The organism is Devosia sp. J20-27, assembly GCF_055808595.1.
The window spans coordinates 3,443,372-3,497,896 of the sequence record NZ_CM147875.1; the positions used below are offsets into that span (position 1 = coordinate 3,443,372).

58 protein-coding genes (2 of these 58 only partly in view) are annotated in these 54,525 nt (G+C 64.4%); 23 read left to right on the forward strand and 35 right to left on the reverse strand.

Annotated elements, in window-relative coordinates; translation table 11 throughout:
• Positions 1–974, reverse strand: the 5' portion of a protein-coding gene (gene guaA, locus AC0L4C_RS17075; protein ID WP_473400911.1) for a glutamine-hydrolyzing GMP synthase. The gene continues 598 nt to the left of window position 1, outside the view; 974 of the gene's 1,572 nt are visible here — the first part of the coding sequence; it begins with the start codon at positions 972–974; its stop codon lies off the left edge, out of view.
• Positions 975–1,120: 146 nt separating this feature from the next.
• Here guaA and AC0L4C_RS17080 point away from each other — a divergent pair, with 146 nt between their 5' ends.
• Both AC0L4C_RS17080 and AC0L4C_RS17085 read left to right on the forward strand, forming a co-directional pair.
• Positions 1,121–2,353, forward strand: a complete 1,233-nt coding sequence (locus AC0L4C_RS17080; protein ID WP_473400912.1) for an acyltransferase family protein — start codon at positions 1,121–1,123, stop codon at positions 2,351–2,353.
• Between the two features lie 9 nt (positions 2,354–2,362).
• Complete coding sequence (locus AC0L4C_RS17085; RefSeq protein ID WP_473400913.1) at positions 2,363–2,941, forward strand: DUF1349 domain-containing protein; 579 nt, start codon at positions 2,363–2,365, stop codon at positions 2,939–2,941.
• Here AC0L4C_RS17085 and AC0L4C_RS17090 read toward each other — a convergent pair.
• Genes AC0L4C_RS17090 through AC0L4C_RS17100 form a run of 3 tightly spaced genes read right to left on the reverse strand, consistent with a single transcriptional unit; the run spans position 2,938 to position 5,168 of the window.
• Positions 2,938–3,423 carry a TspO/MBR family protein gene (locus AC0L4C_RS17090; protein WP_473400914.1) on the reverse strand — a complete coding sequence of 162 codons (486 nt, stop codon included), beginning with the start codon at positions 3,421–3,423 and terminating at the stop codon, positions 2,938–2,940. The two genes, AC0L4C_RS17085 and AC0L4C_RS17090, sit on opposite strands and share 4 nt — an antisense overlap.
• Before the next feature lie 33 nt (positions 3,424–3,456).
• On the reverse strand, positions 3,457–3,867 hold the full coding sequence (locus AC0L4C_RS17095; protein WP_473400915.1) for a hypothetical protein: 411 nt from the start codon (positions 3,865–3,867) through the stop codon (positions 3,457–3,459).
• Entirely contained in the window at positions 3,867–5,168 is a 1,302-nt protein-coding gene (locus tag AC0L4C_RS17100) for an RsmB/NOP family class I SAM-dependent RNA methyltransferase (RefSeq protein ID WP_473400916.1), read from the reverse strand. Before AC0L4C_RS17100 ends, AC0L4C_RS17095 begins: the two co-directional genes overlap by 1 nt.
• Positions 5,169–5,287: 119 nt before the next feature.
• Between AC0L4C_RS17100 and AC0L4C_RS17105 the strand changes: the two genes are divergently transcribed.
• Both AC0L4C_RS17105 and AC0L4C_RS17110 read left to right on the forward strand, forming a co-directional pair.
• Entirely contained in the window at positions 5,288–6,787 is a 1,500-nt protein-coding gene (locus tag AC0L4C_RS17105) for a helicase HerA domain-containing protein (protein ID WP_473400917.1), read from the forward strand.
• A gap of 91 nt (positions 6,788–6,878) precedes the next feature.
• Entirely contained in the window at positions 6,879–7,433 is a 555-nt protein-coding gene (locus AC0L4C_RS17110) for a dihydrofolate reductase family protein (RefSeq protein ID WP_473400918.1), read from the forward strand.
• 53 nt (positions 7,434–7,486) lie between these two features.
• Here AC0L4C_RS17110 and AC0L4C_RS17115 read toward each other — a convergent pair whose 3' ends face one another.
• Positions 7,487–9,109, reverse strand: a complete 1,623-nt coding sequence (locus AC0L4C_RS17115) for an ABC-F family ATP-binding cassette domain-containing protein (RefSeq protein WP_473400919.1) — start codon at positions 9,107–9,109, stop codon at positions 7,487–7,489.
• Positions 9,110–9,259: 150 nt separating this feature from the next.
• Positions 9,260–11,320, reverse strand: coding sequence for a M3 family metallopeptidase (locus AC0L4C_RS17120; RefSeq protein WP_473400920.1), 2,061 nt, complete (start codon positions 11,318–11,320; stop codon positions 9,260–9,262).
• 161 nt (positions 11,321–11,481) lie between these two features.
• Between AC0L4C_RS17120 and AC0L4C_RS17125 the strand changes: the two genes are divergently transcribed.
• Entirely contained in the window at positions 11,482–12,693 is a 1,212-nt protein-coding gene (locus AC0L4C_RS17125) for a hypothetical protein (RefSeq protein ID WP_473400921.1), read from the forward strand.
• Here AC0L4C_RS17125 and AC0L4C_RS17130 read toward each other — a convergent pair.
• The 3 genes from AC0L4C_RS17130 to guaB are packed head-to-tail and all read right to left on the reverse strand — an operon-like array spanning position 12,690 to position 15,606.
• Positions 12,690–13,619, reverse strand: a complete 930-nt coding sequence (locus tag AC0L4C_RS17130; RefSeq protein WP_473400922.1) for an aldo/keto reductase — start codon at positions 13,617–13,619, stop codon at positions 12,690–12,692. The genes AC0L4C_RS17125 and AC0L4C_RS17130 overlap by 4 nt on opposite strands.
• A gap of 43 nt (positions 13,620–13,662) precedes the next feature.
• The gene (locus AC0L4C_RS17135) at positions 13,663–14,100 is read right to left on the reverse strand and encodes an MAPEG family protein (RefSeq protein ID WP_473400923.1); all 438 of its coding nucleotides are present in this window, start codon (positions 14,098–14,100) and stop codon (positions 13,663–13,665) included.
• Positions 14,101–14,103: 3 nt separating this feature from the next.
• On the reverse strand, positions 14,104–15,606 hold the full coding sequence (gene guaB, locus AC0L4C_RS17140) for an IMP dehydrogenase (RefSeq protein WP_473400924.1): 1,503 nt from the start codon (positions 15,604–15,606) through the stop codon (positions 14,104–14,106).
• 241 nt (positions 15,607–15,847) lie between these two features.
• Between guaB and AC0L4C_RS17145 the strand changes: the two genes are divergently transcribed.
• Together AC0L4C_RS17145 and AC0L4C_RS17150 are read left to right on the forward strand one after the other, a co-directional pair.
• Positions 15,848–17,260 carry an MFS transporter gene (locus AC0L4C_RS17145; RefSeq protein WP_473400925.1) on the forward strand — a complete coding sequence of 471 codons (1,413 nt, stop codon included), beginning with the start codon at positions 15,848–15,850 and terminating at the stop codon, positions 17,258–17,260.
• On the forward strand, positions 17,257–18,663 hold the full coding sequence (locus AC0L4C_RS17150; protein ID WP_473400927.1) for an MFS transporter: 1,407 nt from the start codon (positions 17,257–17,259) through the stop codon (positions 18,661–18,663). Before AC0L4C_RS17145 ends, AC0L4C_RS17150 begins: the two co-directional genes overlap by 4 nt.
• Here the strand turns inward: AC0L4C_RS17150 and AC0L4C_RS17155 are convergent.
• The 6 genes from AC0L4C_RS17155 to AC0L4C_RS17180 all read right to left on the reverse strand — a co-directional run bounded on the left by AC0L4C_RS17155 (position 18,660) and on the right by AC0L4C_RS17180 (position 24,197).
• Entirely contained in the window at positions 18,660–19,385 is a 726-nt protein-coding gene (locus AC0L4C_RS17155) for an RlmE family RNA methyltransferase (RefSeq protein ID WP_473400929.1), read from the reverse strand. The genes AC0L4C_RS17150 and AC0L4C_RS17155 overlap by 4 nt on opposite strands.
• Positions 19,385–20,572: a Ppx/GppA phosphatase family protein gene (locus tag AC0L4C_RS17160; protein WP_473400930.1), complete on the reverse strand. Its 1,188-nt coding sequence runs from the start codon at positions 20,570–20,572 to the stop codon at positions 19,385–19,387. The genes AC0L4C_RS17155 and AC0L4C_RS17160 overlap by 1 nt, the downstream gene beginning before the upstream one ends.
• A gap of 155 nt (positions 20,573–20,727) precedes the next feature.
• Complete coding sequence (locus AC0L4C_RS17165; RefSeq protein ID WP_473400931.1) at positions 20,728–21,117, reverse strand: DUF2147 domain-containing protein; 390 nt, start codon at positions 21,115–21,117, stop codon at positions 20,728–20,730.
• A gap of 100 nt (positions 21,118–21,217) precedes the next feature.
• Complete coding sequence (gene arsK, locus AC0L4C_RS17170) at positions 21,218–22,420, reverse strand: arsenite efflux MFS transporter ArsK (protein ID WP_473400932.1); 1,203 nt, start codon at positions 22,418–22,420, stop codon at positions 21,218–21,220.
• A gap of 28 nt (positions 22,421–22,448) precedes the next feature.
• The gene (locus AC0L4C_RS17175) at positions 22,449–23,849 is read right to left on the reverse strand and encodes an FAD-dependent oxidoreductase (RefSeq protein WP_473400933.1); all 1,401 of its coding nucleotides are present in this window, start codon (positions 23,847–23,849) and stop codon (positions 22,449–22,451) included.
• 33 nt (positions 23,850–23,882) lie between these two features.
• A complete protein-coding gene (locus AC0L4C_RS17180; RefSeq protein WP_473400934.1) occupies positions 23,883–24,197 on the reverse strand; it encodes an ArsR/SmtB family transcription factor in 315 nt (104 codons plus the stop codon).
• A gap of 115 nt (positions 24,198–24,312) precedes the next feature.
• On the opposite strand from AC0L4C_RS17180, the gene AC0L4C_RS17185 reads away from it, so the two are divergent.
• From AC0L4C_RS17185 to arsC, 5 genes are read left to right on the forward strand one after another with little or no spacing between them, the layout of a single operon-like run.
• A complete protein-coding gene (locus AC0L4C_RS17185) occupies positions 24,313–24,669 on the forward strand; it encodes an ArsR/SmtB family transcription factor (RefSeq protein ID WP_473400935.1) in 357 nt (118 codons plus the stop codon).
• Positions 24,662–25,189 carry an arsenate reductase ArsC gene (locus AC0L4C_RS17190; RefSeq protein ID WP_473400936.1) on the forward strand — a complete coding sequence of 176 codons (528 nt, stop codon included), beginning with the start codon at positions 24,662–24,664 and terminating at the stop codon, positions 25,187–25,189. The genes AC0L4C_RS17185 and AC0L4C_RS17190 overlap by 8 nt, the downstream gene beginning before the upstream one ends.
• Positions 25,189–25,593 (forward strand): OsmC family protein, encoded by a 405-nt coding sequence (locus tag AC0L4C_RS17195; RefSeq protein ID WP_473403547.1) that lies wholly within the window; start codon positions 25,189–25,191, stop codon positions 25,591–25,593. The genes AC0L4C_RS17190 and AC0L4C_RS17195 overlap by 1 nt, the downstream gene beginning before the upstream one ends.
• A gap of 5 nt (positions 25,594–25,598) precedes the next feature.
• Positions 25,599–26,651, forward strand: coding sequence for an ACR3 family arsenite efflux transporter (arsB, locus tag AC0L4C_RS17200; protein ID WP_473400937.1), 1,053 nt, complete (start codon positions 25,599–25,601; stop codon positions 26,649–26,651).
• Positions 26,648–27,070, forward strand: coding sequence for an arsenate reductase (glutaredoxin) (gene arsC / locus AC0L4C_RS17205; protein ID WP_473400938.1), 423 nt, complete (start codon positions 26,648–26,650; stop codon positions 27,068–27,070). Before arsB ends, arsC begins: the two co-directional genes overlap by 4 nt.
• Before the next feature lie 94 nt (positions 27,071–27,164).
• On the opposite strand, the gene AC0L4C_RS17210 is transcribed toward arsC, so the two are convergent.
• The 7 genes from AC0L4C_RS17210 to AC0L4C_RS17240 all read right to left on the reverse strand — a co-directional run bounded on the left by AC0L4C_RS17210 (position 27,165) and on the right by AC0L4C_RS17240 (position 32,310).
• On the reverse strand, positions 27,165–27,695 hold the full coding sequence (locus AC0L4C_RS17210; RefSeq protein ID WP_473400939.1) for a YidB family protein: 531 nt from the start codon (positions 27,693–27,695) through the stop codon (positions 27,165–27,167).
• An 86-nt stretch (positions 27,696–27,781) separates the two neighbouring features.
• Positions 27,782–27,985, reverse strand: a complete 204-nt coding sequence (locus AC0L4C_RS17215; RefSeq protein WP_473400941.1) for a hypothetical protein — start codon at positions 27,983–27,985, stop codon at positions 27,782–27,784.
• Positions 27,986–28,077: 92 nt separating this feature from the next.
• Positions 28,078–29,403 (reverse strand): mandelate racemase/muconate lactonizing enzyme family protein, encoded by a 1,326-nt coding sequence (locus tag AC0L4C_RS17220; protein ID WP_473400942.1) that lies wholly within the window; start codon positions 29,401–29,403, stop codon positions 28,078–28,080.
• A gap of 53 nt (positions 29,404–29,456) precedes the next feature.
• Positions 29,457–30,380, reverse strand: coding sequence for a dihydrodipicolinate synthase family protein (locus tag AC0L4C_RS17225; protein ID WP_473400943.1), 924 nt, complete (start codon positions 30,378–30,380; stop codon positions 29,457–29,459).
• Positions 30,381–30,416: 36 nt separating this feature from the next.
• Positions 30,417–31,265 carry a carbohydrate ABC transporter permease gene (locus AC0L4C_RS17230; protein WP_473400944.1) on the reverse strand — a complete coding sequence of 283 codons (849 nt, stop codon included), beginning with the start codon at positions 31,263–31,265 and terminating at the stop codon, positions 30,417–30,419.
• A 1-nt stretch (position 31,266) separates the two neighbouring features.
• A complete protein-coding gene (locus tag AC0L4C_RS17235; RefSeq protein WP_473400945.1) occupies positions 31,267–31,872 on the reverse strand; it encodes a carbohydrate ABC transporter permease in 606 nt (201 codons plus the stop codon).
• Between the two features lie 183 nt (positions 31,873–32,055).
• A complete protein-coding gene (locus AC0L4C_RS17240) occupies positions 32,056–32,310 on the reverse strand; it encodes a DUF2188 domain-containing protein (RefSeq protein WP_473400946.1) in 255 nt (84 codons plus the stop codon).
• A 493-nt stretch (positions 32,311–32,803) separates the two neighbouring features.
• Here AC0L4C_RS17240 and gntA point away from each other — a divergent pair, with 493 nt between their 5' ends.
• Together gntA and AC0L4C_RS17250 are read left to right on the forward strand one after the other, a co-directional pair.
• A complete protein-coding gene (gene gntA / locus AC0L4C_RS17245) occupies positions 32,804–33,517 on the forward strand; it encodes a guanitoxin biosynthesis heme-dependent pre-guanitoxin N-hydroxylase GntA (protein ID WP_473403548.1) in 714 nt (237 codons plus the stop codon).
• Positions 33,514–34,104 (forward strand): DUF1989 domain-containing protein, encoded by a 591-nt coding sequence (locus AC0L4C_RS17250; protein WP_473400947.1) that lies wholly within the window; start codon positions 33,514–33,516, stop codon positions 34,102–34,104. Before gntA ends, AC0L4C_RS17250 begins: the two co-directional genes overlap by 4 nt.
• Positions 34,105–34,158: 54 nt before the next feature.
• Here the strand turns inward: AC0L4C_RS17250 and AC0L4C_RS17255 are convergent, their stop codons facing one another.
• The 12 genes from AC0L4C_RS17255 to dctP all read right to left on the reverse strand — a co-directional run bounded on the left by AC0L4C_RS17255 (position 34,159) and on the right by dctP (position 43,590).
• Entirely contained in the window at positions 34,159–35,190 is a 1,032-nt protein-coding gene (locus tag AC0L4C_RS17255) for a 3-carboxy-cis,cis-muconate cycloisomerase (protein WP_473400948.1), read from the reverse strand.
• Positions 35,190–36,395: a 3-oxoadipyl-CoA thiolase gene (pcaF, locus tag AC0L4C_RS17260; protein ID WP_473400949.1), complete on the reverse strand. Its 1,206-nt coding sequence runs from the start codon at positions 36,393–36,395 to the stop codon at positions 35,190–35,192. The genes AC0L4C_RS17255 and pcaF overlap by 1 nt, the downstream gene beginning before the upstream one ends.
• Complete coding sequence (locus tag AC0L4C_RS17265; RefSeq protein ID WP_473400950.1) at positions 36,396–37,067, reverse strand: 3-oxoacid CoA-transferase subunit B; 672 nt, start codon at positions 37,065–37,067, stop codon at positions 36,396–36,398.
• Entirely contained in the window at positions 37,064–37,786 is a 723-nt protein-coding gene (locus AC0L4C_RS17270) for a 3-oxoacid CoA-transferase subunit A (protein ID WP_473400951.1), read from the reverse strand. Before AC0L4C_RS17270 ends, AC0L4C_RS17265 begins: the two co-directional genes overlap by 4 nt.
• Positions 37,787–37,794: 8 nt before the next feature.
• Entirely contained in the window at positions 37,795–38,376 is a 582-nt protein-coding gene (pcaG, locus tag AC0L4C_RS17275; protein ID WP_473400953.1) for a protocatechuate 3,4-dioxygenase subunit alpha, read from the reverse strand.
• The gene (gene pcaH / locus AC0L4C_RS17280; RefSeq protein WP_473400954.1) at positions 38,376–39,122 is read right to left on the reverse strand and encodes a protocatechuate 3,4-dioxygenase subunit beta; all 747 of its coding nucleotides are present in this window, start codon (positions 39,120–39,122) and stop codon (positions 38,376–38,378) included. The genes pcaG and pcaH overlap by 1 nt, the downstream gene beginning before the upstream one ends.
• Entirely contained in the window at positions 39,119–39,490 is a 372-nt protein-coding gene (gene pcaC, locus AC0L4C_RS17285) for a 4-carboxymuconolactone decarboxylase (RefSeq protein ID WP_473400957.1), read from the reverse strand. The genes pcaH and pcaC overlap by 4 nt, the downstream gene beginning before the upstream one ends.
• Complete coding sequence (gene pcaD / locus AC0L4C_RS17290) at positions 39,483–40,277, reverse strand: 3-oxoadipate enol-lactonase (protein ID WP_473400958.1); 795 nt, start codon at positions 40,275–40,277, stop codon at positions 39,483–39,485. Before pcaD ends, pcaC begins: the two co-directional genes overlap by 8 nt.
• A 1-nt stretch (position 40,278) precedes the next feature.
• Positions 40,279–40,710, reverse strand: coding sequence for a type II 3-dehydroquinate dehydratase (locus tag AC0L4C_RS17295; protein ID WP_473400959.1), 432 nt, complete (start codon positions 40,708–40,710; stop codon positions 40,279–40,281).
• Positions 40,707–42,017, reverse strand: a complete 1,311-nt coding sequence (locus AC0L4C_RS17300; RefSeq protein ID WP_473400960.1) for a TRAP transporter large permease — start codon at positions 42,015–42,017, stop codon at positions 40,707–40,709. Before AC0L4C_RS17300 ends, AC0L4C_RS17295 begins: the two co-directional genes overlap by 4 nt.
• A gap of 4 nt (positions 42,018–42,021) precedes the next feature.
• Positions 42,022–42,537, reverse strand: coding sequence for a TRAP transporter small permease (locus tag AC0L4C_RS17305; RefSeq protein WP_473400961.1), 516 nt, complete (start codon positions 42,535–42,537; stop codon positions 42,022–42,024).
• A 66-nt stretch (positions 42,538–42,603) separates the two neighbouring features.
• Positions 42,604–43,590, reverse strand: coding sequence for a TRAP transporter substrate-binding protein DctP (gene dctP, locus AC0L4C_RS17310; RefSeq protein WP_473400962.1), 987 nt, complete (start codon positions 43,588–43,590; stop codon positions 42,604–42,606).
• A 225-nt stretch (positions 43,591–43,815) separates the two neighbouring features.
• Between dctP and AC0L4C_RS17315 the strand changes: the two genes are divergently transcribed.
• Complete coding sequence (locus tag AC0L4C_RS17315) at positions 43,816–44,484, forward strand: GntR family transcriptional regulator (RefSeq protein WP_473400963.1); 669 nt, start codon at positions 43,816–43,818, stop codon at positions 44,482–44,484.
• A gap of 3 nt (positions 44,485–44,487) precedes the next feature.
• On the opposite strand, the gene AC0L4C_RS17320 is transcribed toward AC0L4C_RS17315, so the two are convergent.
• Entirely contained in the window at positions 44,488–45,351 is an 864-nt protein-coding gene (locus AC0L4C_RS17320) for a shikimate dehydrogenase (RefSeq protein WP_473403549.1), read from the reverse strand.
• Positions 45,352–45,561: 210 nt separating this feature from the next.
• Between AC0L4C_RS17320 and AC0L4C_RS17325 the strand changes: the two genes are divergently transcribed.
• The 8 genes from AC0L4C_RS17325 to AC0L4C_RS17360 all read left to right on the forward strand — a co-directional run.
• A complete protein-coding gene (locus tag AC0L4C_RS17325; protein ID WP_473400964.1) occupies positions 45,562–46,248 on the forward strand; it encodes a TetR/AcrR family transcriptional regulator in 687 nt (228 codons plus the stop codon).
• 109 nt (positions 46,249–46,357) lie between these two features.
• Positions 46,358–48,232 (forward strand): bifunctional sugar phosphate isomerase/epimerase/4-hydroxyphenylpyruvate dioxygenase family protein, encoded by a 1,875-nt coding sequence (locus tag AC0L4C_RS17330; RefSeq protein ID WP_473400966.1) that lies wholly within the window; start codon positions 46,358–46,360, stop codon positions 48,230–48,232.
• 343 nt (positions 48,233–48,575) lie between these two features.
• Complete coding sequence (locus AC0L4C_RS17335) at positions 48,576–49,379, forward strand: ATP-binding cassette domain-containing protein (RefSeq protein ID WP_473400967.1); 804 nt, start codon at positions 48,576–48,578, stop codon at positions 49,377–49,379.
• A 51-nt stretch (positions 49,380–49,430) separates the two neighbouring features.
• The gene (locus AC0L4C_RS17340; protein ID WP_473400968.1) at positions 49,431–50,480 is read left to right on the forward strand and encodes a sugar ABC transporter substrate-binding protein; all 1,050 of its coding nucleotides are present in this window, start codon (positions 49,431–49,433) and stop codon (positions 50,478–50,480) included.
• Between the two features lie 157 nt (positions 50,481–50,637).
• Complete coding sequence (locus AC0L4C_RS17345; protein WP_473400969.1) at positions 50,638–51,627, forward strand: ABC transporter permease; 990 nt, start codon at positions 50,638–50,640, stop codon at positions 51,625–51,627.
• Positions 51,624–52,622 carry an ABC transporter permease gene (locus AC0L4C_RS17350; protein ID WP_473400970.1) on the forward strand — a complete coding sequence of 333 codons (999 nt, stop codon included), beginning with the start codon at positions 51,624–51,626 and terminating at the stop codon, positions 52,620–52,622. The genes AC0L4C_RS17345 and AC0L4C_RS17350 overlap by 4 nt, the downstream gene beginning before the upstream one ends.
• 18 nt (positions 52,623–52,640) lie before the next feature.
• A complete protein-coding gene (locus AC0L4C_RS17355; RefSeq protein WP_473400971.1) occupies positions 52,641–53,831 on the forward strand; it encodes an enolase C-terminal domain-like protein in 1,191 nt (396 codons plus the stop codon).
• Positions 53,832–53,851: 20 nt separating this feature from the next.
• Positions 53,852–54,525, forward strand: partial view of an IclR family transcriptional regulator gene (locus AC0L4C_RS17360; RefSeq protein WP_473400972.1) — the 5' portion only. It continues 109 nt past the right edge of the window; the window shows 674 of its 783 coding nt (coding positions 1–674); the start codon lies at positions 53,852–53,854; its stop codon lies beyond the right edge, outside the window.

The window sequence follows — 54,525 nt, forward strand, 5'->3', positions numbered from 1 at the left end:
CCGATCTTTTTTGCTTCCTCTTCAAAGACTTCGATGAAAAGGCGGCCAATCGTCTTGCGCTTGGTTTCCGGGTCAGACTCGCCCTCGAGGGCGCCGATGAACATGTCGGCGGCGTCCACGTGGACGAGCGGAATGTTGTAGTGATCGCGGAACATGGTCACCACCTCGGTGGCCTCGTTCTGACGCATCAGGCCGTGATCGACGAAGATGCAGGTCAGCTGGTCGCCGATCGCCTCATGGATCAGTACCGCCGCGACCGAGGAATCGACGCCGCCCGAGAGGCCGCAGATCACCCTGCCCGAGCCGACCTGCGCGCGGATGTTCTCGACGGCGCGCTGGCGGTAGGCGTGCATGGTCCAGTCGGAGGTCAGGCCGACGACCTTGTGGACGAAATTTGCCAGCAACTTGCCGCCATCGGGGGTATGGACCACTTCGGGGTGGAACATGGTGGTGTAGTAGCGCTTGTCTTCATTGACGGCGATGGCGAACGGCGCGTTCTCGGAGGTGCCGACGACCTTGAAGCCTTCCGGCAGTTGCGTGACGCGGTCGCCGTGGCTCATCCACACGGGATAGCGGCCACCGACCTCCCAGAGGCCGTCGAACAACGGGCTCGCCTCGAGGATTTCGACATCGGCGCGACCGAACTCGCGGCCATGACCGCCTTCGACCTTGCCGCCCTGCTGCAGGGCCAGGGTTTGCTGGCCGTAGCAAATGGCGAGAATGGGAACACCGGAGTCGAAGACGACCTGCGGCGCCCGCGGGCTGTTCTCGTCGGTGACCGAGGCCGGGCCGCCCGAAAAGATCACGCCCTTTGGCTGCATCCGCTCAAATGCCTCATCCGCCTTGAGGAACGGGTGGATTTCGCAATAGACGCCAGTCTCGCGCAAACGGCGCGCGATCAACTGGGTCACCTGCGACCCAAAGTCGATGATGAGAACGGATTCGGCGGGGATGGACGCGGCTGGCTCTGTCATGGGCGGGAGATAAAGCCAAGCCCGAGATTCCGCAAGTGAGCGCGAAGGGCTCGGCTTGCGGTTTTCCGCCGGGAATGCAGGATGCAATCGTTTTCAGGGCGCAGCCAGCCGACAAAGAGCGGCGCGCCAGATGTGGAGGGTGACCGATGGCCGAGAACCGACTGCTGGGGGCGGACTTCGTCCGCGCGGTGGCCTGCTTTACCGTGCTGTTTCACCATCTGGCGCAGCGGATGAAGTGGGATGCCAACCTGGGCCCCGGCATCGAGTGGTTCCGCGGCTTTGCGCAGATGGGCACGTTCGGCGTGGCGATGTTCTTCGTCCTCTCCGGCTTCCTACTGGCGCGGCCGTTCTGGAAAGCGCTGGATGCCGGTGACCCGATGCCCTCGCTCGGCACCTATGCCTTGCGGCGGGGCGCACGCATCCTGCCCGGTTTCTGGTTGGCGCTGACCGTGACGCTGGTGCTGTCGGTGACGATCTTCGGGGCGCGGCTCGATGCAGAGCTGCTGCTGCGCTACCTGAGCGGCTTTCTGCTGGTTGCCGACTGGCACTGGGTGACGTTCTTTCCGGTCGAGGTAAACGGGCCGCTGTGGTCGATCAGCTTCGAGGCAACGTCCTATCTCCTGCTGCCGCTCGGACTGGCAGCATTGTTTGCGCTGCGCGGCCTGACCGGCAGGGGCTGGCAGTCGCGCGGGCTCTGGCTGGCCGTCATCGGCGTGGTGCTGGTGGCGCACGTGCTGTTGATGCAGGTCTACCCGATCGACAACAGCCGCAGAGGCTGGGATTACGGGCTGATCGGCGGCGCCAAGTGGTGGATGCCGAAATACAATCCGCTCGCCTTCTTTGCGATGTTTGCCATCGGGGCACTCGCGGCAGGGATGCAGGTGCGGTGGGGTCGGATCCGGCACTGGGCGTTCGATGTCGCATCGCTGACCGCCATCGCCGCCACGCTCTGGGTAATCTACCTGCAGCTGACGTCGCGCGCCGATGCCAGCGGCTTTGGCTGGCTGGACATCCCCTATGCCTTTCCGTGGTTTCAGCTGACGATTGCAGCATTTCTGGCGACATCGCCGTCCAGCCTTCTGGTCGGCAAGGTGCTCGACAACCCGGTGACGCGCTACCTGGCGACCGTGTCGTTCGGCATCTATGTCTGGCACTATGTGGTGCTCGAACTGGTGCGCAAGTTCTGGGCGCCGGACATTGACCACGGCAGCATGGCCGATCCGGTCAAGTTCGTTGTGGTATCGGGCGTGATCACCGCCCTGAGCATTGCGGTAGCGCACATGTCGTTCCACCTGCTGGAAAATCCGGTGATGCAATGGGCGCGCCGGCGGGAAAAGGGCGGCAACGCCAGTGCAACACTGTCGCCGGCCGCGGGCTGAGGAGAGACCATGCCGAAAACTGGAGCAACTGCCTGGCGCAATGCCCCGCCGATGCACGAGGAGCGCGGTGGCACGCTGGTGGTGCGGACGGGCAAGGACACGGATTTCTGGAACAATACCTTCTACCGGTTCAGGCACGACAATGGCCATTTCCGCGCGACACCGGTGACAGGCGATTTCAGCCTGGAGGCGACGTTCTCAGCGGACTGCCAGCGCCTCTATGACCAGGCGGGTGCGATGCTGCGTGTCGACGACGAGAACTGGCTGAAGTGCGGGGTCGAGTTCACCGACGGCGCCATGCATTTTTCGGTGGTGGTGACGCGGGACGACCAATCCGACTGGAGCGTGATGCCCCTCGAGATAGCCACGACTGAGCCGGTGACGCTCCGACTGACCCGGCACGAGGAGGCTTTGCGCGTGCAATTGCGAGACCCCGAGGGGAACTGGCGCCTGGCACGGCTCTGCTATCTGCGCATGCCCGAGACCGTCGAGGTCGGACCGATGGCCTGTTCGCCGAAGGGCGAAGGACTGGAGGTTGAGTTCAGAAACATCGAATTCGGCGAGCCGATATCGCGCGACCTGCACTAGTTCAGCATGGCGATCGACAGGTTGAGCAGGCTGGCGAAGCCGACCCACAGTGCATAGGGCACGAATAGCCAGGCCGAGATACGGTCGCGGGTCCAGCGGCTGGCGATGAAGGCGACAATCAGCGCCAGGATCGCGGCAATGACGATGAATGCCGGCCACAGCAGGTGCAGCGTGAACCAGGTTGGCGACCACAGCCAGTTGAGCAGCATCTGGCCGTACCAGATCTTCATGCCCCGACCGCCAGGCTGCTGCAGGAAGGTGCGCCAGCCGGCAACGGCAATCATCACATAGAGCGCGAACCAGACCGGCCCAAACAGCCAGTTGGGCGGGTTGAAGGGCGGCTTTTCGAGGGTTGCGTACCACTCTCCCGGTGCAGTCGACACGCCAATGACGGCACCAACGCCGATCACGGCGGCGAGGAAGACGCCCAGCAACAGCAGGGAGCGCGGGGACTTGAGGTCAGACAGGGTGGGTGTGCTCATGCCTGCATGAACGAGCGAACGGGCCGTCAAGTTTCACTCGGTGAGCGTACAATCGGTGGCGAAATCCAGAGTGAACCGACCACCCTGCCCGTCCGCCCCGGCATAGACGATATCGACAAAGGTTTCATCGGCAGACCAGAGTGGATGGGCGTTGAGCAGGACGGGCCATTGCTCGGCGAGTTCGAAACTGCAGCCGTGCCGCAGCCGGGTGCCGTCGGGCTGGGTTTCGTCGAGAATGGCGACGCGACGGCACGCCGCTTCACCGCACGCCTCACCCAGTTCGATGGCAACTTCGCCGGAGGGCGCGATGAAGCGGTGCTTGGCGTCGGGCCCGGGAATGCCGAACCAGATGATCGAGCCGATGACACCAAAGAGCGCCAGGACACCTGCGATGAACAAGGCGGGGGCGACACCGAAGCGATCCAGAAACGACATGCCCGACATCAGGCCTCCGCGCTGCGCTGGGCCGTGAAGAAATAGAAGCCGTCGGTACCGGTGCTGAGCGGCGTGAGCAGAATGCCGCCTTCAGGGGTGAAGTGGGCCCGCGCCGTGCCGCCGGCAAAGAGCTTCATCCACAAGGTGTTTCCGGGGACTGCCTGAAAGTCTGGATGACGTTCGAGGAAGGCCTTGACCTGGTTGCCGTTCTCGTCCGGAAGGACCGAGCAGGTGATGTAGACCAGCACGCCGCCGGGCTTCACGAAGGCAGTACCCTGATCGAGGATGGCGCGTTGCTCATCGACGCGAGCCGCGAGTTGGTCGGGCGTCAGCTTCCACTTGGCGGTGGGCTGGCGGCGCCAGGTGCCCGAGCCGGTGCACGGGGCGTCGATAACGACGCGATCGATCTTGCCGACGAGGTCATCAAGGGCGCCATCGACGGGCGCGCGAACCTGCACGTTGCGGACGCCGCTGCGTTTCAACCGATCATAGATCGGCGCCAAGCGGTTGCGATCGCTGTCGAAGGCAAAGATCTGTCCCTTGTTTCCCATCGCCGCCGCCATGGCGAGGGTCTTGCCGCCAGCGCCGGCGCAGAGGTCGAGCACCTGTTCGCCCGGACGGGCACCAGCGAGGGTGCTGACGGCCTGGCTGCCCTGATCCTGGATTTCGAACCAGCCCTTGAGATAGCCCTCGTCGGTCTGGACGTTCGGTGTGCGGCTGTCGCGGGTACCGGCGGTGAGGCGAACGCCTTCGGGGGTGACCGGGCCCTCCTCAGGCGAGAAACGAGCCAGTGACTTCAAGACCTTGTCGCGACTGGATTTCAGCGTGTTGACGCGCAGGTCGAGAGGCGGCCGGTCGGCCATGGCCTGCGCTTCGGCGACCCAGGCGTCGCCGAGCGTTTCGGCCAAGGGCGCCGCGGTCCATTCGGGGACGTCGGCACGGACATGGTCTGGCGCCGCGTCGAGGGTGCTGTCGGCGAGCAGAGCCTCAACCTCCGGCACCGAGAGCGGCGCCGGCGCGTGGGTATCGGCGGCAAAGAGGTCGTTGAGTTCCTCAGGTGTCATTTCCCATTCGCGGACCACGACACTGAGGACCAGAGCGCGCGGGTCATCCGAGCCCATGGCATGGGCATGCGAACTCCTGCGGCGCAGCACATCGTAGACGAGGTTGCCGATGGCGGCGCGGTCGCCGGCGCCGGCAAAGCGGTTGGCCAGCCCCCAGGCCTTGAGGGCTTCGGACACCGGACGCTTGCGGGCGTCGATGTCGACGAGAATCTCGATGGCGGCGGATATCCGGCCGGGGAGGCGCATGTCGTTTCCTTGAGGTTTGCGCTTCCCTACCCCGTCGCCGCTCGAGTTGGTAGCCCCCAAGCTGTGGGCAGATGCAGAAGGCATCCGCCGGGGCCAGCGAATCGGCTAGGGGATGAGGCATGAAGGTGGCTATCGACATGGGCGCGTCGGCGGGCGGAAGCGCGACGCTCGATCTGGAAGAGTTGCTCGCCACACGCCTGCTGGTGCAGGGCAATTCAGGCTCCGGCAAATCGCACCTGCTGCGGCGCCTGCTGGAGCAGAGCGCCAGCTGGGTGCAGCAATGCATCATCGATCCGGAAGGCGATTTCGTCACTCTGGCCGACAAGTTCGGGCATGTGGTGGTGGATGCCGAGCGCAGCGAGACCGAGCTGACGCGGATAGCCGGCCGGATCCGGCAGCACCGGGTGTCGGTGGTGCTCAATCTCGAAGGCCTCGACGTCGAACAGCAGATGCGCTGCGCTGCGGCCTTCCTCGGCGGGCTGTTCGATGCCGATCGCGACCACTGGTACCCGATGCTGGTGGTGGTCGACGAAGCGCAGCTGTTTGCCCCGGCTGTCGCCGGCGAGGTCTCGGACGAGGCGCGCAAGCTGTCGCTGGGCGCGATGACCAACCTGATGTGCCGCGGCCGCAAGCGCGGGCTGGCCGGGGTGATCGCCACGCAGCGGTTGGCCAAGCTGGCCAAGAACGTCGCGGCGGAAGCCAGCAACTTCCTGATGGGACGGACATTCCTCGATATCGACATGGCGCGTGCCGCCGACCTGCTCGGCATGGATCGCCGGCAGGCCGAACAGTTCCGCGATCTGGGGCGCGGCAAGTTCGTGGCGCTGGGGCCGGCGATCTCCAAGCGTCCGCTGCCGGTGACCATTGGCGACGTGGAAACGCAGGCGCGCTCGTCCAGTCCCAAGCTGATGCCGCTGCCCGAGGCGCGGCCCGAAGAGGCACGGGACCTGATCTTTACTGCCGGGCCCGACGAGCCGAAGCTGCCGTTGCGACGTCCGCCGCCGCCAGCGCCGCGGCCGACCGCCGATATCCTGTCGCAACTGGCGCAGCCCAGGCCGGTGCCGCAGCCAGCGCCGGAGGCTGACCAACCGCAGGTCGATCCGGCCGAGCGGGATGCGCTGATCGACCGGGTTCTCAAGGAAATTCTCGAAGACCCTGACGCGTCGTTTCGCACGGTCGCGGTGCTCTATCAGGATTTTCTGGTGCGTTGCCGGATCCGGCGCGTGCCGGGGGAACCGATCAACCTGTCGAGCTTCCGGCAGAAATTTGCCGTGGCGCGGGCCGGGGTGGATGCGGCGACGGCGGAGAGCGGACAATGGCAGCAGGCACTCGATCTGGCGGGATCGCTGGCCGATGACATTCAGGGCGTGTTCCTGATCATGGCGCAGGCGGCGCTTGGCAAGGCGCCCTGCCCGTCCGACGTCACGCTGGCCCGGGCCTATGGCACGCATTCGCTGAGCCGCGCCCGGCGATTGCTCGGTTATTTCGAGGAACGTGGGCTGATTGTGGTGCGCACCGACTTCAAGGGGCTGCGGATCGTGGCTTTCCCTGAACTTGATGCCGAAACGGCCCCGGGTGATCCAAACCGCGCCGAGGACGCGCCAGTGGCGGCCGAGTAGCAGTTTTCTTGCTGCGGCGTGTCGATCCTGGGGATGGATAATCGTCGTGTCGATGAGGGCCGCCACCGAGCCCGGACATGAGGATCACAGCATGCGCAAGGTTTCCGCCGGTTTCTTCCACTCCGTCGATGGTGTCATCGAGGCACCCAATCTCTGGCAATTCGACGCGTTCGACGCCGAACTCGGGGCAGAACTGGGCAAAGTCATGGGCGCCGTCGATACGGTGCTGATGGGCCGGGTCGGCTACGAGCAATGGGCGGGCTACTGGCCGACGGCGACAGCGGACGGAGATTTCGCAGGCTTCATCAATGACGTGCCCAAGCATGTGGCATCCAGAACCCTGAAGCCGGACGATGTCACCTGGCAGAATGCCGGCCTGATCGAAGGGGATGTCGAGGCATTCGTGCGTGAGCTCAAGGCCAAAGATGGTGGCGAGATTGCCGTGATGGCTGGCGTCTCGCTGGCGCGGCAGCTGCTGTTCGCCGGGTTGCTGGACAGCCTGACGCTCATCACCCATCCGGTGATCGCCGGCAGCGGAAAGCGCATGTTCGAGGCCGGTGATCCGCAGACGCGGCTTGAGCTGCAGTTCACCTCGAGGACCAGCAAGGGCAATGTGCTCTCGACCTACGGGCTTCGCGCCGGGTGAGTCTCTGAGGGGGCCTCACGAGGGCATGAGAGGCTGCTGGACAGGAGGCGCTGTCAGCTACGCAGACCGGGGGCTTCCTGGCCGGTACTCTGGACATATTCGGTGTAGCCGCCGCCGAAGGTATGGATGCCCTCCGGGGTCAGTTCGAGGACGCGGTTGGAGAGCGCGGCCAGGAAATGCCGGTCATGCGAGACGAAGAGCATGGTGCCCTCGTACTGGGCAAGCGCCGCGATCAGCATTTCCTTGGTGGCAATGTCGAGGTGGTTGGTCGGCTCGTCGAGGACGAGGAAGTTGGGCGCATCGAAAAGCAGCTTGGCCATGACAAGGCGGGCCTTCTCGCCGCCGGAGAGGATCCGGCACTTCTTTTCGATCTCGTCGCCGGAAAAGCCGAAGCAACCGGCCAGCGTGCGGAGGGTCGACTGCCCGGCCTGTGGGAAGCTGTCTTCCAGTGATTGATAGACCGTCCGGTCGCCTTCGAGCAGGTCCATGGCATGCTGGGCGAAATAGCCCAGCTTGACGCTGGGACCGCGCGAGATGGTGCCCTGATCGGGCTCGACGCTGTCGGCCACGAGCTTGAGCAAGGTGGATTTACCAGCGCCGTTGACGCCCATGATGCACCAGCGTTCGTTGCGGCGGACGTGAAAGTCGAGACCCTCGTAGATGGTCTTGCTGCCATAGCGCTTGTGGACGTTCCGGAGCAGAACGACATCCTCGCCCGAGCGCGCCGGCGGGCGGAACTCGAAGGTGATGCTCTGGCGGCGCTTGGGAGGCTCGACCTTGTCGATCTTGTCGAGCTTCTTGACCCGGCTCTGCACCTGGGCGGCGTGGCTGGCCCGGACCTTGAAGCGCTCGATGAAGGCGATTTCCTTGGCCAGCATGGCCTGCTGGCGATCGAACTGGGCCTGCATCTGCTTTTCGGACAGGGCCCGCTGCTGCTGGTAGAACTCGTAATTGCCGGAGTAGCTGATGAGCGACCCGCCATCGATCTCGACGATCTTGTTGACGATGCGGTTCATGAACTCGCGGTCATGCGAGGTCATGAAGACGGCGCCCTCATAGCGCTTGAGGAAATCCTCGAGCCAGATCAGGCTTTCGATGTCGAGGTGGTTGCTCGGTTCGTCGAGCAGCAGGGCATCGGGGCGCATCAAGAGGATGCGGGCGAGCGCCACGCGCATCTTCCAGCCACCGGAGAGAGCGCCGACATCGCCGTCCATCATCTCGTCGGAAAAGCCGAGGCCAGACAGGACTTCGCGCGCCCGTGCCTCGAGGCTGTAGCCATCGAGCTCCTGAAACTGTCCCTGCACTTCGCCGTAGCGGGTGATGATCTCGTTCATCTCGTCGGCACGATCTGGATCGGCCATCGCAGCCTCGAGTTCGGCCATCTCGCCGATCAGGGCGCCAGCGGGGCCTGCACCCTCCATGACTTCAGAGACGGCACTGCGGCCAGACATGTCGCCGACATCCTGGCTGAAATAACCAATCGAGGTGCCACGGTCGACCGAGACCTGTCCCTCGTCGGGCTGTTCCTCGCCGGTGATCATGCGGAAGAGCGTGGTCTTGCCGGCACCATTGGGACCGACGAGGCCGATCTTTTCGCCCTTCTGCAGCGCCGCGGACGCCTCGATGAAAACGATCTGCTTGCCGTTCTGCTTGCCGATGGATTCGAGGCGGATCATGAAACGCGGACCTTGAGCAAAGTTGCGGCCCGCGCAGGGCGGGCCGGGGAGAGGCGCCGGTAAATCATTGCCGGGCTGGATGCGCAAGCCTTCGCGGTAAACGGCACTGGTATGACCGGTTCAGCATGCAGCCCGGCCGGACCGACGCAGCTACCGGGCGACGTCGCCTTCCAGACCAACCATGGGCGACAGGCCCCTGCCCTCGAGTAAGCCGGCAATGTCCGGATCGCGGCCGCGGAACAGACGGTAGGCCTCGGCGAAGTCGCGCGAGCCGCCGCCGGAATAGATATAGGTATAGAGGCGCTCAGCGGTGGCCGGATCAAACGGGTCGCCGGCCTCCTCAAAGGCACCAAATCCGTCGGCATCAAGCACTTCGGACCAGAGGTAACTGTAGTAGCCGGCGGCGTAGCCATCGCCGGTGAAGAGGTGGAGGAAATGTGTGCTGGCATGGCGCAGGGCGATTTCGGGCGGCATGCCGATCTGCTCGAGCGTGCCGGCCTCGAGGCTGTCGACCTCGATGTCGCGGTCAGCACTGCCGGAGTGGTAGTCCATATCGAGCATGGCCGACGAGACGAACTCGACGGTTTCAAAGCCGGTATTGGCCTTGCGGGCGGCCTTGAGCTTGTCGAGCAACGCCTGCGGGACAGGCTCACCAGTCTTGTAGTGCACGAGGCGGGCGAGGACCGGGGCGGTCTCGAGCCAATGCTCGTAGATCTGCGAGGGCAGTTCGACGAAATCGCGCACGACACTGGTCCCTGAAATGCGCGGATAGGTGACGTTCGAGAGCAGGCCGTGCAGGCCGTGTCCGAACTCGTGGAACAGGGTGCGGGCCTCGTCGAGCGAGAGCAGCGCCGGCTGGCCCTCGGACGGCTTGATGAAGTTGCAGGTGTTGACGACAAGCGGTAGCACCTCGCCATCGAGCTTCTGCTGGTCGCGGAACGAGGTCATCCAGGCGCCGCTGCGCTTGGACGGGCGGGCGAAATAGTCGCCGTAGAAGATGCCGATGGACTTGCCGGCGCGCTGGACTTCCCAGACGCGGACATCGGGATGGTAGCCGGGGATATCGTCGCGAGGAATGGCGCTGATGCCAAAGAGCCGGCAGGCGGTGTAAAAGGCCGCCTCGATGACCCGATCGAGCTCGAGATAGGGCTTGATCTCGTTCTCGTCGAAATCATAGCGGGCGAGACGCAATTGTTCCGCGTAGTAGCGCCAATCCCATGCCGCGAGGGCAAACTTGCCGCCCTCCTCCTTCACAAGAGCCTGCAGGGCGTCGCGATCGGCCATGGCGCGATCGCGGGCGGGCGACCAGACCTGTTCGAGCAGTCCTCTCGCGGCCTTTGGCGTGCCGGCCATGCTGTCAGCGAGCTTGTAGTGCGCGTAGCTGTCGTAGCCGAGGAGTGCGGCGAGTTCGGCACGCAGCCGGACGATCTCGGTGACAACCTTGCGGTTGTCGTTGGCGTTGCCGTTGTGACCGCGGCTGACGAAGGCGCGCCAGACCTTTTCGCGCACGTCGCGGTTGCGGGCGAAGTGGAGGATGGGCTCGACGCTGGAGCGCGACGTGGTGGCGGCGAAGGGGGCGTTGAGACTGCGGTCGCGGGCGGTCTGGGCGGCGGCGCTGCGGGCCGAGTCCGGCAGCCCCTCGACCTCGGCCTCGGTCAACGCGAAGACGGTCGACTTTTCGTCGGCGAGGACATTCTGGCCGAAGGTGGTGCCCAGAACGGCAAGCCGCTCGGTGATGGCGCCGAAGCGCTGGCGGTCTTCGACCGAGAGATTGGCGCCGGAGCGGATGAAATCGAGGCGATAGCGCTCGAGGACACGCAGGGCCTCGGGGTCGAGGCCAAGAGAGGAGCGCTGCTGGTAGAGGGTGTCGACGCGGGCGAAGAGACCGGCGTCCAAATAGACCTCGTTCCAGTGCCGGGCGAGGACGGGCGACATGTCACGCTCGACAGCCTGCAGGGCATCGCTGGTATCGGCGGAGGCGAGCTGGGAGAAGACCATATCGACCCGCTTGAGCAGTGCACCACTGCGCTCCATGGCGGCAATGGTGTTGTCGAAGGTCGGTGCGGCGGGGTCGGCGACGATTGCGGCAATTTCCTTCCGGTGGGCCTCAAGCGCCGCGGTGTAGGCCGGCTGAAAGTGCTCGGTGAAAATGGCCTGGAAGGGCGGCGTGCCGAATGGGGTGGTCCAGGTTTCGAAGAACGGGTTGGTCATGAGGCACTCCTAGCTGGCGGCGGACAGTATGCGATTGGGCAAGTGGGGCAAGGCCATGATGCAATGAATGGAAATGAATTGTAGTACGGGGATAGCGCCTGGCACGCGGCCCCGCCGTTGCCAGTGTTAGCCGAAATCTGGACTGGGAAGACGAAATCGAGATGAGTGCAACGAGTTGGGTCCTGGTACTCGTCGCCGGGCTCCTTGCGGCGGTGCTGCTGCGCCCCGGATTTGCCAATGCGCCCACCTGGCGTGCAGTGGTCACACCGCTGGCGTCGATCATCGGTTCCGGTTTTCTGGTGGCCGGACCGATCCTGTCGGAGGCGGCAGGACGACTGGCGCCACTGGCGATGCTGGGACTGTGCGTGCTTGGCTACATGTTCGGGTCAGCTGTGCGGTTCAATATCGCCAATATCGAGCCGCTGATGCGGGGCGGCAAGCCGCCGGCGCGGGTTTATCTGCTCGAACGGGCGTCGAGCGTGGTCCTGGCCTTCGCCTATTTCATTTCCGTTGCCTACTATTTGAACCTGTTTTCGGCCTTTGGACTGCGGGCTGCCGGCATCATCGATCCGCTTGCGACCCGTGTGATGACGAGCGTTGTACTGCTGGCTCTGGCCGGAGTCGGGGCGAGCGGCGGCCTCAAGGCGTTCGAGGGCATCGAGAGCTGGGCAGTGGGGCTCAAACTTGCGGTCATCGGCGGGCTGCTGGCGGCATTGACGCTGGCCGGGATTGTTGCAGCATCGAACGGGAGCCTGACATGGCCGGAGGTGCCGCACGAACGCGGACTGACGGAGCTGCAGGTTGTGCTGGGTCTGGTGGTGCTGGTGCAGGGTTTCGAGACCTCGCGCTACCTCGGCGGCGAGCACAGCGCCGAGACCCGCATCCGGACGATGCGCTGGGCGCAGTGGATATCGACAGCGATCTACGTCGTGTTCCTGCTGCTTGCGGCGCCCTACTTCGGCTTCTCGCTGCCCGCCGAAGGCGGCGAGACAGCGATCATCGACATGCTTTTGCCGCTGGGTGTGGCCCTGGCGCCGGCCATCACACTGGCCGCGCTGGCCTCGCAGATGTCGGCGGCGGTGGCCGACCTGAACGGCGCGGGCGGGCTGCTGAGCGAATGGCCGGCACGATGGCTGACCGAAAAGACAGGCTATCTGCTGACCGCCGCGGCGGCACTGCTGCTGACCTGGACGTCCAATCTCTACGAGATCATCGTCTACGCCTCGAAGGCGTTCGTGCTCTATTACGGCCTGCAGGCGTTGCAGGCATTGCTGCAGGCGCAGCATGCGGGATGGCCCCGCAGGCTGCTGTTTGGCGGAAGCTGCGCGCTGGCAGTCCTGATCGTGCTGTTCGCCGTACCGGCGTCTGCCTAGGGCAGCTTGTGGCCGGCGGCGGTGAACAGGCGATACCATTCCGGACGGGTGAGCGTGACGCCGGCGCCGGCCGCACATTCCTTGACGCGGCCCGGATTGGTGGTGCCCAGGACGACCTGCATATCGGCTGGGTGACGGGTGATCCAGGCGACGGCAATACCGGTGGGCGTGACGCCGTGGGCGGCCGCGATCTCGTCGAGGGCGACGTTGAGTTCGGGATAGTTCTCGCGGTCGCCGACAAAGACCCCGTCGAACCAGCCCTTCTGGAAGGGTGACCAGGCCTGCAGGGTCATCTTGTTGATGCGCGAGTAGTTGAGCACGTCATTGTCACGCGACACCGACTGCTCGAGATGACCCATATTGGCGGCGACGCCCTGCGCCACGAGGTTGGCATGGGTGATCGAGAGTTGCATCTGATTGGCCACCAGCGGCTGCTTGACGGCGGTCTTGAGCAGGTCGATCTGTCCGGGCGTCTGGTTGGAGACACCGAAGTGACGCACCTTGCCCGAGGCATGGAGCTGCTCGAAAGCGGCGGCGACTTCCTCGGGTTCGACGAGAGCATCGGGGCGGTGCAGCAGCAGGACGTCGATATAGTCGGTCTTGAGCGCCTTCAGCGAGCCTTCGGCCCCTTCGATGATGTTCTCTTTCGAGAAGTCGAAATAGCCCTTGCGAATGCCGACCTTGGTCTGGATGAGCAGTTTGTCACGCTCGGCAGCCGATAGTGGCACAGCTTCGCCGAAGCGGCTTTCGCACAGGTGACGCTCGCCACCATAGACGTCGGCATGGTCGATCATGTTGATACCGGCGTCACGTGCGGTGTCGAACAGCGTGCGGATCTCCGCATCGGTCATGGTCTTGATGCGCATCAGTCCAAGGATAACGCTGGAAACGGTGACGCCAGTGCTGGCGAGCTCGTAAGTCTTCATCAGATCAAACTTTCAAATGGAGCGGGATGCGACCGGAAAGCGGTCAGCGCAGGCCCAGTGCGAGAGCTACGACCTGCACGATCAGTGCAAGCCAGTAGAATGTCAGTATGCCAAGCCCAACGGTATAGGTCCAGAAGCGGCGGATGACATTGTTGTCCGTTATATGGATCGCCGCGTGGACATAGCGACTGACGACGAAGGCCCAGGCCAGCAGCAGGCTGAGCCAGGATGCGCCGAGCAGCAGCGACAGGCCGGCCGCTGCAAAGAAGAGGACGGGCAGCTGGAACTGGTTGTCGAAGGCGTTGGAGACCTTCTTTTCCCGTTCCGGCCAGCCCTCACGGGCCAGCGCTATGTCGCGGATCCGGACTTCGCCTCGCATGATCATGGGAATGCGGACGAACCCGAGAAACCAGATCAGCCCTAGCGCCAGCGCCCCCTGGGCGAGAACGGCGGCGATCAGACCGACCGCAACGGCATTCATCGATCAGATGCCGCCGCGATAGTTCGGCGCCTCGCGGGTGATCGAGACGTCGTGCACGTGGCTTTCGGACAGCGCGGCGCCGGAAATCCTGACGAAGACCGAGTTGTCGCGGAAGTCCTGCAGATTGTGCGCACCGGTATAGCCCATGGCGGCACGGAGACCGCCGGCCAGCTGGTGGAGCACGGCGCCGGCCGATCCCTTGTAGGGCACCTGTCCCTCGATGCCCTCGGGGACGAGCTTCATCTGATCGCGGACGTCCTGCTGGAAGTAGCGGTCTGCCGAGCCGGAGCCCATGGCGCCAACCGAGCCCATGCCGCGGTAGGACTTATAGGAGCGTCCCTGGTACAGATAGACCTCGCCGGGGCTCTCGTCCGTGCCGGCCAGGAGCGAGCCGACCATCACGCAAGATGCGCCGCCGGCCAATGCCTTAGCCATATCGCCTGAGAATTTGATTCCGCCATCGGCGATGACCGGGACGCCCTGCTTGTCGGCCTCCTGAGCGCAAGCCATGACGGCGGCAAGCTGCGGCACGCCGACGCCGGCGACGATGCGCGTGGTGCAGATCGAACCCGGACCGATGCCGACCTTTACGGCGTCGGCGCCGGCGTCGATCAGCGCCCTGGTGGCCTCTGCCGTAGCGACGTTGCCGGCGACGATGCGGGTGGAATTGCTCTCGCGTTTGACCCGCTCGACTGCCTCGGCGACGCGCACGGAGTGCCCGTGCGCAGTGTCTATGACGAGCAGGTCGACGCCCGCCTCGATCAGGGCCAGCGAGCGCTCGAAGCCGGCATCGCCAACCGTCGACGCGGCGGCAACGCGTAGGCGGCCTTCGGCGTCCTTGACGGCGTTGGGGTTGAGCTGGGCCTTTTCGATGTCCTTGACGGTAATCAGGCCGACGCAACGATAGTCGTCGTCGACAACCAGCAGCTTTTCGATGCGGTGGCTGTGCAGGAGCCGCTTGGCTTCGTCCTTGGAAACACCGTCACGCACGGTGACGAGGTTCTCGTGCGTCATCAATTCGGCAATGCGCTGCGACGGGCTGGAGGCGAAGCGGACGTCGCGGTTGGTCAGGATGCCGACCAGCTTGCCAATCGCACGACCACCGATGCCACCGTTCTCCACCACGGGGATGCCGGAAATGCGGTTGAGCTGCATCAATGCGAGGGCATCGGCCAGAGTGGCGTCGGGGCCGATGGTGATCGGGTTGACCACCATGCCGCTTTCGAAGCTCTTGACCTGACGAACCTGCTCGGCCTGTTCGGCGGCGGTGAGGTTCTTGTGGATCACACCCATGCCGCCGGCCTGTGCCATGGCGATGGCCATAGCGCTCTCGGTCACCGTGTCCATGGCCGAGGAGAGGATCGGCAGGTTGAGCTCGATGTCCTTGGTGACGCGGCTGCGGATGTCGGTTTCGGTCGGCAGAATGTCGGACCGAGCGGGCTGCAGCAGCACGTCGTCGAAGGTGAGCGCGCTCTCGCCGGTGACAGTGGTAATGATCTTGGCCAAGGGGGATGCCCTTCCTTATGTCTTGCTCAGAAAACACGAAGCCCGCCGGGTAGTCAACTCGTCGCCCTCGGCGGGTTGGCGAGGGTGATTACCACCGGGCCGGGGGTTTGGAAAGCCGCCTGATGGGGATTTCTCTTTCTGCTGCGGGCCCGGCAATAAGACCTTTGGACCGACACCGAGGGGTGACGGCTTGCGCGGAGCGTGCGAAGATGAGGTCCATTTCCGCCTGCCCCCATTTCCAGTGAACCGTATTATTCCCCTCATCCTTGCGGTCGCCCTGTTCATGGAGAACATGGACTCGACCGTAATCGCGACGTCGCTGCCGGCGATCGCGAGCGACATCGGCGCGGAACCGATTTCGCTCAAGCTGGCGCTGACCTCCTATTTCGTGGCGCTCGCGATCTTCATTCCCCTGTCCGGGTGGATGGCGGACCGCTATGGGGCCAAGACGGTGTTTCGCCTGGCGATCCTGGTCTTCATGGCCGGTTCGATTTCCTGCGCCTTTGCCTTCTCGCTCGAGAGCTTCGTCGGCGCCCGCTTCCTGCAGGGCATGGGCGCCTCGATGATGACGCCGCTGGCCCGGCTGGTGCTGGTCCGCACGACGCCGCGTACCGAACTGGTGTCGGCGATGGCGTGGTTGACGGTGCCGGCGCTGATCGGGCCGCTGACCGGACCGCCGATCGGTGGCCTGCTGACGACGTATCTGAGCTGGCACTGGATCTTCTGGATCAACATTCCGATCGGGGTGGCCGGCATCATTCTCACCTCGATCTACCTGCCCGAGATCGAGGCGCGGACGCCGCGGCCCATCGATTTTCCGGGCTTCCTGATGGCCGGCATCGCCTTCGCAGGGATCATCTTCGGGCTTTCGGTCATCAGCCTGCCGGCCATTCCGCTGGTTGCCGGCTATGCCGCCGTGGGGATCGGCGTGGTCTCGGCCCTGCTCTACTGGCGACATACAAAGCGAACCGCCTTTCCGCTGCTCGACCCGCAATTGCTGATCAAGCACAGGATGTTCCGCGCCGCGATCCTGGGCGGCTCGGTGTTCCGCATCGGGGTGGGGGCGACGCCGTTCCTGTTGCCGCTGATGCTGCAGATTGCCTTCGGGTTGACGCCATTTGAAAGCGGCATGATCACCTTCATCGGCGCATTCGGGGCGATCATCAGCAAGTTCGGGGCGGAACGCATGTTCGCCCGTTTCGGCTTCCCGCGCGTGCTGGTGATCGCCAGCGTCGGTGCGTGCCTCGCTACCGGCAGCATAGGTCTCTTCGGCACGGAAACGCCCACGGTGGTTCTCTATGGCGTGCTGCTGACCATGGGTCTCATGCGCTCCATGTTTTTTACCGGCACCAATGCCCTGGGCTTTGCCGATGTCGACGAGCATGAGGCGAGCCAGGCGGCCGCGATCTCGGCGGTGAGCCAGCAACTGAGCGTCGCCATCGGGGTTGCGGTGGCGGGCGCGGCACTCGAGGTCAGCGCGCATTTCACCGGGGGCGAACTGACGCTGGGCGCCTTCCATTTCGCCTGGTTCGTCGTGGCCGGCGTATCGCTGCTCAGTGCGCTGTGGTTCTGGCGCTTGCCGCCCGATGCCGGCAGCGACGTCTCCGGCCACCAGATCAAACCCCTCTCCAAGCCGGCCGAACCCCTGCTATGACCGCCTCGCGCCTCACTCCGCTGATCCTTGCCGTCGCTCTGTTCATGGAGAACATGGACTCAACCGTGATCGCCACGTCGCTGGCGGCCATCGCCACCGATATCGGGACCGAACCCATTGCGCTCAAGCTGGCGCTGACATCCTACCTGGTGGCACTGGCCATCTTCATCCCGATCTCAAGCTGGATGGCCGACCGGTTCGGGGCGCGCAACATCTTCCGCTGGGCGATGATCGTGTTCATCATCGGATCGGTGGCCTGTGCGATCTCGGATTCCCTGCTGACCTTCGTGCTCAGCCGCTTCCTGCAAGGCATGGGAGGAGCACTGATGACGCCGGTGGCGCGACTGGTGCTTGTGCGCGTGACGCCTCGCAGCCAGCTGGTCGATGCCATGGCATGGCTCTCGATTCCCGGTCTGATCGGACCGATCCTCGGACCGCCCGTCGGCGGCGCCATCACCACGTTCTTTTCCTGGCACTGGATTTTCCTGATCAATGTGCCGATCGGCATCATGGGCGTGCTGCTGGTCAACCGCTACCTGCCCGAGTGGGAGCGCAATGCGCCGCGGCGCATGGATTTTCCAGGGTTCTTTCTCGCCGGAACGACATTTGCCGGCTGGGTATTCGGGATTTCCGTGTTGACCCTCCCTGCCCTGCCGGCCGCCTTCGGCTATGCGGCGCTGGCAACCGGCGTGGTCACAGCCGTGCTCTATTTCTGGCACTTCCGACGGACCGAATATCCGCTGCTGGATTTGCGGCTGTTCAGGTTCCCGCTCTTCCGGATCACCGTCGTGGCCGGGTTGTTCTTTCGGTTCGGCGTCGGCGCGACGCCCTTCCTCTTCCCGCTGATGCTGCAACTGGCATTTGGCCTGACACCGTTCGAGAGCGGCATGGTGACCTTTGCCGGTGCCGTGGGGGCGTTTGCTGCAAAGTTCGTGGCGGAACGCATCCTGCAGGTCACCGGCTTCCGGGCGACGCTGGTGTGGTCGACTATCGTGACAGCGGTGGGCATATTCGCGCAGGCCATGTACGCGCCGGATACGCCGATCCCGCTGATGTTTGCGATCCTCATCGTCGCGGGTTTTTTCCAGTCGATGTTCTGGACAGCGTCCAATGCCTTCGTCTTTGCCGATATCGACGATCAGGATGCCGGGCAGGCCAATGTGATCAGCCAGGTGAGCGTGCAGCTGTCGCTGGCCTTCGGCGTGGCCCTGGGTGGCGGCGTCCTCGAAGGGGCGCGCATCCTTGGAGGCCATGCGGAGCCGACGCTGGGTGATTTCCACGTCGCGTTCTGGGTCATCGGCGCGGTGCTGCTGATCTCTGCAGCCATGTTCATGCGTGTGCCCAAGACGGCCGGACAGAACATTTCAGGCCATGGACGGATCGCCGGAGGCGGCGGCCACTAGTCTTCGGACGGATCGGGAAGCTTGAAGCCGCGGGCGATCAGATAGGTTTCAGCGCTTTCCTGACGGCTGGCTTTGGGCTTGGCGTGCAGGGTGCTGGAAAAGTGCCGTTTCAGCATCGAGAGCAGTTCGTGCTCGGTGCCGCCCTGGAACACCTTGGCGATGAAGGTGCCGCCGGGGGCGAGGACATTGATGGCGAAGTCGGCTGCCAGTTCGACCAGGGTGATGATGCGGATGTGGTCGGTGGCGCGGTGACCGGTGGTCGGCGAGGCCATGTCGGACATGACGATGTCGACCTTGTGCCCGCCGAGCGCATCGATCAGGGCCTTGGGGGCATCATCGTCAGTGAAATCCTGCTGCAGGAAGACGACGCCGGAGATTTTGTCCATCTCGAGGAAATCGATGGCGGCGATCAACGGATTGGCGTCGGTCGAGCCGACCAGAGGCGCAGCGACCTGCGACCAGCCGCCCGGTGCGGCGCCAAGATCGACAATGCGCTGGCCCTTCTTGAAGATCTTGTAGCGCTCGTCGAGTTCCTTGATCTTGTAGGCGGCACGCGAGCGCAGCCCCTCGGCCTTGGCGCGCGCAACATAAGGATCGTTGAGCTGACGTTGCAGCCAGAGCGTCGAGCCGATCTTGCGACCCTTGGAGGTCTTGACCCTGACCTTGAGATCGCGGTCGGACCGGCGGCCCGCGCCGCCGCCCATATTGGTGGTCTTGACCATCAGCGGCCTCCGCGGCCGGAGCGGCCGCCGCGTTCGCCACGATCGGCGTCAATCAGTGAGATCAGGATGCCCTCGCGCAGGCCACGGTCGGCAACGCGAACCCGGTCGGTCGGCCATTCGCGGCGGATCGCCTCGAAAATGGCACAGCCCGGCAGGACCAGATCGGCGCGGTCGCGGCCGATGCAGGGATGGGAGACACGGCGGTCGAAGGTCATGCCGAGAAGGGCTTTGATGGTGGCGTCGAGCTCGCCGCGGGTCATCCAGAGGCCATCGACCTTCTGGCGCTCGTAGCGCTCGAGGCCGAGATGCAGGCCCGCAAGGGTAGTGACGGTGCCGGAGGTGCCGATGAGATGGACCGGGTGCTCGGCGATCATCTGCTTGAGCTTTTCGCGCCCGCGAAACTGCCGCAGATGGCCGGCGACGAAGTCCACCATGGCTTCGAAAGTCTCCGGTGTGACATCCACGCCACCGAACTTTTCGGCAATGGAAACAACGCCTACCGGCAAAGACTGCCAGGATCGGATGGAGGACGACATGCGGCCCTGGCGCTTGGGACGGCCGCCGCGAAAATCGAGCCATGCCAGTTCGGACGAGCCGCCGCCGATGTCGAACATCAGCGCGCCGGAGCTGGAGGAATCGATCAGGTCGGCGCAGCCGGTGACGGCAAGCGAGGCTTCGGTCTGGCGATCGACGATTTCCAGCGTCAGGCCGAGTTCGCGCTCGACGCGGTCGATGAATTCGATGCCGTTGCTGGCGGCGCGGCAGGCTTCGGTGGCGATCAGGCGCATGCGGGCGGGTTCGTGCTCGCGCAGCTTGTTGCGGCACTGGCGCAGGGCCTCGATGGTGCGGTCCATGGCAGCATCCGAGAGCTTGCCGGTAACCGAGAGACCCTCGCCGAGGCGGACGATGCGGGTGAAGCCGTCGAGGACGCGGAAGCTCTGCTCGTGCGGGCGGGCGATCAGCAACCGGCAGTTGTTGGTGCCAAGGTCGAGAGCCGCGTAAAGCGGGCCGCGCGAGCGGCGCGAGGCCGGATTCTGAGCGTTTTGCGTCCGCCTGTCCGTTCCGCCCTGATACGGGCGTTGGGGGCCCTTGGGCGTTTCCGGCGCAGGCGATGGCCCTGCCCCGTCACGGTGCTGCGACTCGGCAAGAAGGCCGGGCGCTGCGGCGGACCGATCTATGTCGGCCAACCTTGTCTCCAGTCTGCGCGGTCGCTCCAGGGGATAACCGAGGGCGCCCGGCGCAGTTTCATTACGTGTCGGAGGCAGGGTAGTGCACGGGGGCGTTCAGCGCAACGCCCGCTTTTCGCCGCAGAGCTGAACGTCAGATGAACGGCGTTCGGCGCCTACAGCCGGGTGAGTTCGAAGGACTGGCAGAAGATGCCCGAGCAGGAGTGAACCCGCATGGCATTGGCGGAGGTGACGGTGACCGTCGCCTCGTAAGTCTGCCCCTCATAGGTGAAGGTGCCGGCCCACTTGTTCTCGTCGACGGCGGCGCCGCGCACGATGGTCTTGTTGAGGAGTTTGACGTTCTCGGCGGTGCGGGCGTCGTCGCGCAGCCAGACGAGCTTGGCGCAGAGCTCTTCGCCCGAGTCGCCGCAGGGGGCGACGCGATAGCGCGACTCGCCGGTGGTGATTTCCCACTGACCGGAGGGGTTGATCTCGCCGGCAAAGGCCGGGGCAACGAGGAAGCCGCAGGTGAGGACGGCGGCAAAGGCTGCGTTCATGCACGTCATGCGGCGCTCCTGCCATCGGGCGAGATGGCGATGATCGTGGGACTGATAGAAACAAGGGCCTCAACGCAAGGTACCGTCGGCTCCGTGCAGTCCAACGAGCCTAGGGCGAAATGGTTCCGAGGGTTGGCTGCTGGCGGCAACGCCACCAGATGGCGGCAAAGCCGGCCGCACCGGAAAGGCCGATGGCGACGACGAGCCAGAGCGCGACCCGGGTCGAACTGATGCCGACCAGGAAGGCAAAGGCAAACGGGGCCAGTGCCGAGGCCACAAGGCGGGCAGAGCTGATCCAGCCCAGCTTCTGGCCATAGCCGCTGGTGCCGAAGAGCGCGAGCGGCAGCGCGCCGGAGACGATGCTGGAAAGCCCCGAGCCAAGGCCGAAGGCGATGGCGAAGAGAGCGGCGCCGGGCGGCCACGGGGCGGTGAGGGCGAGCGCCACAACGCCGAGCGGCAGGCAGAGCGCGCCGATGACGCCGAGGGCGGGCTGCGACAGGCCCTTGCCGAACTGCATGTTGGCGAGGCGGCTGAGGACCTGGGCCGGGCCGAAGAGCGTGGTCACCAGCACGGCCGAGGCACCGAGGCCCAAGGCACCGAGCATGGGCAGCATGTGCACGAGGATGACCGAGGTGACAAAGCCGATGACGGCGAAACCGAAAAGCATCAGCGCCAGCACCCTGCCCTCGTCGGCAGGCCGGACCAGAGGCACGGGCGCCAGGGAGCCGGTCACCGGCCGGACGCGCAGCAGGCGGCCGTGGCGGGCGATCCAGAGGTGGATCGGCAGGCAGAGGAGCAGGTTGAGAACGGCGAACACCAGATAGACCTCGCGCCAGCTCATCAGGTCGTTGAGGTAGCTGGTGAGCGGCCAGAAGATGGTCGAGGCAAAGCCGGCGATCAGGGTCAGGTAGGTGATGCGACGCTGGGCCGAACCCGGCTCCAGCTGGGCCAGGGCCGCGAAGGCCGTAGCATAGAGGACGAAGGCGGAGGCGATCTCGAGCGCGACCAGCCCGATGACGAAGACGACGACATGCGGCGCGACGGCGCAGATGACGAGCGCGGCGGCAGCCGCGACCGATCCCCAGGCCATCAGCCGGCCGGCACCAAGGCGGTCGGCCCAGCGGCCGGAGATCGGCGCCACAAGGCCGCCGACCAGCAGCGACCCGGAGAGCGCCGCAAAGATCCACTGCTCGGGCCAGCCGAAATCGAGCGCCATATCCGAAGCGAGGACGCCGAAGCTGTAGTAGAGCGAGCAGTAGCCAATGATCTGGCTGAGGCCGAGAGCCCAGACGACCCAAGCGGAGGATTTCACAAATGATGCTCCGGGAGGGAAGCTGCGGTCAGGCGAGCTCGTGCCGGGTTTCGGTGGCGGCAGAGCCGCAACCGCAGCCAGCCTCCCCCTCCGCCTTGGCGACCTCGTCGGCGGCGCAGCAGGAACTGACGCTGGAGGCGGGACCGCCACAGCAGCCAGCGCCGCTCGCCGCTGGCGAGATGCCGGTGCTGCAGACCCCGGTTTCGGGCAGGACGAGATGGATATCCCGGGCGGCGACGTGGTCGCCGGCAATCTCTGCGACGACCGAACGGGCCTGCTCATAGCCGGTGGCCATGAGGAAGGTCGGGGCGCGCCCGTAGGACTTGGCACCGACAATGTAGAAGCCGGGCTCGGGGTGAGTCAGTTCGACCACGCCATGCGGCGGCACCGTGCCACAGGAATGCAGATTGGGGTCGATGAGCGGCGATAGTGCCGGGGGCAACTCGGTGGCCGGGTCGATGGCGACGCGGAGCTCGGCGAGCATCTGCAGGTCCGGGCGGAAGCCGGTGGCCACGACGATCCGGTCGACGTCGAGGCTGATCGGCTCGGCGGCGAGAGTGCCGTGAACAGTGAGGCCGGTGGCCGGCTGCTCGATGCGGCTTGCAGCATACGGCGCGAGGATTTCGAGGCGACCGGCATCGATTGCGGCACGGGCAGCGAGGCCGAGGGCGCCGCGTTCGGGCAGTTGATCGTTGAGACCACCGCCGAGCAGGCGCTCGAGGCGGTTGCGCCGCAGGGCCCAGAGGATACGGGTGCCGGGAGCCTCGTCCTGCAGGGCGAGCAGGGCCAGCGCGGTATTGATGGCGGAGTGGCCACTGCCGACGATCAGGGTGGTGCGACCGGAATAGGTCTGCCGATCTGCACCGGCGACATCGGGAATGCCGTAGACGATGTGGCCGGCGGCCGCCCGTTCACCGGAAACCGGCAGGCCATCGACGCCTATCGGGTTGGGCTGCTGCCAGGTGCCGGAGGCATCGATAGCGGCGCGGACGAGCATGGCGTGCTCGCCATCGGCATCGGTCCAGCGCAGATCGAAGGGCGCCTGGTCGCGGCCAGGGCTGGTGACCTTGTCGAGCCCCTTGCGGGTGATGGCAGCGACGGTAGCGCCCAGGTGCAGGCCAGCCGCAATTGTGGGGAGCGCGGCGAGCGGCGTGAGGTAGGCTGCGACGATTTCGGCACCGGTGGGCAGCGCATCGTCGTCGGGCGCCTGCCAGCCGGCGGCGGACAGCAAGGTGCGGGCGGTGGGATCTATGTTGTGGCGCCAGGGCGAGAAGACCCGCACATGGCCCCAGTTGCTCATGGCGGCACCGACGGTGGGGCCGCGCTCGAAGATGACCGGCGCAATGCCGCGCGAAACAAGATGCGCGGCAGCGGCGAGGCCGACAGGCCCTGCCCCGATGACGGCAACGGGAAGCGTCGAGAGATCCATCAGTCATGTCCTTCCGGTGTTCGGGGGGGTGCGTCAGGCCACGGCTTCGTCGGTGGCGCAGCCGGCGTCGGCACAGCATTCGTCAGAGAGGTAGCCAATGAGGCTGTTCATGTTGGCGTAGTTGGCGCGGCAGATCAGCGTCGTCGCCTGCCGCTCCTGACTGACCAGTTCCACATCGATCAGCCGCCGCAGGTGGTGCGAGAGCGTCGAGGCGGCGATATCGAGCTTGAACTGCAGCTTGCCGACCGGAAGGCCACCTTCCCCACTGCGCACCAGCGCGCGGTAGAGGGCGAGGCGGGTCGGGTTGCCGAGGGCTTCGAGCTGGGCTGCTACTATTTCGAGTTCCATGGAAATAGCATACGCCCGCATTCGCGACTGTCAATGGTATTTCCATGATTGTCGAAATACACTGTCATGGAATGTTCACTTGCAGGTCAGGCATCATATCGATAACCCTCGAATTATGGATATCTTGAACGCCACCGATGTGTTTACAGCCCTGTCGCAACCGACACGACTGGAGGCCTTTCGGCTGATCATGCAGCATGAGCCCGACGGGATGCCCGCCGGAGAGGTGGCGCGACAGCTGGACGTGCCGCAGAACACCATGTCGAGCCACCTTGCGGTGCTGACCCGGGCCGGGCTGCTCAGTTCGGAGCGACGGAGCCGGTCCATCGTCTACAGGGCGGAACTCGAGCGGGTGCGCGAGATCGCCAGTTTCCTCGTCAATGACTGCTGTGGCGGGCGACCGGAGCTCTGCGAGCCACTGGTGGCCGAATTCACCCCCTGCTGCACTCCCGGAGCGATTGCAAATGACTGACCATGTCTACAACGTGCTGTTTCTCTGCACCGGCAACTCGGCGCGCTCTGTGCTGGGTGAAGTGCTGCTGAACAGCCTCGGGGCGGACCGCTTCCGTGGCTATTCAGCGGGAAGTACACCCAGGGGCAGCGTGCACCCGATGACCATCGAGGTGCTGCAGGCGGCAGGACTGCCGACCGAGGGCCTGCGCTCGAAGAGCTGGGACGAATTTGCGGGGCCGGATGCGCCAAAGATGGATTTCGTCTTCACCGTCTGCGACGCCGCCGCCGGAGAGACCTGCCCGATCTGGCCGGGTCGTCCGGTGTCGGCGCACTGGGGCATCGAAGACCCCGCTGCCGTGACCGGCCCATCGTTTGTACAGCGCGCGGCCTTCGAGGACGCCATGCGGTTCATGCGTAACCGCATCACCGCCTTCATCAACCTGCCGCTCAAGACCATCGACCGGATGACGCTGGACCAGCAGGTGCGGGACATCGGCAAGCTGGAAGGCTCCACCGTGAACCAGTCGGGAGCGGCATGATGCTGGAATATGAGGTCAGCGCCCGACGGGTCGATGCGCATGGGAGCGTCGCCAGCACCAAGGCGGCCGAGATTGTCCTCGATACCGATGTGGCGGGCAGGCAGGATGCCTTCAATCCGGCGGAGCTGTTTCTGGCATCCATCGCCGCCTGCATGATCAAGGGGATCGAGCGGGTGATGCCGATGCTGGACTTCCAGCTGCGGGGCGTCACCGTGCGCCTGCATGCGGTGCGGCAGGATGCGCCGCCCAAGATCGTGTCGGTCGACTACGAACTGCTGGTCGACACCGACGAGAGCGAGCAGCGGCTCGAGCTGCTGCATACCAATGTGCGCAAGTACGGCACCATCTCGAACACAGTCGCCGCGGCGACCAGCCTCAGCGGCGTGCTGAGGCGGAAAGGCTAGCTCGCGTGTCGGTCTTTGAACGTTATCTCACCCTCTGGGTGGCCCTCTGCATCGTGGTGGGGATCGGTGCGGGTTTCGCCCTGCCAGACCTCTTCCAGGCGATCGGCAGTCTCGAGGTGGCCAGCGTCAACCTGCCGGTGGCCGTACTGATCTGGCTGATGATCATCCCCATGCTGCTGCGCATCGACTTCCGCTCGCTGGCGCAGGTAGGCCAGCATTGGCGCGGCATCGGGGTGACGCTGATCGCCAACTGGGCGATCAAGCCGTTCTCGATGGCGCTGCTGGGCTGGATCTTCGTCGGCTGGCTGTTTCGGCCGCTACTGCCGGAAATGGAGATCGACGCCTATATCGCGGGGCTGATCATTCTCGGGGCTGCGCCCTGCACGGCAATGGTCTTTGTGTGGTCCAACCTGACACGCGGCGAGCCGGTGTTTACGCTGAGCCAGGTAGCCCTCAACGACGCCATCATGGTGGTGGCGTTCGCGCCGATCGTGGCACTGCTGCTCGGCCTCTCGGCCATCACCGTGCCATGGGACACGCTGCTGCTGTCGGTGGGGCTCTACATCATCATTCCGGTGATCATCTCGCAGGCGCTGCGGCAATTGCTTGTGCAGGGCGAGGATACGTCGCGGCTGGACGGGCTGCTGCAACGACTGCAGCCGCTGTCGATCTCGGCGCTGCTGGCGACACTGGTGCTGCTGTTTGCCTTCCAGGGCGGGCAGATCATTGCGCAGCCGCTGGTGATCCTGCTGCTGGCGGTGCCGATCACCTTGCAGGCCTATTTCATCTTCGGGTTTGCCTATGTGCTGAACCGGGTATCGGGCGAGCAGCACTGCGTGGCCGGGCCATCGGCCCTGATCGGCGCGTCGAATTTCTTCGAGCTGGCGGTCGCCACGGCGATCAGCCTCTTTGGCTTCCATTCCGGGGCGGCGCTGGCGACGGTGGTGGGCGTGCTGGTGGAGGTGCCGGTGATGCTGTCGCTGGTCTGGATCGTCAACAATAGCCGCGGCTGGTACGAGCGCGGGCCGATACGGGCGTCCAGGAAGGCGGCCGAATGAGCATCACCATCTACCACAATCCGGACTGCGGTACGTCGCGCAACACGCTGGCGATGATCCGGCAGAGCGGGGAAGAGCCAGAGGTGATCCTCTATCTCGAGACGCCCCCTGCCCGCGACACGCTGACCGGGATGATTGCGGCGGCCGGGCTCTCGGTGCGGCAGGCGATGCGCCAGAAGGATACGCCCTATGAGGCGCTTGGCCTCGCGGACGCGGGGCTGAGCGATGCGGCGCTGCTGGATGCGATGCTGACGCATCCGATCCTGATCAACCGGCCGTTCGTGGTGACGCCGCTTGGCACCCGGCTCTGCCGGCCGTCGGAAGTGGTGCTGGATATCCTGCCCAATGCGCAGATCGGGCCGTTCACCAAGGAAGACGGCGAGGTGATCATCGACGCGGATGGCAAGCGCCTGACGTAGGCCGGAAAGGGGTTGGGTGCCTTGAACCCGCCGCAAACGGCCGCGACGCGGGAAGAGCCCGATGGCGCCCCGGACGGGCGCCATCGTGCAGGGGTCAGACCTGATAGGTGGCGTAGGCGTTGGCCTCGTCGGCGGTGGGCAGGCGACCATCGGGTGTCAGGCCATCGACGGTTTTGGGCAGGTTGCTGCTGAGGCGGCGCAGCAGTTCGTCGCGATCCAGACCGGTCTGCGCCTGCAACTGGGCGATGACATCGGGACCCAGCGCGGCTTCAAGCGAGGCCGGATCGACATCGCGGTTGGGCCCTTCCTTGACCCAGGAGTCGGCCTCGTCGCCATGGCCGGTTTCCCGGAAGCGGTCGAGCAGGCCGTCAAGGCCGTCGCGCAGCATGGCGCCGGTGGAGCCGGCATTGCCGAGCAGATCGCCCAGCCCCCCGAGCAGGCCATCGATGCCGCCATTGCCACCCAGACCGCTGCCGATGGCGTTCATGGAGCCATCGGGATTGGTGCTGCGGGTCTTGTCGAGGGCATCGCTGAGCATCTTGCCGAGCTGGTCGCGGTGCTGGAAGCCGGCGACGGCCAGCGTTGCGAGCAGCGCCATGGCGGGGGTACGCATGTTGAGGGCCATCTGAATTCTCCGTGGATAATGGCGCACAAGGCGCGGCAGCACGGAAAGTTCCACTTGCGGGGCGCGGGGCCACGGTGGCCGACGGATCAGAGGCCGAGCCAGACCACGCCGAACATCACAGCGCCCAGAGTGACGATGAAGACGATGCCGAACCAGAAAAAGCCCCGATTGTCGGTGCTGGCGATCATCTTCTCATAGGCCTCGTCGCCCATCGACTCGCGCAGCTGGCGCTGCTCGAGCTGAAAGCGGGCATCGTTGGTGTGCGAGAATTTCTGGTTGTTGCCGGCCATGCAGGTCCCCCCAACACCAGGGTAGATGTTCGGGGGCGGTGATGTCGAGGCTGGGGGTGAGGGCGATCAGCCGCCCTGCCCTGCTCCGCCGGCTATTCGGGCCAGCGGTCGTCGGGGCGCCAGAAGCCCAGCTTGGGGGTGTTCCACTCGTCGGTGGGGAGGAACATGGTGCCGGGGGTGCGCAGGTTGGCTTCGATGGCCTCGAGGTTGAGATCGACGCCGAGGCCGGGGGCCTCCGGCACCTTGACGTAGCCATCGGCCATGTAGTCGGGCGCGAGGCCGGTGACGAGGCTTTCCCAGAACGGCAGGTCGAGGCCGTGATGCTCGCAGGCGAGGAAGCTGGAGATGGCGGCGGCGGTGTGGATATTGGCCATGAAGCCGATGGGCGAGCCGGCGCAATGCAGCGCGGTGGGGATGCCTTCCTCCTCGGCATCGTCGGAGATGCGCTTGGTCTCCATCAGGCCACCCGAGGTCAGGAGGTCAGGGTGGACGATATCGAAGGCGCGGGTGCGGATGGCCTCGCGGAAGCCGTCGCGCAGATAGAGGTCCTCGCCGGCGGCGATCGGGGTCAGCAGCGCGTCGGCGATCTTCTTGTGGCCGGGGATGTCGAAGCGCGACACCGGATCTTCCATCCAGGCAAGATCGAAGCTTTCGAGCGCCTTGCCGAGCCGGATGACCTCATCGGAGGTGAGGTAGCCCTCGCCGAAGTGGTCGACGCAGATCTGGACGTTGGGGCCGACGGCCTTGCGGACCTCGCCGACGACATGGGCGGCACGCTCGATGGTGGCGTCGGTGAGCTTGACGCCGCGGCCATGCATCGGCGCCTTGAACGGCCGGCCGTCTTCATAGGCGAAGTCGTATTTGGCGTCGTTGCCGATCAGCGGGCTGTCGCCGGTTTCGAACAGGCTGGGACGGAGGTCGAACTTGATCCAGGTCAGGCCACGGTCGCGGCGGCCCTTCACGGCCGCGACGAAATCCTCGGGGGTGGGATTGTCGGGGGTGGGGGTATCGCCATAGAGCCGGACGCGGTCGCGATGCTTGCCGCCGAGCAGCTGGTAGCAGGGCACGCCATAGACCTTGCCGATGAGGTCCATCAGCGCGATCTCGATGCCGGAGACGCCGCCGCCCTCGCGGCCCCAGTTGCCGAAGCGCTTGATGGTGCGGAAGATCATGTCGACATTGCAGGGGTTCTGGCCGACCAGCATCGACTTGAATTGCAGGGCGTTCACGGCATGGCCGGCATCGCGCACCTCGCCGAGGCCATAGATGCCCTGGTTGGTATCGATGCGCAGGATCGGGTAGTCATAGTTGGCGGCAACGACCGCCAGCCGCATGTCGGTGATGCGCAGGTCGGACGGATTGGAATTGGTGTTGATCGCGTCTTCGGCGCGCCCAACCTGCTGGTCGATCTGGTTCATATCTAGCCTCTCAAACGAAACGGGGACTGGCGGCGAGCCGCCGAATTACGGGATCAGCGCCGGTGCGCGTAGTCGGGGAGCATCAGGTCGCGCAGGTCGTCCATGGCGGTGGATGCCTCGGCCCGCGCGGCGTCGTCGAGCGCGCGGAAGCCGGACTGGCGCACCGCGGTGCTGCCGATCACGCCACGCATTTTCAGCACTTCCTTCATCAGCGGCATGCCGTAGTCCTGCTCCAGATTGAGCAGCGGCAGCAGGCGCCGGAAGATCGAGCGGGCGAGCATTTCGTCCCTGGACTCGATGGCGTTCCAGAGCTTGACGTGCACGTCGGCGAACTCGCAGGCGGGCATGGTGCCGGCGACGCCGTGGCGGACTTCCTCCATCAGCGTCTTGCCGGCCTTGCCGCCCATGACGCCTTCGACCTTGTCGCCGCAGAGCCGGATGATCTCGCCGACGGTCTGGGCCGGATAGCCCGACTCTTCCTTGACGAAGCGGGCGGTGGGAATGTCATGGACCAGTTCGCCGATCAACGCCGCGCTCATCGCCGAAGCGCCCTGCCCGACGACGTTCTGGATCACCAGCGGCAGCGATGTGGCAGCGCCAATGGCGCGGTAGTGCGCCTTGATGTCGGCCGGGCTCGAAGGGTGAAGGTTGGGCGGCAGGGACATCACCGCGTCGGCGCCGATGCTTTCGGCGTGGCGCGCGTAGTCGATGGCGAGATGGTAATGCGGGGCGGAGACGGCAACGATCGTCGGCACATTCCCCTTGGCCTTGCCGACGACGATCTCGGCGGCGCGCTTGCGCTCGGACTCGCTGAGATAGAACCCCTCGCTGGCGAGAGCGTTGGCGACGACGCCGTGGACGCCCGCCGCCAGGCAGAAGTCCATGGTCGACTCCAGGGCCGCCTCATCGAGCCTGAAGTCTTCGGTGAACGGCGTCGTCACGATGACGAAGATGCCGCGGAAACTGGTGCGATCCATGCTGTTATTGCCTTTGTATGGGATCAAAGATCGTTGTCAGGTACCGGCGAGTGCGCCCTTGGTCATGCCTGAGACCAGGAATGGCTCAAGGAACACGAATAGCACGATGGCGGGAAGGACCGAGATGGTGCCGGCGGCCATCAGCATGGACCAGTCGACCATCTGTTCCCCCACAAAGCTCTGCATGCCGACCGTCAGCACCTGTACGTCAGGGCGGTCGACGAGCGTGCGGGCGAAGATGAACTCGCTCCAGCTGGTGAGCACGAGGTAGACGGTGGAGGCGGCAAGGCCTGGTTTCGCCAGTGGCAGGACCACCAGCCACAGGGCCTGCATCTGGTTGGCGCCATCGATCATGGCCGCCTGCTCCAGATCGCGCGGGATGCGGTCGAAAAAGCCCTTCATGAGCCAGGTGGCCAGCGGCACGCCGATGGTCATGTTGGCAGCGACCAGCCCGGCCAGCGAATTGAACAGGCCGATATTGGTGTAGATGATGAACAGCGGGATCAGGATCAGGCTGGCCGGGATCAGCTTGCTGATCAGCAGCGCGCCGCCAAGTGCCTGCTGCGGCGGGCTCGAAAAGCGCGACAGCGAGTAGCCGGCCAGCGTCGACACCAAGAGGCTGAGGAAGGTCGAGGCGAAGGCGACGATCAGGCTGTTGATGATCCAGGTCAGGAACGGCCGGCCGTCGAACACCTGCGCAAAGGCATCGAAATTGATGCGGCTCAGGTCCGGCAACAGCGCTGGACTGCGCGACAGGATGGCGTCGGTCGGCATGACCGCCGTCATCACCATCCAGTAGAACGGGAACAGCGTAATCAGGGCGAAGCCGGCGAGGACGACGAAACCGAGGACGCGCGAGAACGTAAGCTTTTCGGGTTGTTGCATCTTAGAACTTCGAGTTTCGCGACAGGGTGGCCATCGACGCGGCGATCAGGAATGCCACGAGGATCATGAGCGTACCCACAGCAGTGGCGGTGCCCATGCGGAAATAGTGGAAGGCTTCCTGGTAGACATAGAGCGCCAGGGTCGAGGTGGCGCTGGCCGGGCCACCGCCGGTGGTGGCGAAGACGATGTCGACATCGCGGAACACGCCCAGCGCCGAAATCATGATGACGAGGAACGAAGCCCCCTGGATGCCGGGCCAGGTGATGTAGCCGAACTGCTGCAGCTTGGTGGCGCCATCGACATTGGCGGCCTCGTAGAGCTCCTTGGGAATGGACTGGAGCGCGGCGAGGAGCGTCAGGGTGATGAGCGGATAGGTCTTCCAGATGGTCGGGACAATCACCGCGAACATGGCCGTGCGGGCGTCGACGAACCAAGGCATTTCACCCGAAATCAGGCCGCTGGCGCGCAGGATCGAATTGAATACGCCGAACGAGCCATCGAGGATCCACAGGAACATGATGGCGACGATGACGCCAGGCACGGCCCACGGGATCAGGATCATGGTGCGCAGGATGCGGTTGCCGGGCAGGTTTCGGTTGAGCAGCAAGACATGTTGTTCTCCATCGGTCGGCCGAGTAGCGACGCCTATCGTCGCCCAGAGCACCGGCAACCGTCGCCGGTCACCATCGCCTTCTCAGCGATGCCCCTACTCTGGTGCGCGCCCCTCGAGTGGAATTGGACGCTTCAATCGCTTTTGGAAAATCGGACCACGATTGCACTATCGCTGCGGTCAGTCAGGTACCGATGGGTCGTCGAGTTCAGTTTCGGGGCGATCATCGGCACGGGCCACCTCTCTGTGCCAACGGTACCCTTCATCCTGATACTCGATCCCATCGGTGGCTCCGACGTGTCGCTGCCGTTCTGCCGCCATTCGCGCCGCTTCATGCGCCTCTGCGTGAGTAGCAAAGGGCTCGGAGAGGACGTCCCCGACGCGATATGCCCATCCTCCGTCATGCTCGACGACCTGATAAATGACCTTGTCCATGTCCTGCTCGATTGTCTGAAGGTGTTCGACTGCCCCGCGTCGTATGACAAAATATCCGTGGTCTAGTTGTACGGACTGATCGCAAATAGACACACGCTGGCTTCCTTGGCCCAATAGCGGCCCGTCAAAATGTTCTGCGCTGTAGCGACCCACGCAAACACATCGCCTCATCAGACTTTGTCGGGGCTGGGCGACCACTGACGCAAGTAGCGAGCCCTGCCACAGCGGGGAAATAGGGCCGCCATTTCGAGCGCTCGGACCACGCACAGTTCAGTTGGGCCGAGCGCAAACGGAACACCGACCGAAGCGATTTGAGGCGGACAGGATGCCTCAGCATCCGCTTTGGGCCAATAGCGGCCCCTGCCCTATGTCCGCTTTGCGGCCATAAGCGGTATAGGTAGGCGTCGTCACCGGTCAAGAGCCGGGGCCGAGGCCTTGCACCGCTCGTGATGGAACCACCTAGAGGCACGAAGCTTGAACTGTTCCATTGAGAGTGACGTCGGTTTCATGCTTTTTAAACTCAGAACGCGCCCTGGAGGCGTTCATCCAGGATCCCGGTTTTCCCTGCGTCGGTGCCAAATCCGCCTTGGGCAAGGGGCAACTCACCACCTATGTCGCCCGCCGCATCGACAGTGCCTGGAATGACGTCGAAATCCAGGATCGGCTCATGCAGTTCGCGTGGCGCTATCGCGGCAACCCTGCCCTCTTCACCAGCTTTGCGGTGATCTTCGAGGGACCGGAGGGCCTCGACGAACACCGTTTCGAACACCACCTCTGGACCCGGATCCAGTCGCTGACCGAAAAAGACAGCTGGCGCGGCCAGACACCCGATCCGCGGGTCAGCGCCGATCCCAACGATCCGCATTTCTCGCTGAGCTTTGGCGGCGAAGCCTTCTTCGTCGTCGGCCTCCACCCCGGAGCGAGCCGCCCCGCCCGGCGCTTCGCCTATCCCACCATGATCTTCAACCTGCACGATCAGTTCGAAGCGCTGCGGGCGCAGAACCGCTATGAAAAGCTGCGCGGCTCGATCCTCGAACGGGATCTCAAACTGGCCGGCAGCCTCAATCCGATGCTGGCCCGCCACGGCGCCATATCCGAAGCCCGGCAGTATAGCGGCCGCAATGTCGGCGAGGGCTGGAGCTGTCCTTATCACCGCGACGACCATCCCGCTGCAGCCGACCCGCTGGGCGAGACCGAGCCGTCATGACCCCGGACATCCAGGAAATCCCGCCGCGCTCCGGGACCGCCTTCGAGATCGGCGCAGGCCAGACCCTAACCGTCATCGATCCGCTCGGCGGGCAGGTCGCCGACCTACTCGCCATCTCCACGGCGGACCGGGCCGAGATAATCTCGTCGGGCCGCACACTGGACTATGCCGAGAGCATTTACCTCACGACCGGGAACCTGCTCTATTCGAACCGGTCGAACGTCATGTTGGAGATCATCGAGGACACCGTCGGCCGCCACGACTTCCTGCTGACGCCCTGCAGCGAAGCGACCTTCCGGCTCTGCTACGACAACGAGCCGCCGCACCAGGGCTGCCTCGGCAACCTGCATCACGCGCTGACGCCGTATGGCATCACCGAAGACACCATTCCCGTTGCTTTCAACTGCTTCATGAACGTGCCGGTGGACGGCGCGACGGGAAAGCTAAAGGTGCTGCCGCCGCTCAGCCAGGCCGGCGACTTCATCCGCTTCCGCGCCAGGATGGACCTCATCATCGGCCTAACCGCCTGCTCCGCCCCTGCCAGCAACGGCGGTAGCTTCAAGCCTATCCATTATTCTGTCGGATAGAGCGAGTTGGCAGTGTTCCATTGCCACTGCCCGTAGCCAGTTTCGAGCGGTAACTCAGTGGAACGACAATTGGCTCGTCAGTTGCCAAGCGAGGTTCAATGACGCTGCGGTGAGGGTGACAAGTTCAGGCAGGGTAAGCCATTCCGTCGTCCAAGCTGCGCCGGAGCGTTCTTCTTCGTGCACCAGGGCCGACTGCAGAATACCTGCGAGCCCGGCCGACTTGCGGGCGATGGCGACGAGAACTTCGGCCGCCACGGGGTTGGCTTTGTGCGGCATTGCCGACGACTGCCCCGTGCCCTGAACAACCACGGCGCCGCGCTCCGTTTGAGCCAGAAGCGCAATATCCATTCCCACCTTTCCAAGCACGCCGCAGAGGCTGGCGAGCCGTGCGCCGAGGGTCACGATGCGGTCGCGGTCGGAATGCCACGGAACGGAATTGCCGATGCCCAGAGACGTGGCCAGGCGCGCGGCGATTTCGTCTCCCTTGCCACTGAAGCTGCTTCGGTCACCGATGGGGCCACCCAGTTGCACGACCAGAACGTAGTCCGACAACCGAAGCAGTTCGACTCGCTGGCGCTGCAATGGCAGACGCCATGTGCGGAGCTTGTCGGCCACCGTGAAGGGCAACGCGGCCTGCATCCGGGTGTGGGCCATCAGCGGGCGGGTACCCTGCCGCCGCTCGAGCTTGTCCAAGGCACCAAGGCTATCGTCGAGCCTCGCCAACAGAATCGGAAAGATACGGGAGAGCTGGAGGATGAGTGCGGTGTCGATTGCATCCTGGCTTGTCGCGCCCAGGTGAAGATGCTGGCCATGCGGATCACCGACACTCCTCCGCAACTGCCTTATCAATGCCGGCACGACCACGCCGTCTCTGGCCATTCCTGCCGTCAGATCATCCCAGTCGGGTTTGAAGCGCCGGATGCCCTCGGAAATCGCTTCGCGCGACGCTGGCTCGATCAGGGCAACCTCGGCTTCCGCGCCCGCCAGGGCGTCCTCAAACCGGAGGATGCCCGCGACCTGCGCCTCGTCGGATAGAAGGCCCGCGACTTCCGCGTCGCCCGTGAGGGCAGCCAGCAGCCTTCCCATCAGATGGCCTCAAGTGCGATGGCGATGCCCTGCCCGACACCGATGCACATGGTGGCCAGCGCCCGACGCTTGCCAGTCAGCGACAGCTCGAGCGCGGCGCTGCCGGTGATGCGGGCTCCGGACATCCCCAGCGGATGACCAAGCGCGATGGCGCCGCCATTCCGATTTACATGCTCCGCGTCCTCGGGGATGCCGAGTTCACGCAGAACGGCTACCGCCTGGCTGGCGAAGGCTTCGTTGAGTTCGACGACGTCGAAATCGGGTGGGGACAATGCGAGACGCTGGCAGAGTTTCCGCGTCGCCGGCGCCGGACCCATGCCCATGATGCGCGGTGGCACCCCGGCTGCCGCGCCGCCGAGCACCCGTGCTAGAGGCACAAGACCGTGGCGGGCCGCAGAGGCTTCCGAGGCGATGATGAGCGCGGCTGCTCCGTCGTTCACACCAGACGCGTTTCCGGCGGTGACCGTGCCGCCCTGCCGGAACGGCGTCGGCAGCTTGGCCAGTGCCTCCAGCGTCGTGTCGCCGCGCGGATGTTCATCGGTATCGACGACCGTCGGGTCGCCCTTCCGCTTCGGGATCGTGACGGCGACGATCTCACGTGACAGACGGCCGCTCTGCTGCGCTGCCACCGCGCGCTGCTGGCTCCTGAGGGCGAAAGCATCCTGATCGGCGCGTGTCACCGCGTAGTCCTCAGCGACGTTCTCGCCGGTCTCGGGCATGGAATCGACGCCATACTGCGCCTTCATCAGCGGATTAACGAAGCGCCACCCGATGGTGGTGTCGTAGATCTCGGCATTACGTGAAAACGCACTCTCAGCCTTGGGGAGGACGAACGGCGCGCGGCTCATCGACTCGACGCCGCCGGCCACGATCAGTTCCGCCTCGCCGGCGCGGATCGCGCGTGCTGCGGTGATCACCGCGTCCATGCCCGAACCGCAGAGGCGGTTGATGGTGGTGCCCGAGATGCCGACGGGCAGGCCCGCGAGCAGCAGGCTCATGCGGGCGACGTTGCGATTGTCCTCGCCGGCCTGGTTGGCACAACCGAAGATCACGTCGTCGACCGCCTCCCAGTCGACACCAGTATTTTCGGCCATCAAGGCGCGCAGCGGCACTGCACCCAGATCGTCGGGCCGAACCGACGCGAGGGCGCCGCCAAAGCGGCCGATCGGCGTGCGGCGGTAGGCGCAGATGAAGGCGTCAGGCATCTAAACCTCCGGGGCGACGAGGTCGGCGACGTCGCCGGGGATGACAAGTTCGGCGCCGGTCAGCGACTGCAGTTCATCGATGCTCATAGCTGAGAGCTTCTCGCGCAGCACGAAGCGTTGGTTCTCGATGTCGACGACGGCATGGCTGGTGTAGACACGCGTGACGCAGCCGACGCCGGTCAGCGGCAGGCCGCAGCGCTTCACCAGCTTCGGGCGGCCGTCCTTTGTGACATGATCGGTGATCACCGCCACGCGCTTGGCGCCGTGCACAAGATCCATCGCGCCGCCCACCGCCGGCACGCCCTTGGGCCCGGTGGACCAGTTGGCGAGATCGCCGTTCTCAGCCACTTCATAGGTGCCGAGAATGGCGACGTCGAGGTGACCGCCACGTACCATGGCGAAACTGTCGGCATGGTGGAAGAAGGCTGCACCCGGCCTGAGGGTCACCGCCCGTTTGCCGGCATTGATCAGGTCCCAGTCCTCATCACCCTCCGGCGGCGCCTCGCCGAAGTTGAGGATGCCGTTCTCGGTATGGAAGATCGCCTGCCGGCCAGGCGGCTGGTAGCGCGCCACCATCTCGGGAAAGCCGATCCCGAGGTTCACATAGGCCCCGTCGGCGATGTCCTGCGCGGCGCGCCAGGCGATTTGGCCGTTGGAAAGCTTGCCGGTCATGCGTAGACAACTCCGGCACGGATCAGCGCCTCTTCCTGCTGCGGATCGGGCACCTCGACGACATGGGTGACGAACAGTCCTGGTGTGATCACCTGCTCCGGGTCGATCTCGCCCGGGGCAACGATATGGCTGGCCTGAACCATCGTGCCGGCGGCAGCCGCTGCCATCAGCGGCGAGAAATTGCGGGCCGCCTTGCGATAGGTGAGATTGCCCAGCGGATCGGCGAGCTCGGCCTTGATCAGCGCGTAGTCAGCCTTCAGCCAACGCTCCTGGACATAGTGGCGGCCGTCGAACTCGGCGACGGGCTTGCCCTTTGCGAGATCAGTGCCGTAGCTGGTCGGGGTGTAGAAGGCCGGAATGCCGGCACCGCCGGCGCGGATCCGCTCGGCGAGCGTTCCCTGCGGCACCAGTTCGAGCTCGATCTCGCCGGCCAGATACTTCTCGGTAAAGGCACGCGGATCGGACGAGCGCGGGAACGAACAGACCATCTTCACCACCATGCCGGCGTCGATCATCGCGGCAATGCCGATGCGCCCATTGCCCGCATTGTTGTTGATGACGGTGAGGTTACCCGGTGCGCCGGTGGCCACGTAGCGGTCGATCAGCGCGTGGATAAGCTCGATCGGGGCTCCAGCACCGCCGAACCCGCCGATCATCAGGGTGCTGTCGCTCTCGATACCGGCAACGGCACTGGCAAGGTCCGGAAGGGTCTTGTCCATTGTGGGCCTCAAATATCGAAGAACACGGTCTCGGCTTCGCCCTGAAGGCGAATGTCGAGACTGTAGGTGGCCCGGCCATCGACGTCCGTGCGCGCGGCGACCAAGGTCTGGCGCCGGCGCGGGTCCATGATCTTCGACAGCACGAAGTCGCCGACGTTGGCCTCGGCTTCGTCGGCGAAATAGAGGCGGGTGTGAAGACCGACATTGATACCGCGCGCCACGATCCAGAGTGTCAGGTGCGGCGCCATCGGCTTGCCGTCGGGGCCGGCGACGCGTCCGGGTTTGATCGTTTCGAAGCAGAAGCTCCCATCAGCTGCGCAAGCGGTTCGTCCCCAGCCCGAACGATGGGTCCCGTCGGCGTCGGCCTGCCAGAGCTCGACCACCGCGTCGCCGACCGGCGCCGCCGAACCGTCGAAAATGCGCCCGACAACGCTGATCGCCGTGCCCTTGCCGGCCGGAATGGGTCCGGCACCGAGACCGGGCACATTCGGCCCGGTGATGCCCTCGAGGCTCGGGGTCATGCCGATGTGAACATAGGGTCCCGCGGTCTGCGACGGCGACTCGCGGAGGGGCGGCAGCGGGTTAAGCATCAGTTGCCCTCCATCTTGTTCTCGAACAGGGTCGACCGACGGCCACGCAGCACGATATCGAAGCGATAGGCCAGCGCATCCATTGGCGTTGTGTTGTGGCGGTCGAGCCTCGCGATCAACTGCTCGACGGCTGCCCGGTCGGGTACGGACAGGGCGATCGGATCCTGCCAGATCATCGGGTCGCCCTCGAAATACATCTGAGTGATCAGGCGCTGCGCGAAAGCGTGTCCGAAGACCGAGAAATGGATATGCGCCGGCCGCCAGTCGTTTCCACCATTCGGCCACGGATAGGCGCCCGGCTTGATGGTGCGAAAGTGATAATAGCCGTTCTCGTCGGTGATCGCCCGGCCGCAACCGCCGAAGTTGGGGTCGAGCGCCGCAACGTATCCCTCGCGCTTGTGCCGGTAGCGACCACCGGCATTGGCCTGCCAGAACTCGACCAGCGTGCCACTGACGGGCCGGGCATTCTCGTCCAGCACCTGGCCATAGACGATCATGCGCTGGCCGATGGCCTCATCACCGTCCTGGCCGAAATTGCGGATCAGATCGTTGTCGAGCGGCTGGATGAGACCGTGCCCAAAGGTCGGGCCGGTCAGTTCGGATTTCGTCTGCCCCAGCGACAGCAGGGCGTGCCGCGGCGCGCGCAGCGTGGTGCTCTTGTAGCCGGGTGTGTTGGCAGGCGGATGCCAGGCGCGATCGCGCTGGTAGAACTGCCCTTCCTCGCCATAGGGAGCGATGATCGTCACGGCCGCGCCTCCATCTCTTGCTTGGCGATGCGGAAGGCGCGGTTGGCCGCCGGAACACCGGCATAGACGGCCACGTGCAGCAGCGCCTCCTTGATGTCCTCCGCGCTGGCGCCAGTGTTGGCGGCCGCGCGAACATGCATGGCCACCTCATCGTCGTGGCCGAGTGCGGCCAGCAGGGCAATGGTGATCAGCGAGCGTTCGCGCCGGGTCAGCCCAGGACGGGACCAGACCGAGCCCCAGGCGCCTTCGGTGATGAAGGCCTGGAAGTCGGTATCGAACGCCGTCTTGTTCGCCTCGGCACGGTCGACATGCGCATCGCCCAGCACTGCGCGGCGTGTTTGCATCCCGGCTTCAAAACGATCAGGCATTGCCGACCTCCTGCAGGTAGTCGCGGATCAGTTGCGCGAGGCGTTCGGGTTGATCGATGGAGGGCAGATGCCCTGCCCCGTTGATGGACACGAAGCGCGAACTGGGGAGCCGGCCGGCAAAAGCCCGCACCGCTTCCAGCGGCGTCGACTGATCGTTCTCTCCACACACGACGAGGGTCGGCATGGTGATATCTCCGACGCGCGAGGTTAGGTCCAACTCGCTCAGCACGGCGCAGGTGGCGATGTAGCCGTCGGCCGGCGAGCGCAGCAGAAGATTGCGCCAGCCGGCGATCTCGGCTTCCCTTCCCTGCCTGATTTCCTTCGGGAACCAGCGCAACAGCACCATGTCGGCGATCGCTTCCATGCCACCCGCAGCGACGCGCGCCATGCGATCGGACCATTGTGCGGCGTCGCCGAAATTTGCCAAGGTGTCGCAAAGGATCAGTCCGGCGAGACGCTCCGGATGGTCGAGCGCGAACTGCTGCGCCACCAGCCCGCCGATCGAGACGCCGGCCAGAGCAAAGCGCTCAAGCTCCAGTAGGTCGACGAGGTCTAGCAGGTCCGAGGCCAGCTGCGTGATGTCGTACGGTCCGGGCGGGACACTCGACAGGCCGTGTCCCCGCTTGTCGTAGGAGATCAGCCGGAAGTCGGGTGCGAGCCGCTCGATCACCCCATCCCAGATCCGGACGTCGGTACCCAGCGAATTGCAAAAGACCAGCGGCAGGCCGTCGGGGTTGCCGGCCTCGCGAAAATGAACCGTGCCGAAGCTGGCCGCCGCGAATGCCATCTCAGCTTGCCAGCCGCGCCAGCAGGGCGCGCACGGCGATGGGATATCCGGCAGCACCGAAGCCGGCCATTACCGAGGTCGCGATCATCGACACGTAGGAGCGGTGGTAGATCGGCTCACGCCGGTGGATGTTCGAGATGTGCAGCTCGATGATCGGGCCGGGAAACATCTTCAGGGCATCGAGCAGCGCCAGCGAGGTGAACGTGAACGCGGCGGGGTTGATGACAATGCCGGCGCCGTCGTCGATCGCTTCGTGCACCAGATCGATCAGCCGTTCCTCACTGTTGGTCTGGTGGAACCGAAGCTCGTGGTCGCCAGCGGCCTCGCGGCACATCACCTCGACTTCGGCCAGGGTCGTGCTGCCGTAAATCTCCGGCTCGCGTCTCCCCAGCCGGTTCAGGTTTGGCCCGTTGAGAACATAGATCGGTTTCATGGCGCAGCACCGGCGGGGATGTAGCCGAACATCCTGGGTAGCCACAGGACCGTATCGGGCACGAAGGTGAGAAGGATCAGCGCCAGCAAGAGCGCAATGAGGAACGGGGCGACATCGGTGACCAGGGCGCGCATCGAGACATTGGCGATCCGCGTCATGATGAACAGCAGCAGCCCATAGGGCGGCGTGATCAGACCGAGCATGATGTTGATCACCACAACGACCCCGAAATGCACCATATCGATGCCCAGAGCCTGCGCCGTCGGGATCAGCACCGGGACGATCACCAGAAGGATCGTCGTGCCTTCGAGCACGCAGCCCAGCAGCAGCAGCAGAATGTTCACCGCCACGAGGAAGGTTACCGGGTCGAGGTCCCAGGCCAGCAGCACGGCGCTGATCGAGCGCGGGATATTCTCGATCGTCACGACGTAGTTGAACACCAGCGCGCCGGCGATCAGCATGCCGATGGAGGCAGTGGTCTTGGCGCTCGAGAGGACCGACCGATAGAGCTCCCTGGGCTTCACGCTGCGATAGATCACAGCGGACACCAGGAGTGCGTAAAAGGCAGCAACCGCGGCAGCCTCGGTCGGCGTCGTAACGCCTCCATAGATGCCGTACATCAAGACGGCGGGCATCAGCAGGACCGGAAGCGCGTTCCAGGTGATCCGTGGCAGCTGGCGAAGCGGCACCGCCTCCTCGACCGGGAAATTCTTCACCCGGGCGGTGACCATCACCTGCATCATCATCGCACCCGCCATCAGCAGGCCGGGGATGACGCCACCCAAGAAAAGGTAGCCGACCGATGTGTCGGCCACGAGCGCGTAGAGGACCATCGGGATCGACGGCGGAATGATGGGCCCGATGACGGCCGTCGCCGCGGTCAGTGCCGCCGCATAGCTCGCCGGATATCTGCCGTCCTTGGTCATCATGTACTGCATCATCTTGCCGGAGCCGGCAGCATCGGCAATGGCCGATCCGCTCATGCCGGCGAAGACGATCGATTGCAGGATATTGACCTGAGCCAGCCCGCCGCGGAACCGGCCGACCACCGCATTGCACCAGGTGAGCAGGCGTTGCGAGAGCGTGCCGGAGTTCATGATCTCGGCGGCGAGAATGAAGAGCGGCACCGCCAGCATGATGTAGTTGGTATACATGCCATTGAGCAGTTGCTCGGCCGCAATGCCCATGTCCTGCCCGCGCAGCAGCAGGTAGAGGATCGAGCCGGTGATCATCGACAGGCCCATGGGGATGCCCATGAATGCCAGGATGGTGATCATGATGAGAGCGAGCGAGAAGGCGATCGTCATCCCGCTACATCCCCGACTTGATCTTGGTGATATCGACCTCGGACTCATCACGGTGCCAGATGGCATGGTACCCGAGCCAAAGCTGGCGGATGATCGTCGCCACGGCGAAGAGGCCGTAGATGACATACAGCCAGTCGAAGCGGATCTTGAGGTAGGCAGTGCGCTCCACCTTCATGAAGCCGATATAGTCGAGCACCGCAGGCAGCGAGAGGGCGAAGAAGAACACCACGACCACCGCGCAGATGACGACGAGGATGCGCCGGGTGCGATCGCTGACCGTCGAGTAGATCAGGTCGAAGCGAATCTCCTCGTAGTCGCGAATGACGAAGGCGCTGCCGAACAGGACCAGCCAGAGCCACATGATGGAGCTGACTTCCTGGGTCCACCCGATGGGCAGGTTGATCACGTAGCGGAACACGATCTGGATGATGAAGACGACGAACATTGTCGCCAGCATCGCGGCCAGGAGGTTCTCGGCGCGCGCGTGAAGCCAGGCACCGGCTTGCTTCAGTCTGGACATCGGGTCGATCCGTCCGAAGGGACGGTCGGCGCCGCGTAAACGACGCCGACTGTCAGGGAGGATGGCTTAGAGCGCGTTGATCCTGTCGATCACGCCAGCGGGCCAATCCTTGGCCAGGTCGCTGTCGAGATACTGCTTCTGCACGTGCTCACGGAAGGCGGCGACATCCGGCTCGTAGATCTTCAGGCCGCCGTCCTCGAACTTCTTGCGCAGATCGGCCTCGCGAGCGATGTGCTCGGCCTGGCTGAAGTCGATGGCCGCGGTTGCGGCCGCCTGCAGAGCCTCCTGGTCGGCCGGTGCGAGATTGTCCCAGGCAGACTTCGAGATGACGAGCAGGTCGTAGCCAACCAGATGCGAGGTGAGGACGATCTGCTTCATCACCTCGTAGAACTTCATGTTCTCAACATTCGGCAGCGGATTGTCCTGCCCGTCGATCGCACCGGTCTGGAGGCCCGTATAGACTTCGGCATAGGCCATCGGTGTGGGGTTTGCCCCGAGCGCGGTGCCGAGGAACTGCCACGCGTCGCCACCCGGCATGCGCAGCTTGATGCCGCCCATATCCGCCGGCGTCTTGATTTCCTTGTCCACCCGCAGGCCAACCTGGCGGATGCCGAAATAGGTCGGGCCGAGGATGTGGATGCCAAGCTGATCCTCGGCCATCTTCTTGAACTCTGCGCCGACTTCGCTGTCGAAGAACTTGCGCAGGTGGTCGGCGTCCCGGAAGAGGTAGCCGGAGGTCAGCACCGACCAGGCCGGAATCTGGTTCGAGACGTCCTGCGGAGCAATGTTGCCCATCTCAAGATTGTTGCGCTGCAGCGCAACCAGCTCGGTGCCCTGCTTGAACAGGTTGCCGCCATAGTAGGGCTCGAGCGTTGCGAAGCCGGCGACGGCATCGCCGAACCGCTTCATCATGCCGGCCCGGATGTCCTGCTCCGAGAACACAGCCGAGAAGCGCAAGCTAGGCTTGTCCTGTGCGAACGCCGGAATGGCATTCGCAGCAAAAAGTGCGACCGCGCCAAAAATAGCGGCACGCCGCTTAATACGGAAACTCATGTCGATCCTCCCATCCTGGGCGCTTTCGCCCGTCAGCCCGCTGCGCGGGCACTCCTGCCTGTCGTCTCATCCCTCGACAGGCTTGCGTCACTTTGTACGAAACAGTTCGTACATGTCAATCAATGGCTATCCGCTGCCGGTTCCCGGCTGCTGCAATGGATGTGGACACAGATCGTTTCATCCGTCAATATGTCAACTATCGAACAATTTAAACTTTGTAGGGCAATGATAGACCAGCACGACGACACCGTTGGCGAGAGCACCTTCCGAACCATTCGCAGCGAGATCATCCACGGCGTGCTGCTGCCGGGTGATCGGCTGACGCTGGACAAGCTGAAACAGCGCTACGCCGTGAGCGTGGGCACCCTGCGCGAGGTCCTCACCCGGCTGGCTAGCGAGTCCTTCGTGGTTGCCGAGGGGCAGCGGGGCTTTGAAGTGGCCCCGGCGACCCTGAGGGAGCTCAAGGAGCTCGGCGACCTGCGGCTGCTGCTGGAGAGCCATGCCCTTGGCCTGTCGCTGCAACGCGGCGACCTGGAGTGGGAGGGGCGCGTCGTCGCGGCCCATCACAAGCTGGCTGCGATCGAGAAGCGCCTGCTGGCCGGCGAGAGCTACCGCACGCCCGAATGGATCCAGTACGATCGGAGCTTCCACGAAGCCATCATCTCGGCCTGCGGTTCGCGTTCGATGATGGAGCTCCACACCACGGTCTTCGACCGCTTCCTGCGTTACCACATGCTGGCTGGCAGTTTTCGCGGGCAACCGGTGGCCGATGACCACCTCGCGCTGCTTCGCGCAGCGCTATCCCGTGACGAAGGCGTCGCACAGACGCTGCTCAAGGCCCATATCAGCCGCGGCATCGACCACATCGTCGGAACGGGCAGAGTTGGACGCTAGGGCCTATGCCGCCGCGCGGAAGTGGTTGGTCATGGCCGCGCGATCCGGGGCGATGCCGGTGAAGAGTTCGAAGGCCTTCACCGCCTGATAGACCGCCATGCCGCTGCCTGGCAGGGTGCGGCAGCCAAGCGCCCTGGCGCGACGGATCAGTTCCGTCTCGGGCGGAAAATAGATGACATCGGCGACCCACTGCCCTGCCCGCAGCAACGCCTTGTCGAACGGCAGCCCGGGGAACTTGTCCATCCCCACGGGCGTGGTGTTCACCACTCCGGCTACCGCGGGCACAGCCGAGATGGGGTCGACAACCGCCGTGACGTCCACCGAAAAGCGCGTAGACAGGCGCTCGGCGAGGGCTGCCCCCTTGGCAGGGTCGGTCTCGCACAGGATCAACCCTTGGGTCCCCAACGACAGCAGGGCATGCCCCACCGCCGCGCCGGCACCCCCGGCCCCGAACTGCACCACACTGTTCAGGTCGGCCCCAACGAGGCCTTCACGGAAGCTCTCGGCGAAACCCCAGGCATCGGTGTTGTGGCCCATCCTTCGGTTCCGCTCGAAGACCACGGTGTTGACGGCCCCAATCCCGGCCGCCTCGAGCGCGAGGTCGTCCATCAGCGGAATCACCGCCTGCTTGAACGGAAAGGTCACGTTGAGCCCCGCGAACCCGCTCTGCTCGGCCAGGTCGATCACGGCGGCCAGATCATCATCCGAAAGCCCCAGCGTGTCGAAATCGATGAGCAGGTAGGTGTAGTCCAGCCCGATCCTCGTGCCCTCGAGTTCATGCATCCTAGGCGTGCGCGAGGCCTGTATGCCGCGGCCGATGAGTCCAACCAGCAGCCGGCGGCCACCAGACGCCTGACGCGCCTCCATCATCCCGCCGATGTACCGCCGGGTCGCCTCGATCCTGGGTGTGGTCAAAATGATCTCCAAGCCGGTCAGAACGAGCTCTGCACAACCAGCCGCACACTTGCCATCGGACGCGGTCCACCGATAAATGCTCGCATCGGCTGTTCGTATGAATGTACGAACTGGTTAGTTTAGTCAATCTCTCCGTCTGGAGGGTGGGGAGCGCGGACGAAGATGGACTTGAAGCCGGCACGGGGCGACCCTCAGACCGACAAGGCGCAGTCTCGCACGCAGGACCCTGAGGGAACCCGGCAGAACATCATCGAAGTCGCCTCCGAGGAGTTCGCGCTGAACGGGCTGTCCGGCGCCCGCATAGACGAGATCGCGGCCCGGACCCGTTCTTCGAAGCGGATGATCTACTACTATTTCGGCGACAAGGAAGGGCTGTACCTCGCTGTCCTCGAGAACGCCTATCGCACGGTGCGTGAAGGTGAGGCACAACTCGACATAGACGGGCTGCCCCCCATCGAAGCTCTGCGCCGCCTGGTCGAGTTCACCTTCGACCACCACCACCGGCATGAAGACTTCATCCGCATGGTGATGATCGAGAACATTCATCATGCCGACTACCTCGAAAAATCGAAGGTCATCCGGCAGTTGAACGTCACCGCCATCGCTACTATCGAGGCGATCTACAGGCGCGGCGTCGTCGAAGGACTGTTCCGCCCCGGCCTCGACCCGCTCGAGGTACATTGGCAGGTCAGTGCCCTTTGCTTCTTCAACGTCTCCAACCGGGCGACGTTCTCAAAGCTGTTCGGACGCGACCTCAGCACCGCTGCCGCGCAGTCATCGCTGAAACGAAACGCCGTCGACATGATCCTGCGCCACGTGGTCATCCCGGAGCATCTCGGCACGATCTAGCGCCATCACCCGCCTTTCGCGGAGCGCGGGATCCTCGCACCTCGCACTTGACCGCCAGGACTTCGACGACTACCCGTAATGTACGAACTAGTTCGTTTATAGGTGCAGCTTGAAGACCTCGATTGCAACGGTGTCGATCAGCGGCGACCTCGCCGAGAAGCTGGAAGCCGTTGCCGCGGCAGGATTCGACGGCGTCGAAATCTTCGAGAACGACTTCCTCACGTTTGGCGCGAGCGCCGGCGAGATTCGCCGGATGGTCCGGGATCTCGGCCTGACAATTACGCTGTTCCAGCCGTTTCGGGATTTCGAGGGGCTGCCGGAGCCTTTGCGGGCCCAAGCCTTCGAACGCGCCCGCCGTAAATTCGCGCTCATGAACGAGCTGGGCACCGACCTGATGTTGGTGTGCTCGAACGTGTCGCCGGCTGCACTCGGCGGCATCGACAGGGCGGCCGACGACTTCCGCGAACTCGGAGATATAGCCGCCGGCTTTGATGTCCGTGTCGGCTATGAAGCACTCGCCTGGGGCAGGCATGTCAACGATCACCGCGACGCCTGGGAGATCGTGCGGCGCGCCCATCACCCCCGCATCGGTCTGATCCTCGACAGTTTCCACACCCTGGCCCGCAAGATCGACCCCAACACGATCCGCTCGATCCCGGGCGACAAAATCTTCATCGTGCAACTGGCAGACGCGCCGTTGATCGAGATGGACCTGCTGTACTGGAGCCGGCATTTCCGCAACATGCCCGGCGAAGGTGACCTGCCCGTCGTCGAATTCATGCGCGCCGTCGCCGCCACCGGTTACGATGGACCGCTCTCGCTCGAGATCTTCAACGACCAGTTTCGCGGCGGATCACCGCGCGCTATCTCGGTCGATGGCAGGCGCTCCCTCATCAACCTGATGGACCAGGTCAATCGCATCGAGCCAGGCAACGCCATATCTGTTCCTGCAATGCCGGACAGGATTGGCGTCAGCGGCGTCGAGTTCGTCGAATTTGCGGCCGATCAGAGTGAGGCCGCGCAACTCCAGGCGCTGATCGAGGGGATGGGTTTCGTCAGCGCCGGCCGGCACAGGTCGAAAAGCGTCGAACTGTTCCGCCAGGGTCGGATCAATATTGTCATCAATACCGAGGCGGACGGCCTCGCGCACTCGAGCTGGGTAACGCATGGCATCTCCGCTTATGCCATCGGGCTGAAGGTTGCAGATGCCGCCGCCGCAGTGGCGCGCGCCCGCACTCTTGGCGCCCAGCCTTTCGAACAGAAGGTGGCCGAGGTAGAGCTTGCGATTCCCGCCATTCGCGGCGTCGGCGGCGGCGTGATCTATCTGCTGGATGACGGAAGCGATCTCGGCCGGGTTTGGGAGCACGAGTTCATCATGGCCGCCGCGCCGCCCGAGGCAGGGGCGGGACTGACGCGCATCGACCATGTTGCCCAGACCATGAACTACGACGAGATGCTAACCTGGGTGCTGTTCTATCGGTCGATTTTTGCGACGCACAAAAGCGGTGTAGTCGACGTGCCCGATCCGTCGGGCCTCGTTCGCAGTCAGGTGATCGAGAATGCCGAAGGCACGCTGCGGCTGACACTGAATGGCGCCGAGAACAACCGGACGCTTGCTGGACATTTCGTCACCAAGACCTTCGGCTCATCCGTACAGCACCTGGCCTTTGCCACCGACGACATCTTTGCCAGCGCCAAGAAAATGCGGCTCTCGATCCTGCCGATCAGCGAGAACTACTACAGCGACGTGGAGGCGAGACTCGGCCTTGACCCCGACTTCGTTGATCGCCTGCGCCGCCACAACATTCTCTACGATCGCGACGGCGAAGGTGAGTTCTTCCAGTTCTACAGCCCGACATTCGGCGAGGGTTTCTTCTTCGAGGTTGTCGAGCGCCGCGGTGGGTATTCAGGCTACGGCGCACCGAATGCCCCCTTCCGAATCGCCGCGCAGAAGCGCGCCTTGAGGCGCGCAGCTACTCCATAACAGCCAAGAGGCAGCCATTTCCTCGTCACTGCGCTGGATATCGGCGGCAGCAGTGTTCTCTGCCAAGCGATCCGCAACGGCGAAGCCTTCGATCGAAGTTGTGACATTAGCGGCCACTACCTCGGCGGACGCTATGGCGAGGATGGACCAGGGTTGCTGCGTCTGCAAAGGCACCCGCATACGGGTGTGAGCCAATCGCCACCCCCCGCAACTCAGCATGGTTGGCGCTTTCTACGACGAGCCATAACCCCTCAAGACGTATTGACAGAGCAACAGGAGACTCGCTAGCGTTCGGTATATGGTACGGTCGTTCCACATATGGAACGTTTAGGAGGCGTGCTAAATGGCTGATCCGGTTCCGACGCCAGTGCTTGAGGCACGGCACATAACGCGACATTTCGGTGCGGTAATTGCCCTTGCTGACGCTTCGGTGTCGCTGCGCAAGCAGGAAGTCTTAGGGCTGGTCGGCGACAATGGTGCCGGCAAATCCACACTGCTCAAGATCCTCTCCGGGATCGTCAGCCCGTCCAGCGGCGAGATCCTGATCGATGGCAAACCAGTACAGATCCGGCGCGCTCAGGATGCGATGGATGCGGGCATCGAGACAGTCTACCAGGACCTGGCGCTGGTCGACACCATGACCGCCTACCAGAACGTCTATCTGGGCCGCGAGGAGGTTTCCAAGAACCCGTTGGCGCGGCTGTTCAATCTTGTCGACGACAGGCAGATGCGGCAGCGCGCCCGCGAAGTGCTGGACTCGCTGCAGGTCAAGATTCCCTCGATCAACGTCACGGTCAAAGGCATGTCGGGCGGCCAGCGCCAGTGCCTCGCCATTGCGCGGGCATTGCTCTGGGGCCGCCGTATCGTCATCCTCGACGAGCCCACGGCCGCGCTCGGCGTGCGCGAGACCGGCCAGGTGCTCGATACCATCCGCGAGTTGCGCAAGCAGGACGTCAGCGTGATCATCGTCAGCCACAATATGCAGCAGCTGATGAGCGTTGCCGACCGCATCACGGTGATGCGGCTGGGGCGCTCGATCGCCACGCGCACCGTCAAGAACACAGAGGTTTCCGAAATCGTCGGGCTAATCACCGGAGCCATTCCGGGTGATGCCGACGCGGCAACCGCCACACCCATTCCGGCCTGAACCCAACGCCCGGCCGGTGACTACCAAAAGACATCTCAGGGAGGAGAACCCATGATGAAACTGACCCACGCTTTCGCCGTGATGGCGCTAGCCGTTCCGGCCGCGTTCGGCCTCGCCAGTACCGTGCAGGCGCAGGACACGTTCAAGCTCGGCATGGCCGTTGGCGGCAATCCGTGCTGCGACTGGATGAAGGCCCAGGGCGACGTCGCCCGCGCCCTCGCCGAGAAGGAGGGCTGGGATTATGTCGAGCTCTCCAACAACAACGATCCCGCAACCGCGCTCAAGAATGCACAGATCTTCGCGCAGGAAGGCGTCGACGCCGTCATCCAGTTCAACGGCCAGCCATCGTCGAACCCGGCCATCGCGCAGGTGCTGAAGGTCGCCAATATTCCGGTTGTCACCTATGACATCGCCGACCCCGGCATGTATTTCGTCGGCATCGACAATCTCGGCGCCGGCATTGCCGGTGGCGAACAGCTCGGTGCGCTGATCAAGGAAAAGTGGGACTGCAACCCCGACCTCGTGATCTCGGCTGAAGGCGCTGCCGCCGGCATCGTCAACGAGTGGCGGACGGGCGGCATGCGCACCGGCCTCAAGAATGTCTGCCCGGACATTCCGGACGAGAAGTGGGTGAGCTTCGAGAGCCAGGGCGACGCCGCCGTGGGCCTGCCGGCTGCCCGCGACCTGCTCGCCGCGCATCCCGATGCCACGAAGATGGCCGTGGTCGGTCTCAATGACGGCGGCGTGCTGTCGCTGATCAACGCCGCCGAACAGCTCGGTCGTGCCGACGAAGTGCTCGGCTGGGGACAGGACGGCGCTTTCATCACCGGCGACAACGTCAACCCGCACCTCGTCGGTTCGGTGTTCTACTTCCTCGAAGGCTACGCCGTGTATGCTATCAAGGACGTGATCAAGCCAATCGCCGAAGGCAACGTGCCGCCGCTCAAGGCCGATGCCGGCGACCCGGCGTCAAAGGTCAAGCCGTGCCCGGTTTCGGCCGAGCAGGCCAAGGCCGTGCCGGAGATGAACGAACGCGTCGCCCAGCTGTTGGCCGCTCCGGCCGGCACAACGGAATACGACCTGTTCTGCCCGAATAAGTAAGGGCTCCACACTCTCGTCCCTCTCCCCCTTGGGGAGAGGGGCAGGGTAGCCCACGCGTTCTCGTGTGTTGCGCTCCCGCCATTCGGCGCTTTGCGCCACCTTCTCCCCAGCGGGGCGAAGGGACCGACTGCAAGATCTGACTCCACCGGAACCACCCATGTCCCTCAATCCAGCCATTGAAACCGCGTCGCCGGCTGTGCCGCTGAAGGTTCGCTTCGGCGGCTGGGGCACGGCCCTGATGCTGGCTGGGGTTTGGCTGGCGCTGATCGTGGCGACCACGCTCTACCGTCCCGATTTCTTCTCGCACCAGACGCTGCTGGCGGTGACCTTCACCATGGCGGTGGTCGGTGTCCTCGCCATCGGCCAGGGGCTGGTGGCGATCTCCGGCGGCTTCATCGATCTCAGCCAGCCGGCAACGCTGATCACGGCCAGCCTTGTCACCGTGCGGCTCTCTGAAGCCGGGCTGCCGCTGCCGGTGGTGATCCTCGGCGCGGTGCTGACCGGCATCCTCTGTGGTGCGGTCAATGCGGCGCTCATCGTCTTCGCCCGGCTCAATCCCGTCATCGTGACGCTCGCGACCAATTTCATCGGCCTTGCGTCGCTGTTCCTCGTGTTCCAGCTCGCCGAAGTCCCGCGCGGCAGCGACATCCATGCCTTCGGCCGCACCAATCTCCTCGGGCTACCGGCGATCTGGTGGCCGATGCTGGGCCTCGTGCTGCTTGTCGGCTTCCTGTTGCCACGGACGCGCTATGGCCGCCGCGCCATTGCAGTGGGCGGCAACCGTTCTGCTGCCAAGGCGCGCGGCATTTCGCTGACGGCGACGCGGTTCGCCATCTTCATGGCAGCGGGCGGCTTTGTCGGCTTTGCCGCAGTGCTGTTCGCAGCGACCAGCGGACCGTTCAATCCGGGCTCGGGCAATGGCCTGCAGCTCAACATCATCGCTGCCGTGATCCTCGCCGGCATCTCACTGGCCGGCGGGCGCGGCAATTTCTGGATGCTGCTGCTCTCGGTCGGCTTCCTCTCGACGGTGCCGACTTCGTTGGTGTTCTTCGGGCTGAGCTCGGACACGCAATCGATCTTCCAGGGCTTCATCCTCGTCATCGCCGTGGCGATCGACGGCTACCGTGCGCGGAAGGCACCGCAATGACAGACACGACAGCCAACTCCACTAGCTACGTGGTGCCGCACAATCGCCTGCGCGAGCTGTTGACGGGGTCGGTGGCCTCGATCCTCATCACCTTCATCGCGGTGATCGCAGTGGGCTGGTTCTGGGTGGGGCCAAAGTTCCTTTCGTTCGGCAACATCTCGATCATGGGCAGCTTCGTCATCGTGCCGCTTGTTGTCGGTGCCTTTGCGGGCTTTGCACTGCTCGCCGGAGTTGTCGATCTCTCGATCGGTTCGATGGTGGGATTTTCGTCGGCATGTTTTGCGCTGCTGCTGTCGATCGGCTGGGACCCGGTGTCTGCGGGGGCAGTGACGCTGGCGCTCTGCCTTGTCTTCGGCGGGATCAACGCCATCGCCATCGTCGCGTTCGGCGCCGAGCCGATTGCGGCGACGCTGGGCATGCTGGTCGCCCTGCGCGGGATCTCATGGGTCCTGGTCGGCTCCTCAGGCTCGATCTTCGCCTTCAATGTCGACCTCTTTACCATCGTCAACCAGACGCTGTTTGGACTGCCGCTATTCTTCCTCATCGCCGTCCTGCTCACCGTGATCGCCGCCATCATCGTGACCAAGACCAAGCTTGGCCGGCACGTGCAGGCGGTCGGGGGCGATGACCGGGCAGCGGCGCGAGCCGGTATTTCCGTGAAGCGGGTACGCGCCGCGGCGCTGCTCTTGTCAGCCTTTGGCGCCGGTACTGGCGGCATCATCTATGCCGGCCAACTCGGCTCGGCGGCGCGAGCGACGGGCTTCGGCCTCGAATTCCAGGTCTATGCGGCGCTGATGATCGGCGGCTATTCCATCCTGCGCGGTGGCGTCGGCAATCCGATCGGCGGGGCGCTCGGCCTGCTTGCGGTGGCCGGAGTATCCAATATTCTCGATCTTAGGGCGATCAGCCCATACTACGTGAACATCATAGTCGGCCTGCTGCTGCTCGCCGCCGTGCTGCTCGATCGCCTGCGTGGCGGCGACGCCTACGAATAACTCCTGAAAGGCAAAGACGTGAAGATCACCGATATCCGCATCAAGACGTTCCGCACCTATGCCGATCGCTGGGACGTGGGCCATGCCCTGCCCGTGCCCAAGGCCGACTTGATGCAGACAGTTCTTGCCATCGAAACCGACGAGGGCGTTACCGGCTACTACCTGGGCGGCGGGTCGCATGGCGATGCCGAGGGCCTCAATGTGGTCGACCAGCAGATGATCCGCGGCCGCATCCTGCCGCTGCTCAAGGGGCAAGATCCACTCGATCGCGAGATGGTCTGGAAATGGCTCTGGGTCAACAATACGCCCGAGAATGTCGCGAGCGTGATCGACAACGCGCTCTGGGACCTCGCGGGGCGCGCCTTCAACACGCCGGTCTACAAACTGATGGGCGGGGCCGGACGCGAGAAGGTCAAAGCCTATGCATCGACCTATCCCAATATCGGCGTGCCGCGCGTCTATGCCGAGCATGCGCTGGCCTGCAAGAACGAAGGCTATCAAGCCTACAAGATCCATCCGCACTATTTCTGGAACCCCGAGACGAAGCAGCCGACGCCCGGCCGCCCCTCCAACATCAAGGCCGATATCGAGACCTGCCATCTGGTGCGCGAGGCGGTGGGGCCGGACTATGTGCTGATGTTTGACCCCTGGGGCACCTACATGACCATGGAAGAGGCCATCCAGGTCGGGCGAGAGCTCGAGAAGCTCAACTTCTACTGGTACGAGCACCCGATGCCGGAATACCGAGTGGAGAGCTATGTCCGGCTGAGCCGCGAACTTTCGATCCCGATCCTCTCCCCGGAAATCGTGGCGGGCGGGGTGTTCTCACGAGCCGAATGGATCCTGCGCGGGGCGGGCGACATGAGCCGCATCGATGTGGTGCGCGGCGGCATTACCGGGGCGCGAAAGACGGCAATCGTGGCCGAGGCCTACGGCCTGCGCTGCGAAATGCACATGGCCGGTTGGGGCAACCTGCAGGTCATCGGCGCGACGTCGGAAGATACCTCCGAATACTACGAAAAAGGCCTGTTGGCGCCCGGTGTCGATTACGATGCGCCGCACCCCTATCTCAGGAACACCTGCGACAAAATCGACTCCGAAGGCTATGTCCACATGCCAAAAGGTCCGGGCATGGGCTACGAAATCGAGTGGGACTATATCGACGACAACCTGATCGATCCCTTGGCCCTTGAAAAGAAGTTCTGGTAGGCGCGAGGGGCGGCCGTACGATGTCGAGCATCAAGCGATCAGTGCAGGTAATGGAGCTATTGGCACGCAAGAGCCCATTGGGTGTACGTGCCATTGCTTCGGCGCTTGGCCTGCCGCTCGGTTCAGTACACCGGCTGCTGCTAGACCTCGAGGAAGAGGGGATTACGGAACGTTCACTTAACGGTGAGTGGGAATTGTCATTCCGGCTCCTGGAGATCACCGGCATCCAGCTCGAGCGCATTGCCCTGCCCTCGCTGGCCCGCCCGTTCGCCGAGCATATAGCCGAGGCGACGCGCGAGACGGTCAACATCAATGCCCTGACTGGCATCCATGGCGTCTGCATCGACAAGGTCCGTGGCTCAGAAGGTATGCAGCTTGATCTCCGCATCGGTTCGCGCGGCTCGATCTATTGCGGCGGCGCCGGTAAGGCGATGCTGGCTTACATGAACGATGTCGACCAGCAGAAGGTGCTGGACGGCCCCATGCCTTCTCTCACTCCCAAGACCATCACGGACCCGGCGGCGCTCAAGGCTGAACTCATCCGTATCAAGGCGCGCGGCTACTCGATCGACAACCAGGAGGTGGTGATGGGCGTCTATTGCGTCGCTGTGCCGATCCTCGATGCCAATGGCAGGCCGGCTGGGGCCATCAGCATCACCGGCTCGTCGGTGAAGAAGCCGGGTCCGGAGATCCA

What these genes read in the sequence shown, in the direction of transcription:
- pcaG (WP_473400953.1), bottom strand. Translation starts at nt 38,376, where the DNA reads ATGCTTAACCCGCTGCCGCCCCTCCGCGAGTCGCCGTCGCAGACCGCG.
- AC0L4C_RS17295 (WP_473400959.1), bottom strand. Translation starts at nt 40,710, where the DNA reads ATGAAACCGATCTATGTTCTCAACGGGCCAAACCTGAACCGGCTGGGG.
- AC0L4C_RS17215 (WP_473400941.1), bottom strand. Translation starts at nt 27,985, where the DNA reads ATGGCCGGCAACAACCAGAAATTCTCGCACACCAACGATGCCCGCTTT.
- AC0L4C_RS17300 (WP_473400960.1), bottom strand. Translation starts at nt 42,017, where the DNA reads ATGACGATCGCCTTCTCGCTCGCTCTCATCATGATCACCATCCTGGCA.
- AC0L4C_RS17210 (WP_473400939.1), bottom strand. Translation starts at nt 27,695, where the DNA reads ATGGCCCTCAACATGCGTACCCCCGCCATGGCGCTGCTCGCAACGCTG.
- arsC (WP_473400938.1), top strand. Translation starts at nt 26,648, where the DNA reads ATGAGCATCACCATCTACCACAATCCGGACTGCGGTACGTCGCGCAAC.
- AC0L4C_RS17180 (WP_473400934.1), bottom strand. Translation starts at nt 24,197, where the DNA reads ATGGAACTCGAAATAGTAGCAGCCCAGCTCGAAGCCCTCGGCAACCCG.
- AC0L4C_RS17175 (WP_473400933.1), bottom strand. Translation starts at nt 23,849, where the DNA reads ATGGATCTCTCGACGCTTCCCGTTGCCGTCATCGGGGCAGGGCCTGTC.
- AC0L4C_RS17340 (WP_473400968.1), top strand. Translation starts at nt 49,431, where the DNA reads ATGATGAAACTGACCCACGCTTTCGCCGTGATGGCGCTAGCCGTTCCG.
- AC0L4C_RS17130 (WP_473400922.1), bottom strand. Translation starts at nt 13,619, where the DNA reads ATGAAGACTTACGAGCTCGCCAGCACTGGCGTCACCGTTTCCAGCGTT.
- AC0L4C_RS17220 (WP_473400942.1), bottom strand. Translation starts at nt 29,403, where the DNA reads ATGAACCAGATCGACCAGCAGGTTGGGCGCGCCGAAGACGCGATCAAC.
- AC0L4C_RS17105 (WP_473400917.1), top strand. Translation starts at nt 5,288, where the DNA reads ATGAAGGTGGCTATCGACATGGGCGCGTCGGCGGGCGGAAGCGCGACG.
- AC0L4C_RS17165 (WP_473400931.1), bottom strand. Translation starts at nt 21,117, where the DNA reads ATGACGTGCATGAACGCAGCCTTTGCCGCCGTCCTCACCTGCGGCTTC.
- AC0L4C_RS17190 (WP_473400936.1), top strand. Translation starts at nt 24,662, where the DNA reads ATGACTGACCATGTCTACAACGTGCTGTTTCTCTGCACCGGCAACTCG.
- AC0L4C_RS17125 (WP_473400921.1), top strand. Translation starts at nt 11,482, where the DNA reads ATGAGTGCAACGAGTTGGGTCCTGGTACTCGTCGCCGGGCTCCTTGCG.
- AC0L4C_RS17240 (WP_473400946.1), bottom strand. Translation starts at nt 32,310, where the DNA reads ATGGACAAGGTCATTTATCAGGTCGTCGAGCATGACGGAGGATGGGCA.
- AC0L4C_RS17270 (WP_473400951.1), bottom strand. Translation starts at nt 37,786, where the DNA reads ATGGACAAGACCCTTCCGGACCTTGCCAGTGCCGTTGCCGGTATCGAG.
- AC0L4C_RS17345 (WP_473400969.1), top strand. Translation starts at nt 50,638, where the DNA reads ATGTCCCTCAATCCAGCCATTGAAACCGCGTCGCCGGCTGTGCCGCTG.
- AC0L4C_RS17315 (WP_473400963.1), top strand. Translation starts at nt 43,816, where the DNA reads ATGATAGACCAGCACGACGACACCGTTGGCGAGAGCACCTTCCGAACC.
- AC0L4C_RS17095 (WP_473400915.1), bottom strand. Translation starts at nt 3,867, where the DNA reads ATGTCGGGCATGTCGTTTCTGGATCGCTTCGGTGTCGCCCCCGCCTTG.
- AC0L4C_RS17350 (WP_473400970.1), top strand. Translation starts at nt 51,624, where the DNA reads ATGACAGACACGACAGCCAACTCCACTAGCTACGTGGTGCCGCACAAT.
- AC0L4C_RS17155 (WP_473400929.1), bottom strand. Translation starts at nt 19,385, where the DNA reads ATGGTCAAGACCACCAATATGGGCGGCGGCGCGGGCCGCCGGTCCGAC.
- AC0L4C_RS17080 (WP_473400912.1), top strand. Translation starts at nt 1,121, where the DNA reads ATGGCCGAGAACCGACTGCTGGGGGCGGACTTCGTCCGCGCGGTGGCC.
- AC0L4C_RS17250 (WP_473400947.1), top strand. Translation starts at nt 33,514, where the DNA reads ATGACCCCGGACATCCAGGAAATCCCGCCGCGCTCCGGGACCGCCTTC.
- AC0L4C_RS17195 (WP_473403547.1), top strand. Translation starts at nt 25,189, where the DNA reads ATGCTGGAATATGAGGTCAGCGCCCGACGGGTCGATGCGCATGGGAGC.
- pcaC (WP_473400957.1), bottom strand. Translation starts at nt 39,490, where the DNA reads ATGCCTGATCGTTTTGAAGCCGGGATGCAAACACGCCGCGCAGTGCTG.
- AC0L4C_RS17335 (WP_473400967.1), top strand. Translation starts at nt 48,576, where the DNA reads ATGGCTGATCCGGTTCCGACGCCAGTGCTTGAGGCACGGCACATAACG.
- AC0L4C_RS17120 (WP_473400920.1), bottom strand. Translation starts at nt 11,320, where the DNA reads ATGACCAACCCGTTCTTCGAAACCTGGACCACCCCATTCGGCACGCCG.
- pcaF (WP_473400949.1), bottom strand. Translation starts at nt 36,395, where the DNA reads ATGCCTGACGCCTTCATCTGCGCCTACCGCCGCACGCCGATCGGCCGC.
- AC0L4C_RS17265 (WP_473400950.1), bottom strand. Translation starts at nt 37,067, where the DNA reads ATGACCGGCAAGCTTTCCAACGGCCAAATCGCCTGGCGCGCCGCGCAG.
- AC0L4C_RS17230 (WP_473400944.1), bottom strand. Translation starts at nt 31,265, where the DNA reads ATGCAACAACCCGAAAAGCTTACGTTCTCGCGCGTCCTCGGTTTCGTC.
- AC0L4C_RS17100 (WP_473400916.1), bottom strand. Translation starts at nt 5,168, where the DNA reads ATGCGCCTCCCCGGCCGGATATCCGCCGCCATCGAGATTCTCGTCGAC.
- AC0L4C_RS17090 (WP_473400914.1), bottom strand. Translation starts at nt 3,423, where the DNA reads ATGAGCACACCCACCCTGTCTGACCTCAAGTCCCCGCGCTCCCTGCTG.
- AC0L4C_RS17085 (WP_473400913.1), top strand. Translation starts at nt 2,363, where the DNA reads ATGCCGAAAACTGGAGCAACTGCCTGGCGCAATGCCCCGCCGATGCAC.
- AC0L4C_RS17185 (WP_473400935.1), top strand. Translation starts at nt 24,313, where the DNA reads ATGGATATCTTGAACGCCACCGATGTGTTTACAGCCCTGTCGCAACCG.
- AC0L4C_RS17255 (WP_473400948.1), bottom strand. Translation starts at nt 35,190, where the DNA reads ATGGGAAGGCTGCTGGCTGCCCTCACGGGCGACGCGGAAGTCGCGGGC.
- AC0L4C_RS17135 (WP_473400923.1), bottom strand. Translation starts at nt 14,100, where the DNA reads ATGAATGCCGTTGCGGTCGGTCTGATCGCCGCCGTTCTCGCCCAGGGG.
- AC0L4C_RS17225 (WP_473400943.1), bottom strand. Translation starts at nt 30,380, where the DNA reads ATGGATCGCACCAGTTTCCGCGGCATCTTCGTCATCGTGACGACGCCG.
- AC0L4C_RS17325 (WP_473400964.1), top strand. Translation starts at nt 45,562, where the DNA reads ATGGACTTGAAGCCGGCACGGGGCGACCCTCAGACCGACAAGGCGCAG.
- dctP (WP_473400962.1), bottom strand. Translation starts at nt 43,590, where the DNA reads ATGAGTTTCCGTATTAAGCGGCGTGCCGCTATTTTTGGCGCGGTCGCA.
- pcaD (WP_473400958.1), bottom strand. Translation starts at nt 40,277, where the DNA reads ATGGCATTCGCGGCGGCCAGCTTCGGCACGGTTCATTTTCGCGAGGCC.
- AC0L4C_RS17150 (WP_473400927.1), top strand. Translation starts at nt 17,257, where the DNA reads ATGACCGCCTCGCGCCTCACTCCGCTGATCCTTGCCGTCGCTCTGTTC.
- AC0L4C_RS17305 (WP_473400961.1), bottom strand. Translation starts at nt 42,537, where the DNA reads ATGTCCAGACTGAAGCAAGCCGGTGCCTGGCTTCACGCGCGCGCCGAG.
- AC0L4C_RS17320 (WP_473403549.1), bottom strand. Translation starts at nt 45,351, where the DNA reads ATGGAGGCGCGTCAGGCGTCTGGTGGCCGCCGGCTGCTGGTTGGACTC.
- AC0L4C_RS17115 (WP_473400919.1), bottom strand. Translation starts at nt 9,109, where the DNA reads ATGATCCGCCTCGAATCCATCGGCAAGCAGAACGGCAAGCAGATCGTT.
- AC0L4C_RS17110 (WP_473400918.1), top strand. Translation starts at nt 6,879, where the DNA reads ATGCGCAAGGTTTCCGCCGGTTTCTTCCACTCCGTCGATGGTGTCATC.